The sequence below is a fragment of the Xanthomonas sp. BRIP62415 genome (assembly GCF_003993515.1).
Lineage (GTDB): Bacteria > Pseudomonadota > Gammaproteobacteria > Xanthomonadales > Xanthomonadaceae > Xanthomonas > Xanthomonas euroxanthea.
Genome location: NZ_QEZH01000023.1, coordinates 171,056 through 228,726, shown reverse-complemented (window position 1 = coordinate 228,726; position 57,671 = coordinate 171,056). Strand labels below are relative to the sequence as shown.

General features: G+C 66.5%; 40 protein-coding genes and 1 tRNA gene (2 of these 41 running past the window's edge). 25 read left to right on the top strand and 16 right to left on the bottom strand.

All coding sequences use genetic code 11. The annotated features are described in order from the left end of the window. Window positions 1–1,198, top strand: partial view of a glycosyltransferase gene (locus EO141_RS08610; protein WP_127168975.1) — the 3' portion only. 59 nt of this gene lie to the left of the window's left edge; 1,198 of the gene's 1,257 nt are visible here — the last part of the coding sequence; its start codon lies beyond the left edge, outside the window; its stop codon occupies window positions 1,196–1,198. 135 nt (window positions 1,199–1,333) lie between these two features. On the opposite strand, the gene dxs is transcribed toward EO141_RS08610, so the two are convergent. The 5 genes from dxs to EO141_RS08585 form a co-directional block, all read right to left on the bottom strand. Beyond that, window positions 1,334–3,250, bottom strand: a complete 1,917-nt coding sequence (gene dxs / locus EO141_RS08605; protein WP_127169214.1) for a 1-deoxy-D-xylulose-5-phosphate synthase — start codon at window positions 3,248–3,250, stop codon at window positions 1,334–1,336. A 394-nt stretch (window positions 3,251–3,644) separates the two neighbouring features. Continuing rightward, window positions 3,645–4,301, bottom strand: a complete 657-nt coding sequence (locus EO141_RS08600) for an HNH endonuclease (RefSeq protein ID WP_053045183.1) — start codon at window positions 4,299–4,301, stop codon at window positions 3,645–3,647. A gap of 545 nt (window positions 4,302–4,846) precedes the next feature. After that, window positions 4,847–6,640 carry an acyl-CoA dehydrogenase C-terminal domain-containing protein gene (locus EO141_RS08595; RefSeq protein ID WP_104647965.1) on the bottom strand — a complete coding sequence of 598 codons (1,794 nt, stop codon included), beginning with the start codon at window positions 6,638–6,640 and terminating at the stop codon, window positions 4,847–4,849. Window positions 6,641–6,677: 37 nt separating this feature from the next. After that, window positions 6,678–7,154: an LEA type 2 family protein gene (locus tag EO141_RS08590; protein WP_104647964.1), complete on the bottom strand. Its 477-nt coding sequence runs from the start codon at window positions 7,152–7,154 to the stop codon at window positions 6,678–6,680. Between the two features lie 125 nt (window positions 7,155–7,279). Beyond that, complete coding sequence (locus tag EO141_RS08585; protein WP_127168974.1) at window positions 7,280–7,816, bottom strand: lipocalin family protein; 537 nt, start codon at window positions 7,814–7,816, stop codon at window positions 7,280–7,282. A gap of 179 nt (window positions 7,817–7,995) precedes the next feature. On the opposite strand from EO141_RS08585, the gene EO141_RS08580 reads away from it, so the two are divergent. From EO141_RS08580 to EO141_RS08570, 3 genes are all read left to right on the top strand, one after another. Next, window positions 7,996–8,071: transfer RNA gene (locus EO141_RS08580), tRNA-Phe, on the top strand. A 321-nt stretch (window positions 8,072–8,392) separates the two neighbouring features. Beyond that, the gene (locus EO141_RS08575) at window positions 8,393–8,650 is read left to right on the top strand and encodes a hypothetical protein (RefSeq protein ID WP_104582079.1); all 258 of its coding nucleotides are present in this window, start codon (window positions 8,393–8,395) and stop codon (window positions 8,648–8,650) included. A gap of 401 nt (window positions 8,651–9,051) precedes the next feature. Further along, the gene (locus EO141_RS08570; protein ID WP_104647963.1) at window positions 9,052–9,654 is read left to right on the top strand and encodes a hypothetical protein; all 603 of its coding nucleotides are present in this window, start codon (window positions 9,052–9,054) and stop codon (window positions 9,652–9,654) included. Between the two features lie 13 nt (window positions 9,655–9,667). Here EO141_RS08570 and EO141_RS08565 read toward each other — a convergent pair whose 3' ends face one another. Further along, complete coding sequence (locus EO141_RS08565; protein ID WP_127168973.1) at window positions 9,668–10,342, bottom strand: methyltransferase domain-containing protein; 675 nt, start codon at window positions 10,340–10,342, stop codon at window positions 9,668–9,670. A 485-nt stretch (window positions 10,343–10,827) separates the two neighbouring features. Between EO141_RS08565 and EO141_RS08560 the strand changes: the two genes are divergently transcribed. Then, the gene (locus EO141_RS08560) at window positions 10,828–12,450 is read left to right on the top strand and encodes a hybrid sensor histidine kinase/response regulator (RefSeq protein WP_104648251.1); all 1,623 of its coding nucleotides are present in this window, start codon (window positions 10,828–10,830) and stop codon (window positions 12,448–12,450) included. A 264-nt stretch (window positions 12,451–12,714) separates the two neighbouring features. On the opposite strand, the gene EO141_RS08555 is transcribed toward EO141_RS08560, so the two are convergent. From EO141_RS08555 to EO141_RS08535, 5 genes are all read right to left on the bottom strand, one after another. Beyond that, window positions 12,715–12,993 carry an oxidative damage protection protein gene (locus EO141_RS08555; RefSeq protein ID WP_104647961.1) on the bottom strand — a complete coding sequence of 93 codons (279 nt, stop codon included), beginning with the start codon at window positions 12,991–12,993 and terminating at the stop codon, window positions 12,715–12,717. A gap of 22 nt (window positions 12,994–13,015) precedes the next feature. Further along, the gene (gene mutY / locus EO141_RS08550; RefSeq protein WP_127168972.1) at window positions 13,016–14,089 is read right to left on the bottom strand and encodes an A/G-specific adenine glycosylase; all 1,074 of its coding nucleotides are present in this window, start codon (window positions 14,087–14,089) and stop codon (window positions 13,016–13,018) included. 76 nt (window positions 14,090–14,165) lie between these two features. Next, window positions 14,166–14,357 (bottom strand): hypothetical protein, encoded by a 192-nt coding sequence (locus EO141_RS08545; protein ID WP_241236639.1) that lies wholly within the window; start codon window positions 14,355–14,357, stop codon window positions 14,166–14,168. Window positions 14,358–14,429: 72 nt separating this feature from the next. Continuing rightward, window positions 14,430–16,067 (bottom strand): signal recognition particle-docking protein FtsY, encoded by a 1,638-nt coding sequence (gene ftsY / locus EO141_RS08540; RefSeq protein ID WP_164739125.1) that lies wholly within the window; start codon window positions 16,065–16,067, stop codon window positions 14,430–14,432. A gap of 204 nt (window positions 16,068–16,271) precedes the next feature. Beyond that, window positions 16,272–16,988 (bottom strand): AraC family transcriptional regulator, encoded by a 717-nt coding sequence (locus EO141_RS08535; RefSeq protein ID WP_104582088.1) that lies wholly within the window; start codon window positions 16,986–16,988, stop codon window positions 16,272–16,274. A gap of 160 nt (window positions 16,989–17,148) precedes the next feature. On the opposite strand from EO141_RS08535, the gene EO141_RS08530 reads away from it, so the two are divergent. The 13 genes from EO141_RS08530 to EO141_RS08470 all read left to right on the top strand — a co-directional run bounded on the left by EO141_RS08530 (window position 17,149) and on the right by EO141_RS08470 (window position 34,784). Continuing rightward, the gene (locus EO141_RS08530) at window positions 17,149–18,087 is read left to right on the top strand and encodes a proline racemase family protein (protein ID WP_126945655.1); all 939 of its coding nucleotides are present in this window, start codon (window positions 17,149–17,151) and stop codon (window positions 18,085–18,087) included. Then, complete coding sequence (locus EO141_RS08525) at window positions 18,087–19,337, top strand: FAD-dependent oxidoreductase (protein ID WP_127168971.1); 1,251 nt, start codon at window positions 18,087–18,089, stop codon at window positions 19,335–19,337. The genes EO141_RS08530 and EO141_RS08525 overlap by 1 nt, the downstream gene beginning before the upstream one ends. Beyond that, on the top strand, window positions 19,334–19,579 hold the full coding sequence (locus tag EO141_RS08520) for a 2Fe-2S iron-sulfur cluster-binding protein (protein WP_006451839.1): 246 nt from the start codon (window positions 19,334–19,336) through the stop codon (window positions 19,577–19,579). Before EO141_RS08525 ends, EO141_RS08520 begins: the two co-directional genes overlap by 4 nt. Then, window positions 19,572–20,885: an FAD/NAD(P)-binding oxidoreductase gene (locus EO141_RS08515; protein ID WP_127168970.1), complete on the top strand. Its 1,314-nt coding sequence runs from the start codon at window positions 19,572–19,574 to the stop codon at window positions 20,883–20,885. The genes EO141_RS08520 and EO141_RS08515 overlap by 8 nt, the downstream gene beginning before the upstream one ends. Beyond that, window positions 20,882–21,790 carry a dihydrodipicolinate synthase family protein gene (locus tag EO141_RS08510; protein ID WP_104582093.1) on the top strand — a complete coding sequence of 303 codons (909 nt, stop codon included), beginning with the start codon at window positions 20,882–20,884 and terminating at the stop codon, window positions 21,788–21,790. The genes EO141_RS08515 and EO141_RS08510 overlap by 4 nt, the downstream gene beginning before the upstream one ends. A 186-nt stretch (window positions 21,791–21,976) precedes the next feature. Continuing rightward, entirely contained in the window at window positions 21,977–23,593 is a 1,617-nt protein-coding gene (locus EO141_RS08505) for an aldehyde dehydrogenase family protein (RefSeq protein WP_127168969.1), read from the top strand. Further along, window positions 23,590–24,789 (top strand): Xaa-Pro peptidase family protein, encoded by a 1,200-nt coding sequence (locus EO141_RS08500; RefSeq protein ID WP_127168968.1) that lies wholly within the window; start codon window positions 23,590–23,592, stop codon window positions 24,787–24,789. The genes EO141_RS08505 and EO141_RS08500 overlap by 4 nt, the downstream gene beginning before the upstream one ends. 139 nt (window positions 24,790–24,928) lie before the next feature. Beyond that, complete coding sequence (locus tag EO141_RS08495; RefSeq protein ID WP_164739124.1) at window positions 24,929–26,746, top strand: DUF885 family protein; 1,818 nt, start codon at window positions 24,929–24,931, stop codon at window positions 26,744–26,746. Continuing rightward, the gene (locus EO141_RS08490) at window positions 26,743–28,614 is read left to right on the top strand and encodes a DUF885 family protein (protein WP_164739123.1); all 1,872 of its coding nucleotides are present in this window, start codon (window positions 26,743–26,745) and stop codon (window positions 28,612–28,614) included. Before EO141_RS08495 ends, EO141_RS08490 begins: the two co-directional genes overlap by 4 nt. A 155-nt stretch (window positions 28,615–28,769) precedes the next feature. Then, window positions 28,770–30,356 (top strand): APC family permease, encoded by a 1,587-nt coding sequence (locus EO141_RS08485; RefSeq protein WP_127168966.1) that lies wholly within the window; start codon window positions 28,770–28,772, stop codon window positions 30,354–30,356. Then, window positions 30,346–32,694: a S9 family peptidase gene (locus tag EO141_RS08480; RefSeq protein WP_127168965.1), complete on the top strand. Its 2,349-nt coding sequence runs from the start codon at window positions 30,346–30,348 to the stop codon at window positions 32,692–32,694. The genes EO141_RS08485 and EO141_RS08480 overlap by 11 nt, the downstream gene beginning before the upstream one ends. Next, on the top strand, window positions 32,691–34,331 hold the full coding sequence (locus EO141_RS08475) for a DUF5597 domain-containing protein (protein ID WP_126971110.1): 1,641 nt from the start codon (window positions 32,691–32,693) through the stop codon (window positions 34,329–34,331). The genes EO141_RS08480 and EO141_RS08475 overlap by 4 nt, the downstream gene beginning before the upstream one ends. Window positions 34,332–34,487: 156 nt before the next feature. Beyond that, on the top strand, window positions 34,488–34,784 hold the full coding sequence (locus EO141_RS08470; RefSeq protein WP_127168964.1) for a hypothetical protein: 297 nt from the start codon (window positions 34,488–34,490) through the stop codon (window positions 34,782–34,784). Window positions 34,785–35,428: 644 nt separating this feature from the next. Here EO141_RS08470 and EO141_RS08465 read toward each other — a convergent pair. Then, the gene (locus EO141_RS08465; protein ID WP_241236638.1) at window positions 35,429–36,475 is read right to left on the bottom strand and encodes a DUF5694 domain-containing protein; all 1,047 of its coding nucleotides are present in this window, start codon (window positions 36,473–36,475) and stop codon (window positions 35,429–35,431) included. A gap of 613 nt (window positions 36,476–37,088) precedes the next feature. On the opposite strand from EO141_RS08465, the gene EO141_RS08460 reads away from it, so the two are divergent. The 4 genes from EO141_RS08460 to EO141_RS08440 all read left to right on the top strand — a co-directional run bounded on the left by EO141_RS08460 (window position 37,089) and on the right by EO141_RS08440 (window position 47,971). Beyond that, window positions 37,089–39,446 (top strand): Tat pathway signal protein, encoded by a 2,358-nt coding sequence (locus tag EO141_RS08460; RefSeq protein WP_127169211.1) that lies wholly within the window; start codon window positions 37,089–37,091, stop codon window positions 39,444–39,446. A gap of 186 nt (window positions 39,447–39,632) precedes the next feature. Next, window positions 39,633–41,972, top strand: a complete 2,340-nt coding sequence (locus EO141_RS08455; protein WP_127168963.1) for a S9 family peptidase — start codon at window positions 39,633–39,635, stop codon at window positions 41,970–41,972. A 583-nt stretch (window positions 41,973–42,555) separates the two neighbouring features. Continuing rightward, window positions 42,556–45,453, top strand: coding sequence for a TonB-dependent receptor (locus EO141_RS08445; protein ID WP_127168961.1), 2,898 nt, complete (start codon window positions 42,556–42,558; stop codon window positions 45,451–45,453). 142 nt (window positions 45,454–45,595) lie between these two features. After that, on the top strand, window positions 45,596–47,971 hold the full coding sequence (locus EO141_RS08440; RefSeq protein WP_127168960.1) for a glycoside hydrolase family 127 protein: 2,376 nt from the start codon (window positions 45,596–45,598) through the stop codon (window positions 47,969–47,971). A gap of 197 nt (window positions 47,972–48,168) precedes the next feature. Here the strand turns inward: EO141_RS08440 and EO141_RS08435 are convergent, their stop codons facing one another. The 4 genes from EO141_RS08435 to htpG all read right to left on the bottom strand — a co-directional run bounded on the left by EO141_RS08435 (window position 48,169) and on the right by htpG (window position 55,882). Continuing rightward, a complete protein-coding gene (locus tag EO141_RS08435; RefSeq protein ID WP_127168959.1) occupies window positions 48,169–48,573 on the bottom strand; it encodes a SymE family type I addiction module toxin in 405 nt (134 codons plus the stop codon). Between the two features lie 367 nt (window positions 48,574–48,940). Further along, window positions 48,941–49,171 (bottom strand): hypothetical protein, encoded by a 231-nt coding sequence (locus EO141_RS08425; RefSeq protein ID WP_127168958.1) that lies wholly within the window; start codon window positions 49,169–49,171, stop codon window positions 48,941–48,943. An 8-nt stretch (window positions 49,172–49,179) separates the two neighbouring features. Further along, on the bottom strand, window positions 49,180–53,670 hold the full coding sequence (locus tag EO141_RS08420) for an RHS repeat-associated core domain-containing protein (RefSeq protein ID WP_241236637.1): 4,491 nt from the start codon (window positions 53,668–53,670) through the stop codon (window positions 49,180–49,182). Between the two features lie 307 nt (window positions 53,671–53,977). Then, a complete protein-coding gene (htpG, locus tag EO141_RS08415) occupies window positions 53,978–55,882 on the bottom strand; it encodes a molecular chaperone HtpG (protein WP_127168957.1) in 1,905 nt (634 codons plus the stop codon). A 171-nt stretch (window positions 55,883–56,053) separates the two neighbouring features. Between htpG and rsmD the strand changes: the two genes are divergently transcribed. The 3 genes in view from rsmD to EO141_RS08400 are tightly spaced (at most 47 nt apart) and all read left to right on the top strand, a layout consistent with a single transcriptional unit that may run on beyond the window. After that, window positions 56,054–56,743, top strand: coding sequence for a 16S rRNA (guanine(966)-N(2))-methyltransferase RsmD (rsmD, locus tag EO141_RS08410; RefSeq protein ID WP_206514792.1), 690 nt, complete (start codon window positions 56,054–56,056; stop codon window positions 56,741–56,743). Further along, window positions 56,740–57,246, top strand: a complete 507-nt coding sequence (coaD, locus tag EO141_RS08405) for a pantetheine-phosphate adenylyltransferase (RefSeq protein WP_104582103.1) — start codon at window positions 56,740–56,742, stop codon at window positions 57,244–57,246. Before rsmD ends, coaD begins: the two co-directional genes overlap by 4 nt. 47 nt (window positions 57,247–57,293) lie before the next feature. After that, a protein-coding gene (locus EO141_RS08400) for a hypothetical protein (protein ID WP_164739122.1) crosses the window boundary here: on the top strand, window positions 57,294–57,671 show its 5' portion. The gene runs 120 nt beyond the window's last position; only the first 378 of its 498 coding nucleotides appear in the window; the start codon lies at window positions 57,294–57,296; the stop codon falls past the right edge of the window.

Below are 57,671 nucleotides of genomic sequence, written 5' to 3'. Positions count from 1 at the left end.
CGCCCTGCAGCTGGCGCCGCATCACGAGGTCCACGTCATCAGTACGCCGGCGGCACTGGCGCGCATCCATGCCTGCGGGCTGAGCGGCGTCAGCGTGCTGGACGCGCAAGCCGACCGGCAACTGCGCGAGATCGCCAATCCGCCGTATGCGGTGGGCCACAATCCCTTGCGGCTGCGCCGCCAGTTGCACCAGGCGCTTGGCCTGATGGCGCGGCTGGGCGATGCGGTACGGCAGCGCTGGTGCGACCGCAGGCCGGACCTGGTGATCGTCGATTTCACCTTGCCCAGCGCGGGATTGGCGGCACAGGCGATGGGCATCGCCTGGTGGACCAGCATGCCGTCGCCATGCGTGATCGAAACCGGCGACGGGCCTCCGGCGTATTTCGGTGGTCTGCTTCCGGCATCCACGGCACGGCAGCGGATCTGGCATGCCATGGCGCGGCGGCTGACGCGTGGATTCAAACGGAGCCTGCACCTGTGTTATCGCGGTCAGATGCGTGCAGCCGGATTGCCGGCGATCTATCGCAACGACCGCAGCGAGGCGGTGTATTCGCCGCACTGCATCCTGGCCCTGGGGCTGCCGTCGTTCGAGCTGGCCCGGCGCTGGCCTGCGGCAGTGCGCTTCGTCGGGCCGCAGCTGTGTACGCCGCCATCGACGGTTGCGCCGCCGCAGTTCGTCCCCGGTCGTCGGCACGTGCTGGTGACGCTGGGCACGCACCTGCAGTGGGTCAAGCAGCGGATGGACCAGGTGCTGCGTGCGGTGGCCGTGCAGTTCCCGCAGGTGATCTTCCACTTCAGCGATGGCGATACCGCCGCGCCGCCAGCGCAGGTGCACGGCAACTACCAGCGCCTGCCGTACGTGGACTACGCACGGCAGCTGCATCGCTACGCCCTGGTCGTCCACCACGGCGGTGCCGGCATCCTGTATGCCTGCCTGGCCGCAGGGCTGCCGTCGATCGTCTATCCACTGGATTACGACCAGTTCGACCACGCCGCGCGCCTGCACAGCGCAGCTGCGTCGCGGTGGCTGCGCAAGCTGGATGACCTGCCTGCGTTGTTGCGCCAGGCGCTTGCTGCCACCGGGGTGCCGGCGGGTGTGGGTAGATTGCAGGCAGAACTGCGCGACATCGAGGCGCAGGCGCGCATCGTGCGGCTGGTGGATGCGTTTGCACGCACCGGCGCGGTGCCGCAGATCTGAGGCCTCATCGGGCGGATCGCCTACGCCCGGCGGCAATCCATCAGCGTCAACATGTGGCGCACGGCATTGCCGGGACCGGCAGGCGATTTTCCAACCGCCTGCCGCGCCTACCGCTGCGTGCAACCAGCGCAGGCCTCAGCCTGCAGCCGCATTCCGCGAGGGCGCCTTGCCCGCCATCAACTGCGGCCAGCGCTTGAGCACGGCGCCGCGGATGCCGGCCTGGTCGATGCCGGCTTCGGCCAGCAGGTCTTCGCGGCTGGCGTGGTGCTGGAAGCTGTCCGGCAGGCCCAGGTGCAGCATCGGCAGGGTGACCGCTTCGGCGTTGAGCAGTTCTGCCACGCCCGAGCCGGCGCCGCCGGCGACGACATTGTCTTCGATGGTGACGAAGCCTTCGTGGCTGCTGGCCAGCTCCAGCAGCATGGCTTTGTCGAGCGGTTTGACGAAGCGCATGTTGACCACGGTCAGGCCAAGCTCGCGGCCGACCGCTTCGGCCGCATCCACGCTTGCGCCAAAGCCCAGCAGGGCGATGCGTGTGCCACTGTGGCGCAGCTGCGCCTTGCCGATCGGCAGGGTGGTCAGCGAGGCGTCCAGGGCCACGCCCGGGCCGGTGCCGCGCGGGTAGCGCACGGCCGCCGGGCCTTCGTAACGCACGCCGGTGGTCAGCATCTGACGGCATTCGGCCTCGTCGGCCGGCGCCATCACCACCATGTGCGGGACGCAGCGCAGGAAGCTCAGATCCAGGTTGCCGGCGTGGGTGGCGCCGTCCGGGCCGACCACGCCGCCGCGGTCGATCGCAAACAGCACGTCGAGCTTCTGTACGGCCACGTCGTGCACCAGCTGGTCGTAGCCGCGCTGCAGGAAGGTGGAGTAGATCGCCACCACCGGTTTGGCGCCTTGCGTGGCCATGCCGGCGGCCAGCGTCACCGCATGCTGCTCGGCAATCGCCACGTCGAAATAGCGCTGCGGATATTCCTTGCTGAAGCGCACCAGGCCCGAGCCTTCGCGCATCGCCGGGGTGATTACCAGCAGCCTGGGTTCGGCCGCCGCCATGTCGCAGACCCAGTCGCTGAAGACATCGGTATAGGTCGGCTTCTTGGCGCCGGTCTTGGCGACCAGGCCCTTGCTCGGGTCGAACGGACCGACGGCGTGGTAGCCGATCTGGTCGCCTTCGGCCAGTTCGTAGCCCTTGCCCTTGGTGGTGATGACGTGCAGCAGCTGCGGGCCCTTGAGGGTCTTGAGCGTCTTCAGTGCGCCGACCAGGCCAGGCAGGTCATGGCCGTCGATCGGGCCGGTGTAGTGAAAGCCCATTTCCTCGAACAGCGTGGACGGCACGAACATGCCTTTCCAGTGTTCTTCCCAGCGCCGCACGAAGCGCGCGGTGGGGTTGTTCTTCTTGTCGCCGAGGATCTTCTTGCCGCCCTCGCGGATCGCATTGAGGGTGCGGCTGCCGCTGGCACGCCCCAGCATCTTGGTCAGCCCGCCGACCGCTTCGGAGATCGACATGCGGTTGTCGTTGAGGATCACCAGCAGGTTCGGCTCCGGGTTCATGCCGCCGGCGTGGTTGAGTGCCTCGTAGACCATGCCGGCGGTCATCGCGCCGTCGCCGATCACCGCCACCACCTTGCGCTCGTCGCCACTGCGCTGCGCGGCGATCGCCATGCCCAGCGCAGCCGAGATCGAGGTCGAGGAATGCCCGACGCCGAAGGTGTCGTAGATGCTCTCTTCGCGCTTGGGGAACGGCGCCACGCCGTCCTTCTGCTTGACCGTGTGGATCTGGTCGCGGCGGCCGGTGAGGATCTTGTGCGGATAGGTCTGATGGCCCACGTCCCAGACCAGCTGATCGACCGGGGTCTGATACAGGTAGTGCAGGGCCACGGTGAGTTCGATCACGCCCAGGCCGGCCGCAAAATGCCCGCCGCTCTTGCCCACCGATTCGATGAGGTAGGCGCGCAGCTCCTCGGCGATCGCGGTGAGATCGGCCTCGTCGAAAGTGCGCAGATCGTCGGGGGTCTGGATGCGGGACAGGCGCGGATAGCGGGTGGAGTCGATCATCATCGTGTCAATGTTCTGAAGCCGTATTGTCCTCCCCATGCGAAGGCCCGGCAAGCAAACCGGTTCAGCTGTCAGCGGGAAGTGACGGTTGGGCACGGTCGGCAGTGCAGGCGCGTGCGTTGCATCCTTTGCGCAGGTGCGGCAATCCGCCGCACCCGGGTCGAAGGGACTGGGGCACTGGCCAGCGAGGCTGCATGGCCATGCGATGGGCAGGCTGGCCGGGTCGCCGTGAATGCTCGAGGAAGCATCGGGGTTGCGCATTGCGTGGAGGCGCTGTGTGCTGCATCGAGTCGACGCGCCCGCCGGCGCACGCGCTGCCACACATCGGTCGGACGATCCCACCGCCGCCCCGGCGATCCAGCCGGAGCGTCGTGTCGAGCCAGCGGGTAGCGGCCTACAGCGACAGTTTCGAGCGCTTGGGCAACTGCGCGCGCAGGAACGCCATCTGGTCGGACAGGATGTTGCGGTTGGACAGGATCAGGTGCTCGATCCAGCTGGGGCGATAAGGCACGGCCAGCAGCGGCATATGCGCCTGCTGTGGCGTCCGGTTGGCCTTGCGCGAGTTGCACTGGAAGCAGGCGGTGACCACGTTCTCCCAGCTGTCGCGGCCACCCTTGGAGACCGGCATGACGTGATCGCGGGTCAGCTGCGGGCGACTGAAGTGCTGGCCGCAATACATGCACAACTGCGAGTCGCGCGCGAACAGGGCGGTGTTGCTGAGGGTCGGCGTCGGGTCCAGCGCGCGCGAACGGGCATGCCCGCGTGCGGCGATGATGGGATGCAGTGCCAGCGTGCTGCGCTCGCCGGTGAGCCGCGACATGCCGCCGTGGATCTCCATGCAGGGCTCGCCCAGGGTCCAGGACACCGCACCGCGTGCGTACAGGCAGGCGGCGTCCTGCCAGTTGATCCAGTCCAGTACGCGACCATGCGCATCGAGCGAAAGCAGGCGCAAGGTGGGAAGTTGCTGGATTGCAGCGACAGCGCTGCCCGCGACCGGGGCTGAGGAGCCTCCGGGGACGATCACATCACCTGCGTGCGTGTCTGTCTCCATCGGGAAAACAGCTTATACCCGATCGTTGACAGTTTGTGTATCGCAGCGACGGGCCGTGGCGCGCGTCTTGCAATCAAGGGATCAGCACGGCCCGCCCGGCCGCGATGCCGCCGTGCTGCGTGCCCAATCCTTGCGCGCGTTGAACGCCTGGTTTAGCCGTAGGAGCGCACCCGGGCGCGACGTTTGCCGATCGGTACCGCCTCGTCGCGGCCAGGTCCGCTCCTACGACAGCGGTGAATCCTGCGATGTTGCCGTAGGAGCGCACCCGGGCGCGAGGTTTCGCCGATCAGTGATGCCCGTCGCGGCCAGGTCTGCTCCTACGACAGCGGTGAATCCTGCGAGGTTGCCGTAGGAGCGCACCCGGGCGCGAGGTTCGCTGATCGGTAATGCCCGTCGCGGCCAGGTCCGCTCCTACGACAGCGGTGGAATCCTGTGAGGTTGCCGTAGGAGCGCACCCGGGCGCGACGTTCGCCGATCGGTAATGCGCCGTCGCGGCCAGGCCCGCTGCTACGACGGCGGCAGCCCGCCGCGAGGAGGGCGCTTGCTCAGGCTTCGCCGAACAGCTCCGCTTCCAGCGTCATCAGCGGGGCGGCGCCGCTGCGGATGGTGGCGGCATGGGCCAGCGTGCGTGGCAACACGCGGGCGAAGTAGAAGCGTGCGGTTTCGCGCTTGGCGCGTTTGAAGTCCTCGCTGTGCGCGGAGGCATCGGCCGCGGCCACGCTGCGTGCCCACCAGTACGCCAGCACCACGTAGCCGGAATAGAACAGGTAGTCGTAGCTGGCGGCACCGAGTTCGTCCGGATTGCGCGCGGCGCGATCGAGCACGTCGCGGGTCAGCATCGCCCACTCGCTGCACTTGTCGCGCAGCGGCTTGATGAACTCGGCCAGCGCTGCGTTGCCTTCCTGTGCATTGGCAAAGCTCTCCACATCGGCCAGGAACAGCTTCAATCCGGCCGCCTGGCTGGCAGCGGTCTTGCGGCCGATCAGATCCAGCGCCTGGATGCCGGTGGTGCCTTCGTAGATGGTGGTGATGCGTGCATCGCGGGCCAGCTGCTCCATGCCGTATTCGCGGATGTAGCCATGGCCGCCGAAGCACTGCAGCGCGTGGTAGGTGTTCTCGATCGACCACTCGGTCTGGCAGGCCTTGGAGATCGGGGTGAGGAAGCTCACCAGGGTCTCGGCATCGGCGCGTTCCTGCTCGCTGGCGCCGCGGTGCGCCACGTCGACCAGGCTGGCGGCATGCAGCGCCAGCAGGCGGCTGCCTTCGGTCAGCGACTTGATGGTCAGCAGCATGCGGCGCACGTCCGGGTGCACGATGATCGGGTCGGCCGGTTTGTCGGGAAACCGGGCGCCGCTGAGCGCGCGCGACTGCAGACGTTCGCGGGTATAGCGCAGCGCGTTCTGGTAGGCCCGCTCGGACAGGCCGATGCCCTGCAGGCCGACGCTCAGGCGCGCAGTGTTCATCATCGTAAACATCGCCTGCAGGCCCTTGTGCGGCTGGCCGACCAGGTAGCCCTGCGCGCCTTCGAAGTTCATCACGCAGGTCACCGAGCCCTTGATGCCCATCTTGTGCTCGATCGAACCGCAGTGCAGCGCATTGCGTTCGCCCACGTTGCCGTCGCGGTCCACCTTGAACTTGGGGGTGACGAACAGCGAGATGCCCTTGGCGCCGGCCGGTGCGTCCGGCAATTTGGCCAGCACCAGATGCACGATGTTGTCGGTGAGATCGTGCTCGCCGGCGGTGATGAAGATCTTGGTGCCGGTGATGGCGTAGCTGCCGTCGGCGTTGGGCTCGGCGCGGGTCTTGAGCAGGCCCAGGTCGGTGCCGCAATGCGGCTCGGTCAGGCACATGGTGCCGGTCCAGCGGCCGTCGATCAGCGGCTTGAGGAAGACGTCCTGCTGCCAGGTTTCGCCGTGCTGGCGCAGCGCTTCCATCGCGCCATGCGAGAGCAGCGGGAAGTTGCCCCAGGCCAGGTTGGCGGCGTTGATCATTTCGCTCAACGGCACGCCCAGCGTGTGCGGCATGCCCTGGCCGCCGAATTGCGTCTCGGCGGTCAGCCCGTTCCAGCCGGCGCCAACGAACTGGTCGTAGGCGGCGCGGAAGCCGGGTGGGGTGGTCACCGCGTGGGTGCTCTTGTCGAAGGCGCAGCCGATTTCGTCGCCGATGCTGTTGAGCGGCGCCAGCACCTGCGCGGTGAAGCGGCCGGCCTCTTCGAGCACGGCATCGATGATGTCGGTGCTGGCGTCGGCATAGCCGAGCCGGGCAAACAGGGCCTGCGCGCCGAGCACATCGTGCAGGGCGAAGCGGAAATCGGTCAGCGGGGCGGTGTAGCTGCTCATGCGGGATCCTTCAAACGAGTGCGGGAAGGCGTGCGCGTCAGCGCAGCACGCCGTTGAGGCCGGGCGCCGGGCTGAGCGTGTTGCGCGACTCGACGCTGAAATCGCGCTGCTTCTTGTCCTGCGGCGTCGCCCATACCGTGCCCTTGAGCGCGTAAGGCAGCGAGCGGCCACCGGCCAGCACGTCGGCGACGGTGATGCGGCCCAGCGAGGTTGGCTGCACGTTGACGGTCACCACGTCGGCGGTTTCCGGGCCGATCGAGATGCCGACGGTCTGGTCGAGCTTGCCGGCGACCTGATCGCCGGCGGAAATCTCCAGCGCCACGCGCTCGAACTGCATCGGGATGCTGCTGTAGTTCTGCAGCCGCAGATCGACCGACCAGGAGCCATCGGCACGCACGGTCAATTGCTGGATGCTGGCAGCCGGCTCGGACACGCGGCGTACCGCACCGCCGCAGGCGCTCAGCAGCAGGCCGCAGGCCAGCGAGACGATCAGGAGACGGGAGGCGCGACGCATGTACTGAAGTCCTTGGCGGGATGAGGCGGCGCCAAGAATACTACGCAGTACGGTTGCTGCCTTGCTGCCGGCGCGCGTGCAATGCGGCGTGTGATGCGCGGCGCGCGGTGGGCCTGCCACCGGAGTCAGGGCAGCGACGCAGCCACGATCAGCGGCGACAGGTCGTAGCCCATCTGCGCGGCCCGGGCCTTGAGTTGTTCGAACTGCGCGCGCGGCATCTGCGGCGAGCGCGACAGGATCCAGAGATAGTTGCGATCCGGCTCGCCGACCATGGCCCATTGATAGTCCGGGTCGAGGGCGATCACCCAGTAGTCGGCCCACACCAGCGGCAACCAGCTCAACCATTCCGGGGCAAAGCGCACCTGCAGCTGCCCGGGCTGGCCAGCGACCGGGCGCGCCACCCCGTCGGCCTGGGCCAGCTCGCCATCGGCGGTGCGGCAGCCGTTGCGCACGCCGATCAGGCCATCGTCGCGCAAGGTGTAGCTGGCGGTGATGTCGCTGCGGCACTTGTTCTGGAACGACACCGGAAGATGCGCGATCTCGTGCCACTGGCCCGCGTAGCGGGAGATGTCCAGTTGCGGCACCGCGCGTACCGGCAGTTGGGCGGCGGCCGCCAGCGGCAGCAGCAAGGCGAACGACAACAGCAGGCGGGGCAGGCGCATGACAATCTCCTCCGGATCTGCGCAGGCTAGGCCACGCCGCCCGCCGCGCGGCGTGAACCGGTGCAGGAAAGCACAGGCGTCGCGCCGGCCCGCAACAAAGTTCATCGCAAGGCTTGCCCAAACTGCGGCTGCTCGCTATGATGCGCGTCCTCGCAACGCAGGCAGCATGTTGCGATAGTGGCCGAGTAGCTCAGTTGGTAGAGCAGGGGATTGAAAATCCCCGTGTCGGCGGTTCGATTCCGTCCTCGGCCACCATTTCCAAGCCTTCGTTCGCAAGGCTTCCCGGCAATCGCCGGATGTGCAATCTTCTCCCGTTTTTATTGATGCCACGTTGCAGCGATTGCTGCAGGTGGATGTGCTGCGTCTGCCGGCAGACCTGTCGCATGCGGCTGGACGAATTGCCGTGTCGCTCTGCGCTGTCACGCCAGCGTCCGGGCGCTGCCGGTTGCGTCCTCAAGGAGGCCCGGCAGCGTGCGCCGGGGGAGTAAAAGGAAGGACTGCATTTGCTCGCGAGCGGCCGGGGCGCGGCGGTTTTTTCCACGTCGTCTTCAACTGCACGTGGCGATACTTCCGCGCATGACGCACAAAACACTTCGACGCACGTTGATTCACGGGTACTGCGGTGAGTTCCGCGTGGAAACGATGGAAAGTCAGGCCCCTGGACAGACGCAGTGGTCGTCGACGGCGTTCGTGTATCACCGCGACCGCGCCTCGCCGATCGCCACGATCGAAGGTGCGGGGCAGGGCGAATACCGCGGTGATGCGCGCGAGCAGGCGCTGCGTGTGGGCTCCTGCCTGGCCGAGTTTCTGGACCCGAAGGAATATCGCCGCTGACGTCCGGCGCCGGCAGCGCGGCATCCACCTTGCCGGATCGGTGCCTGCGCCGTTGAGGCGCGCAACAGTTGCGCGCGCTGGCGCATCGCTGGAAACGCGAGCATCGATCATGGCCGCGCAAGGACACCGGCGATGCCGGCGCTCGGTACCTTGTCGCCCTGGCTGCGCCGGCGCGCTTGCAAGCTGCCGCTGGCGATGCCGCCGATGAGCATTGGCAGTCCCTGTGCCGCTGCGCCGGCAGACGTGTTCGCATCATCGAACCGGCGGACACGCGATTGAGTGCCGGTGTGATGCAATGGGCTGCAATCGCCCATGCAGACGCGATCTCACGCAGTGCATCACCGGCCGGCAGAGCTGGATCGCCGCGTATGCTGGCGTCCCATGCACATGAAGGAACGGCAATGACAACGCGATACTGGTGGTTGGCCCTGACACTGGCAGCCGTTGCGCCGTGCGGCGCAGCGACGCTGCCTGCTGCTGCGTCCAGGCTGCTGCCGTCCGGGCAAACGGTCATCGGCCTTGCCGAGGCGGATCTGAGCGGAGATGGGCGGCCGGATTATGTGGTGGCCCTGCGCGCCGCCACAGAAGATGCACGCAAGGCAGATGGCGCCCCGGCGCCGGCGCGGACCCTGCTGGTCGTGATGGCGACCGCCGATGGCGGCTTTGCGATCGCCGGGCGCAATACGCGGGTGATCTTCAAGGCCGACGAAGGCGGGCAGTGCGATCCGTTTCTGGATGGCGAAGACGGCCTGGTGGCCAAGGGCGCCTACTTCACCGTGCAAAATGGCGTGGCCTGCGGCCAGCATTGGACCGACTACATCACGTTCCGCTATGACCGTGCGCGTGGCGGGGTGTTCTTCCACAAGCGTGTGCTGGAAGGCTGGGAGATGAATTCAGACGACTCGCCCGATGCCGACGCGCTGCGCATGAGCGAGCACAAGGAGATCAAGGCCGATCCGCGCAAGCCGATCGCCCTGTCTGCCTATAACCCTGCAGTCGAGTGAAGCGGCAGGCCGCTTAGCCGCCTGCCGGCCACCAGTTGTCCAAGTTGCGCCGGTAGACGAACAGGCGCGGCGCCTTGGCCACCTGGGCGGCAGCCTGGCGCTCGCCGGCGACCAACGAAAACCCGATGTCCGCCAGCATGCGGGAGAGCGCGTTGGCATTGCCGCGGCCCGGGTCGCTGATGACGATCTCGCACGAGGGCTTGGCCAACGCGGGGATCAGGGTGGCCAGCATGGTGGCGTGGCGGCTCTCGTAGAGCACGTCGCTGGCGATGATCATGTCGAACTGGCCCATGTTCAGCGCGCCGGCGTCCCAGTCGAGCCGGCGATACGGCACCGAGTCCAGCGAGTTGAGCGCAGCGTTGTACGCCAGAAACACCTCGGCCAGCGGGTGATGGTCGCTGGCGACCACGTCGGCGCCGCGCCTGCGCAACACCAGGCTGGCCAGCCCCAGGCCGCAACCGAGTTCGAGAATGCGCTTGCCATCGATCGGGCGCGTGGCCATCGCTTCGGCCAGCAGTCGACCCGCAGGCCAGACCTGTCCAAACAGGCTCCATTGCGCCGAAGAGATGCCTGCATCGGACGCACTCTCGTCCGGATCGGCGTATTGCTGCTTATCGGCAAGTGCGCGGATGACGTAGGTCAGTTGCCCGAAGGTCAATTCGTGAATCTGGGTCTGGTAGCCCGGCATGGTGGCATCGCATGGTCGCCAGAACCTGCGCTGGCTGGAAGGACGCGCGCAACGGCGCCAGAACGGCCGAATGAAGCGCAGGAGCTGCTTGCTGCCTGCGCATGCTACGGCAAAACCGCCGATGCGCCTGCCTGCCACGGACGGCCTGTCGCGGCAGCATTAACCTGCTTTCGGCAAGCGACGGCGCAGGCAATGGCTCACAGCTGCGCGCGTGCCTGCGCGCCATCGTGTTTCGCTGGTTGACCGGGCCGTGCACGGACCATGGCTGGATGTGCCGGCGATGCGGGCACGGGGCTGATGGCCGCCGGTGCGGTGGGCATCGACGTGGTGTCAACGCAGGCGCCGCATCGGCACGTGCTGCGTCAGGCGGGTTGGGTTGCATCGGCGGGCGCGGCCGTACGGGAAAGGCTCATGGATGTGAGGGATCAGCTCACCGGCCCCAACTAGACTGTCGCCACGGGAATGGCCCCGCGGAGAACATGCACTTGAACGATCCTGGGTACGGAGAGCCACGGGCGCCTCACATCGGCGAATCACGCAGTCTTCCGGTCGAGAAACATCGCTCGGATATCTTCTTTGCGGCGGTGGAGACCACGCGGATGCCGATGACGGTGACCGACCCGCATCTGCCGGACAATCCGATCGTGTTCGCCAACCGCGCATTCCTGGAAATGACCGGGTATTCGGCAGAGGAGATCATCGGCAACAACTGCCGCTTCCTGCAGGGGCCGGAGACCGACCGCTCCAGCATCGACGATGTCCGCGAATCGATCGAAAACCGGCGCGAATTCGCCACCGAAGTGCTGAATTACCGCAAGGACGGTTCGTCGTTCTGGAATGCGCTGTTCGTCTCGCCAGTGTTCGACGAGAGCGGCCGTCTGGTGTATTTCTTCGGCTCGCAGCTGGATGTGAGCCGTCGCCGCGATGCCGAGGACGCCTTGCGCCAGGCGCAGAAGATGGAAGCGCTGGGGCAGCTGACCGGCGGCATTGCGCACGATTTCAACAATCTGTTGCAGGTGATGGCCGGCCACCTGGAAGTGATCCAGATGATGGCCAACAAGGGCGGCGACAACGCGCAGCGCATCGCCTTCAGTGCCGAGCACGCGGCTGCCGCAGCCGCCAAGGCGGCCACGCTCACGCAGCAACTGCTGGCGTTTTCGCGCAAGCAGAAGTTGCGCGGGCGGGTGGTGAACCTCAACGGCCTGGTGTCGGGCATGAACAACATGGCCGAGCGCGTGCTGGGCGGCGGCATCACCATGCAGCAGTCGCTGGACGAGCGGTTATGGAATTGCCAGATCGATACCACGCAGGCCGAAGTGGCGTTGTTGAACGTGTTGATCAACGCGCGCGATGCGATGGCGCAGGTCGAGCGCAAGCAGGTCACGGTGCAGACGCAGAATGTGGAAATCACCAGCCACGATCTGGCGATGTATCACCAGCTGGCACCGGGCCGTTATGTGAGCCTTGCGGTGAGCGATACCGGTTCGGGCATGCCGCCGGATGTCGCCAGCCGGGTCATGGAGCCGTTCTTCACCACCAAGGACGAAGGGCAGGGCACAGGCCTGGGCCTGTCGATGGTGTACGGCTTCGTCAAGCAATCCGGCGGCACCGTGCGCATTTCCAGCGAAGTGGGCGAGGGCACCACGGTGCGGCTGTACTTTCCCGCCTCCAGCGAGTTCGAGAACGAGCTGCAGGCAGCCAAGGGCCGCGCGATCGACAAGGGCGGCAGCGAGACCATCCTGATCGTGGAAGACAAGCCGGATGTGGCGGTGGTGGCGCAGATGTTCCTGGAAGATGCCGGTTACCGCATCCTGACCGCATCCAGCGGCCGCGAGGCGGTCGAGGTGCTGGAACAGCATCCGGAGGTGGACGCAGTGTTTACCGATCTGATCATGCCCGGCGGCATGAATGGCGTGGTGCTGGCACGCGAGGCGCGGCGCATGCTGCCCAGGGTCAAGGTCCTGCTGACCACCGGCTATGCCGATGCCAGCATCGAGCGCACCGACGTCGGCGGTGCGGAATTTGACGTGGTCAACAAGCCGTACACGCAGAAGGAACTGCTCAAGCGGATCCGCATGCTGCTGGATGGGCCCACCGGCGTCGGCTGAGCTGCGCGCATCCGGGCATTGCGATGCCCGGATGTCGGTTGCAGCTGGTCGGCGATCGTGCAGTGTCGCTGCGCTGCCAGGGATGCGCTGCGCCAGGCGTATCCCGCTCAGGAACGGTCAACCAGTTGTAGCGAGCAATCCTTCTGCTTGCGTAAACGGCGCAGGATCCGCAAGGCACACACGATGCACGCTGGCGCCATGCACCGGCCGCGCCTGCCCGGCACGAGCGCAGTCGCTGGCGGGCGGCGGCGAATCCTGGTGCGCTTACTCTTCGCGCATCGGCGCGACATAGCCGTCGGGCTTGTCGGCATTGCGCTCGAACAGGAACTTCTGCAACTCGGCCTCGAGAAACGCGCGGTGCTTGGGGTCGCGTGGCGAGAGCCGGTTCTCGTTGATCAGCATGGTCTGATGCGCCAGCCACGCCTGCCATGCGCTCTTGCCGATCTGCGCGAACACGCGCTGGCCGAGCTCGCCGGGATACGGCACAAAGTCCAGGCCTTCGGTGTCGCATTGCTGGTACTGGCAGAACACGGTGCGGGACATGCGGATTCCTTTGAGTGCGCGCCTAGAGGGCGTCGAGCAGTTTGCGGATCGGCGCCGGCAAGCCCAGCGATGCGAGATCGGCGCGGGCGACCCAGCGCAGATCGTCATTGTCGCGTACCACCGGGCGCAGCGCGACCTTGCGGATGCGCAAGGGCTGCAGATGCAGGCGGTAATGGCTGAAGGTGTGCACGATCAGCGGCATTTCGTCGGCGCGGTCGTAGTTGCCGTCGATATGTGCCGCGAACCATGCGCGCATGCCGCCATCGGTCTCGGCCTGCGGCAGCGTCCACAGCGAGGCCCAGATGCCGGTTGGCGGGCGGCGCTGCAGCAGGATCTGCCTGTCCGCGTTTTCCAGCAGCAAGGCGGTGGCTTCGCGTTCGGGCAATGCCTTGCCGGGCTTGGGCGTGGGCAGTGCGTCCACCAGGCCATCGCGGCGCGCGGCGCAAGCGTCCTGCAGCGGGCACAGCACGCAGGCCGGTCTGGCGCGCGTACATAGCGTGGCGCCGAGATCCATCTGCGCCTGCGTGTAGTCGGCCAGGCGGCCGGCCGGCACGTGCGCCACATGCGTCGTGGCCAGTTGCCATAACTGTTTTTCGATCACCGGCAGGCCGGGATAGCCGGCGATGCCGTGGAAGCGCGTCAGCACGCGCTTGACGTTGCCGTCCATGATCGCGAAGCGGTCGTTCCAGGCCTGGCTGAGGATCGCGCCCGCAGTGCTGCGGCCGATGCCGGGCAAGGCGAGCAAGGCATCGACATCGCGTGGCAGTTCGCCACCGTGCAGGGCCAGGCATTGTCTGGCGGCCGCGTGCAGATTGCGTGCGCGTGCGTAGTAGCCCAGCCCGGCCCAATGCGCCATCACGCTGTCGTTGTCGGCTGCGGCCAGATCGGCCAGGGTCGGAAAGCGGGCGACGAACTTCTGGAAATACGGAATGACCACCGCGACCTGGGTTTGCTGCAGCATGATTTCCGACAGCCACACCCGGTACGGCGCACGTGGATGCTGCCAGGGCAGGTCGTGGCGGCCGTGGCCGTCGAACCAGTGCAGCAGGCGGTCGACGAAAGCGTCAGCGGTGGCAGTGGCGTGGTCGGCTGGCATGGGCTCTGCTGGCGATGGAGGGCAAGGGCTTCAGGGCGGGGCCGGGCCGGCGGCGGGTGTGCTGCGACGGTGCCGCTCAGCGCAGCGGAAAGGCCAGTCCGACCAGGCACTGTTCGCAGAAAACGCCTTCATCGCCAGGGCCGTGCGGCGCGGCCGGTGCATGGTAGTAGACCGCCGCGGGAGTGGCGCGGGCCTGCTTGTGCTGCGCCGCCGGCAGGGATTGGGCAAACTCCAGTACACGTCTGGCACGCGACCAGTCGCCCGACACCTGCTACACCGTGCAGCCTGCCTGCAGCGCCTGGCTGCATAGCGGCTGCAGATGTGGGCAGGCGCGTTCCACTCAGCTGCCCAAGGCTTCCGGCAACAGGGCGTCGACGAAGGCGACCGGGTCGAACACACGCAGGTCTTCCGGGCGTTCGCCGATGCCGGCGAAGCGGATCGGGATATTGAACTCGCGGGCCAGGGCGAACACCACGCCGCCCTTGGCGGTGCCATCGAGCTTGGTCACGACCAGGCCGGTGACGCCGACCGCGGCATGGAACTGACGCAGCTGCGAAATGGCGTTCTGCCCGGTGGTGCCGTCGATGACCATCAGCACTTCGTGCGGCGCGGCGGCATCGATCTTGCCGAGCACGCGGCGGATCTTGCCCAGCTCGTTCATCAGCCCGGTCTGGGTATGCAGGCGGCCGGCGGTGTCGGCGATCAAGACCTCGGTGCCGCGCGCCTTGGCGGCCTGCAGGGCGTCGAACGCCACCGAGGCGGCGTCGGCGTTTTGCCCCTGCGCGATCACGGCCACGCCGTTGCGATCGCCCCAGGCCTGCAGCTGCGCCACCGCGGCGGCGCGGAAGGTGTCGCCGGCCGCCAGCATCAGGCTGTTGCCGTCGTCCTTGAAGCGCTTGGCCAGCTTGCCGATGGTGGTGGTCTTGCCGACACCGTTGACGCCGACGGTGAGCACCACGAAGGGCTTGGCCGCGCGGTCGATGACCAGCGGCTTGGAAACCGGCTGCAGCAGCGCGATGAGATCGGCGCGCAAGGCCTTGAACATCGCCTGCGCATCGACGAACTCGCGCGACTTCATGCGCTTGCGCAGTCCTTCGACCAGGGCGGTGGTGGCACCGATGCCGACGTCGGCGGTGATCAGCGCGGTTTCGATCTCGTCGAGCAGGTCGTCGTCGAGCTTGGGGTTGCGCGAGAACAGACCGCCGAAACTGCGCGCGAAGCTGCTGTTGCGCAGGCGATCGCGCCAGCCCGGTTTGCCGGCCGGGGCGGCCGGTAGCGCATCGCGCTGGCCGACGATGCTGTCGTTGTCGGAACTGGCCGGCACTGGGGCGCTGATCACGGCCGGGGCGACCACAATGGGGGCGGCCGCGGGCGGCGGGGCGACGACCGGCGTCGCTGCGGGCGCAGCGGGTGTGGCGGCAGGCGCAACGACGGCGGGCGTGGCAGCGGGCACGCCGGTCGGCGGTGCGACTGCGGGCGTGGCATGTTGCGACGGCGTCGGTGCCGGCGTAGCTGCCGGTGGCAGGGGCGCGCTCTGTGGCTGTACGACTACCGGCGGCACCACCACTGCCGTGGTGGGGCTGGGCGTGGCAGCGGGCATCGGATCGGGCAGCGCCTGCAGGGCCGAAGGCGCTGGTGTTGCCGGCGGTGTGGGTGCGCTGGGGACTGCGGCAACGCTCTGCGCCTGACCGGCCCGCGCGGCGATGTCCTGCGCATGCTGTTCGGCCGGTGCGGCGGCGGGCGGCGTTGCGGCCGGCGTTGGCGCTACCGGTTCGCTGCTAACGGGTGCGGCAGGCGCAGGCGATGCCGTCGTTGCCGCCGCGCCGGGTTCGGCAGTGGGCATTGCCTCGACCGGCGACGCCGGGGTGGCAGCGGAGGGCGCGGTGGGGAATGCGGCTGCCAGTTCTTCCAGGCTATAGCGCGAGGTACGCGCGCTGTCGGGCGTGGTTGGCTTGTTACGGCGGAAAAAGCTGGCCATTGGCAACGCAGTAGGGGAAACCCGAAATTCTATCATCCGGGTCCTGGTTCGCCTTGACGCGCCCTTCAGCGCGGCCTTGGCCGGCACTGCCATGCGCGCTGCGACAGCGCCGCAACCACCCAGGCAAACCGCATTGCCACAGCACCGTCGATGCTGCCGAATTCGGCATTTGTGGCAGCGATGTGCCGGCGCGTGTCTGCGTGCCTACAGCTGGCCCTTGAGCGCACGGTAATCGCGCGGGGTCATGCCGACGGTTGCCTTGAACTGACGCGCGAACGCGCTCTGGTCGGCAAAGCCGCAACGTTGCCCGATGCTGGCGATGCTGTCGTCGCCGTACAGCAGCCGCATCGCCGATTCGATACGCAGCTTGGTCAGCAATTGCTGCGGGGTCACCTGGAAGACGCGGCGGAAATGCCGCTCCAGCTGCGCCACCGACAGGCCGGCCAGGTCGGCCAGGCTCTGCACGCGCAGGTTGTCGCCGAAGTTGGCCTGCATGTGATCCATCACCTGGCTCAGGCGCTCGTACGCCGAGTGCCGGCTGTCGGGCTGGCCCAGGTCGCGCGAAATGCCGACCACGCCGATCACCTCATTGGCCTCGCAAAGCGGGCGCTTGAAGGTCAGGCACCAGCCGGGCAGGCGGTTGGGATACAGATGCACCTCCAACTGGTTGTCGATGAGCTCGCCACACAGCACGCGGCGGTCCTGCATCATGTAGCTGCCGCCCAGCGGCAGCGGGAACACTTCCAGCGGCGAGCTGCCGATGATGTCGCTGCGCAGTTTGCGTCCGAGCCGGCGCACCAGCGTCAGGTTGCAATGGGTGTAGCGGCCCTCGCTGTCCTTGATGAAGAACACCACGTCCGGCAGCGCATCGAACAGCGTCTGCATTTCCAGCGCGGGAAGGTTGAGGTCCATCGGCGTCATGGTGGAGGTCACGATTGACGGCTGCACGAAAGGCGCGGCCCTGTATGGATCCTAGCGCAAACGCGGGGCCGTGAATCGGCTTGTCGATTGTGCGGATTTCCGCATTTGCAACTCGCATTGGACGCTAGTCGCCTGCCAGCCGGCAGTGGGAGCATGAGCCATGCACACGATCGACGTCATCGACTCCCATACGGCCGGCGAACCCACCCGCGTGGTCCTCTCCGGCTTCCCCGACCTGGGCGATGGCGATCTGGCGCAATGCCGCGAGCGGTTTCGCCGTGATTTCGACCCGTGGCGCAGCGCGATCGCCTGCGAACCGCGCGGCTCGGACACCATGGTCGGCGCCTTGCTGCTGCCGGCCCGCGACCCCGGCGCCTGCACCGGGGTGATCTTCTTCAACAACGTCGGCTACCTGGGCATGTGCGGGCACGGCACCATCGGGGTGGTGCGCACGCTGGCCGAGCTGGGGCGCATCGCGCCGGGCCGGCACCGCATCGAGACGCCGGTCGGCACGGTGGGCGTGGAACTGGCCGAAGACGGCACGGTGTCGGTGGACAATGTCGACAGCTATCGCGTCGCGACCGACGTGGAGGTGGACGTGCCCGGTCACGGGCCGGTACGCGGCGATGTGGCCTGGGGCGGCAACTGGTTCTTCATCACCGGGCAGGCGCCGTGTGCGCTGGAGCTGGCGCATCAGCGCGAACTGACCGCCTACACCGAGGCGATCCGGCTGGCGCTGGAAGCGGCCGGCATCACCGGCGAGGCCGGTGGCGAGATCGACCACATCGAAGTCAACGGCGCCGCACCCGACGGCAGCGGCGTGGCGCGCAACTTCGTGCTGTGCCCGGGCCTGGCCTACGACCGCTCGCCGTGCGGTACCGGCACCAGCGCCAAGCTGGCCTGCCTGGCCGCCGACGGCAAGCTGGCCGAAGGCGAGCGCTGGGTGCAGCAAGGCATCCTGGGCAGCGCCTTCGAAGGCAGCTATCGCCTCAGCGGGCGTGGCATTGCGCCACGCATCAGCGGGCAGGCCTACATCACCGCACGCACGCAGCTGCTGATCGACCCGGCCGACCCGTTCGCCTGGGGCATCGTGGCCTGATGGACGAGCAGCTGCGCGCGCAGGAGGGACACGCCGGCGCAGCGTCTGCCGCGGCCGCCCGCTTGCCCGATGCGTCGCTGGCCGCCGCGGATGCGCCAGCCACCGACACCCGCAACGTGCCGGCCGCTGCCGGTACGCGACGCAGTTACGACCTGATCGTGGTGGGCGCGGGCATCGTCGGGGCGGCCTGCGCCGAGGCGGCGGCCGGCGAAGGGCTGCGGGTGGCGATCGTCGAGCCGGGGCCGATCGGCGGCGGTTCCACCGCCGCGGCGATGGGGCACCTGGTGGCGATGGACGACGACCCGGCCGAGCTGGCGTTGTCGGCGTACTCGCTGCGGCTGTGGGAGCGGTTCGCACAACTAAGCGAAGCCGAGTTCAGCCGCTGCGGCACGCTGTGGGTGGCGCGCGATGCGCGTGAATTGGCGGCGGTGCCGGCCAAGATCGCGCGGCTGGCGGCGGCCGGTCTGCAGGCCGATGCCATCGATGCCAGCCAGTTGTATGCGCTGGAGCCGCACCTGGTGCCGGGCCTGGCCGGCGGCATGCGCGTGCCCGGCGAGGCCGTGGTGTATCCGCCGCGGGTGGCGCGGCATCTGGTGAGCCTGGCCTGCAAGGCCGGCGCGCAGCTGTTTGCCGGCCGCAGGGTGGAGCAGTTGCAGGCGCAGGGGGTGCGTCTGGACGATGGCCAGCTGTTGGCAGGGCCGGTACTGGTCGCCAGCGGCGTGGCCTTGCCGCAGCTGTTGCCCGAGCTGGCGCTGCGCCCGCGCAAGGGCCATCTGGTCATCACCGACCGGCATCCGGGGCTGATCCGGCATCAGTTGCTGGAGCTGGGCTATGCCGATTCGGCGCATGGCGCCGACGCCACCAGCGTGGCGTTCAATGTACAGCCGCGGCCGACCGGGCAGATCCTGATCGGTTCCTCGCGCCAGTTCGGCGAGCACGACCGCGCGCTGTCGCTGCCGGTGCTGCAGCAGATGCTGCAGCGCGCCTTCGCGTACCTGCCGGTGCTGCGCGAGTTGCAGGCGATCCGGGTGTGGACCGGGCTGCGCCCGGCGACCCCGGACGGGCGCCCGTATCTCGGGGCGATGCCCGGGCGGCGCGATGTCTGGGTGGCCGCTGGTCACGAGGGGCTGGGCGTCACCACGGCGCTGGGGAGCGCCCGGGTGATCGTGGACAGCCTGCTCGGGCGCACGCCAGCCATCGACCCGAGCCCGTACGCACCGGCGCGCGCCGTGCACGGTGCCGCCGCATGAGCGCGACGGTGCGCCTGCACGTGGACGCGCAAGCGGTCGAAGTGCCGGCCGGCGCCAGCGTGGCCGCGGCGGTGGCGCTGGCGACGCTGCAGTTCCGGCAATCGTGCAGCGGCCAGCCGCGCGCGCCGTTGTGCGGCATGGGCGTGTGTTTCGAATGCCGGGTGCGCATCGACGGCATCGGCCAGCAACGTGCCTGCCTGGTGGATGCGCGCGACGGCATGCAGGTACGCACCGATGGCTGAGCGCGTGCAGCATTTCGATGTGCTGGTGATCGGCGCCGGCCCGGCCGGCCTGGCGGCGGCGCAGGCCGCGGCCAGTCATGGCATGCGCGTGGGCGTGGTCGACATGCAGCCGCGTGCCGGCGGGCAGGTGTGGCGCAGCGACCTGCTGCATGGCGCGCCCGCCGATGCGCGCACGCTGTTGCAGCAGGTGCAGGGCGCTGCGTCGATCACGCTGCTGACGCGCACGCAGATCCTGCTGGCGCAGCCGGGCTGGCTGTTGGCCGATGGCCCGGACGGTTCCCTGCAGCTGCATTACGCCGCCCTGGTACTGGCCACCGGCGCACGCGAACTGCTGCTGCCGTTCCCCGGCTGGACCTTGCCCGGCGTGACCGGCGCCGGCGCGGCGCAGGCGCTGGCCAAACAGGGCTGGCCGCTGGCCGGCACGCGCGTGGTCGTCGCCGGCAGCGGCCCGCTGCTGCTGGCCAGTGCGGCCACGCTGCAACGGCATGGCGCACGGGTGCTCGGTATTCACGAACAGACGTCGGCAGCCGCGTTGCGGCAGTTTGCGCTGCAGCTGTGGCGCTGGCCGGGCAAGGCGGCGCAGGCGGTGGCGTTGCGCCTGCAATTGCGCGCGGTGGCCTATCGCGCCGGCAGCATCGTGGTTGCCGCGCACGGCGACACGCAACTGCGCGAGATCGACATCGAAGGCCCTGCCGGTCGCGTCCGTATCGCCTGCGATCACTTGGCGGTGGGCTATGGCCTGGTGCCGAACACCGAGCTTGCACAGCTGCTCGGCTGCCGGCTGGACGCATGCGGCGCGCATCAACAGGTGCAGGTGGATGCGCTGCTGCGCACCAGCGTGCCCCAGGTGTTCGCGGCGGGCGAAGCCTGCGGCATCGGCGGGCGCGATTGCGCGCTGGTCGAAGGTGCGATGGCCGGGCATATGGCTGCCGACGCACCGGACGCCGCGCTGCGGCTGCAGCCGCGGCGGCGTGCCGCGCGTGCGTTTGCCGAATTAGTGCAACAGCAATTCGCTCTCGATCCACGCATCCGCACGCTGGCCCGGCCCGACACGCTGGTATGCCGCTGCGAAGACGTGCCGCTGGCTGCGCTGGACAACTTCGACGATGCACGCGATGCCAAGCTGGCCTCGCGCTGCGGCATGGGCGCCTGCCAGGGCCGCGTCTGCGGCACCGCGCTGGCCGAACTGGGGCGCTGCCCGCCCGCGCTTTCCACCGACGCCGGCCGCCGGCCGCCGTTGTTCCCGGTCCGCCTCGCGGCGCTGGCCGACCCGTTCACTTCCGACTCGCAAGGGAATCATCCATGAGTATTGCTGCGTTCTGGCACGGCGTGTTGCCGGCCATCACCACCCCGTTCACCGCCTCCGGCGAGATCGACCACGCCTTCCTGGGCAAGCACGCCAATCAACTGGTGGACGCCGGCTGCACCGCGATCGTGCCGCTGGGTTCGCTGGGCGAAGCGGCCACCTTGAGCGTGGAGGACAAGATCGCCGTGCTCAAGACACTGATCAGCGCATTGAACGGCCGCGTGCCGGTGGTGCCGGGCATTGCCAGCCTGGCCACCGGTGAGGCGGTGGCGCTGGCCAAGGCGGCCAAGGAGCTCGGTTGCGGCGGGCTGATGGTGTTGCCGCCCTACGTCTACTCCACCGACTGGCGCGAAATGGGCGCGCATGTGCGCGCGGTGATCGCCGCCACCGACCTGCCGGTGATCCTGTACAACAACCCGGTGGCCTACAAGACCGACTTCGGCCCGGCGCAGATTGCCGAGCTGGCCGCCGAATTCCCCAACCTGCAGGCAGTGAAGGAGTCCTCGGGCGATGTGCGCCGCTTCGCCGCGCTGCAGGAATTGCTGGGCGACCGCCTGGCGCTGCTGGTCGGCATGGACGATGCCATCGTCGAAGGCCTGAGCATGGGCGCCAAGGGCTGGATCGCCGGGCTGGTCAACGCCTACCCGAAGGAATCGGTGCGCCTGTTCGAACTCGCGCGCGATGGCGGCTACCCGGCGGCCAAGGAACTCTACGACTGGTTCCTGCCGCTGCTGCGCCTGGATACCGTGCCCAAGTTCGTGCAGTTGATCAAACTGGTGCAGGAAAAGGTGGGCCTGGGCAGCGAGCGCGTGCGCGCCCCGCGGCTGGTGGTCGACGGTGCCGAGCGCGAGGCCGCGCTCAAGGTCATCGATCACGCCATCGCCACTGCGCCCACACTGTCCTGACGATGAGGTCTCGCCGCACGTCCCTGGATACGCGACGCGCACGGAGTCATGCGCGCATGGGGAGGCCGGTGTAGCGAGACGCGGGTCGCCGAGGGTGTCGCATCAACATGGCATCCTCGGCGTTTTTTGGTCGGCCGCTGCCGCATGGCGTGCAGCGTCCGTCCTCATGCAACCGAAGGTGCCGCAATGAACGAGACGCTCCAATCCACCACCATCCAGGAGGCCGAGGTATTGCTGGCCGGCCGGTGGCAACCTAGCCGCGCCGCCACCGGCAGCTTCCGTGCCGCCGACCCGGCCACGGGCGAGGCGATCGGGCCGCAGTTTCCGGTCAGCGGTGCGGAGGATGTCGAAACCGCGATTGCGGCAGCGCAAGCGGTTGCAGCAGAGCTTGCGGCGGCGCCGGTCGAAAGGATCGCCGCATTCCTGGACGCCTACGCCGACGCGCTGGATGCCGATGCCGACACCCTGGTGGCGCTTGCCCATGCAGAAACCGCACTGCCGGCACCCACGCGCTTGCGCGGCAACGAGCTGCCCCGCACCAGCGGGCAGTTGCGACAGGCCGCGCAGGCGGTGCGCAGCTACAGCTGGACCCAGCCCATCATCGACACCGCTGCCGATCTGCGTTCGCATCTGGCGCCGTTGGGCAAGCCGGTGGTGGTGTTTGGCCCGAACAATTTCCCGTTCGCCTTCAATGCGATTGCCGGCAGCGATTTCGCCTCGGCCATTGCCGCGCGCAACCCGGTGATCGCCAAGGCGCATCCGCTGCATCCGGCCACCAGCCAGCGCATGGCGCAGCTCGCGCACACGGCATTGCTCGCGGCGGGCCTGCCGGCTGCGGCGGTGCAGTTGCTGTATCACGTCGACAACGCGACCGGCCTGCGACTGGCCGGCGATGCGCGGCTGGGGGCGATCGGCTTCACCGGTAGCCGTGCCGGCGGGCTGGCGCTGAAGGCCGCCGCCGATGCGGCCGGCGTGCCGTTCTATGCCGAGCTGTCCAGCGTCAACCCGGTGTTCCTGCTGCCGGGCGCTCTGGCCGAACGCGGTGCCGCGCTGGCGCAGGAATTCTTCTCCTCCTGCACCCTGGGCAGCGGCCAGTTCTGCACCAATCCCGGGGTGGTGGTGGTGCCGCAGGGCGAAGCCGGCGATGCCTTCGTGGCCGCGACCACGGCGCATTTCGAGGCCGCCCTGCCGATGGTGCTGTTCTCCAACTCCGGGGTGGAAGGCGTGCAACGCGGTGTGGCGGCCCTGCGCGCTGCCGGTGCCGCGCTGTTGGCCGGTGGACATACTGGCGAAGACGGCTATCGCTACGCGCCGACTTTGCTGAGCGTGGATGGCCAGGCGTTCCTCGCCAATCCGCATGCGCTGCAGACCGAGGCCTTCGGCCCGGTGAGCCTGCTGGTGCGTGCGCGCGACCTCGCGCAGATGACGCAGCTTGCCGTGGCATTCGAAGGCAACCTCACCGGCACCTTGTATCGTGCAGCCGATGGCAGCGACGATGCGGCCTGGCAGGCCATCGCCCCGGTGCTGCGGGCGCGGGTGGGGCGGTTGATCAACAGCAAGATGCCGACCGGCGTGGCGGTGAGTGCGGCGCAGAATCACGGCGGGCCATTCCCCAGCACCGGGCATCCGGGCTTCACCGCGGTGGGCATGCCCGGCTCCATCCGCCGCTTTGCCGCCTTGCACAGCTACGACGCGGTGCCGGACGCGTTGCTGCCGGCCGAACTGCGCCAGCGCAATCCAGGCGGGGTGGCGCGCCTGGTCGATGGGCAGTGGAGCACCGCCGATCTTGGAGCGGGCACATGAGCGGCCAGATCGGCGGGCTGTCGCTGGAGCAGGCGCGCGCGCAACTGGCGCCGTGGACGCAACGCGCCGCGCCGATCGCCGTGGGCGAATACGCACAGCGCATCGAACGCGCGCGCCGCCTGATGCGCGTGCACGGCGTGGATGCGCTGTTGATCGGCGCCGGCACCTCGCTGCGTTATTTCACCGGCGTGCCGTGGGGTGCGAGCGAGCGGCTGGTCGCGCTGCTGCTCACGCTGGACGGCGACCCGGTGCTGATCTGCCCCTCGTTCGAGGAAGGCTCGCTGGATGCGGTACTGCAGGTTCCGGTCGCCAAGTATCTGTGGGAAGAACACGAGGACCCGTACGCGCTGGTGGTGCAGGCGATGGACGGCCGCCATGCGCATGCACTGGCGCTGGATCCGGGCATCGCCTTTGCCGTGCACACCGGCCTGCGCGCGCACCTGGGCACGGCCATCCGCGATGCCGGGGCCATCATCGATGGCTGCCGGATGTGCAAGTCGCCGGCCGAGCTGGCACTGATGCAGCAGGCATGCGACATGACCCTGCTGGTGCAGCGGCTGGCTGCCGGCATCGCGCAGGAAGGCATCGGCACCGACCAGCTGGTGCGCTTCATCGACGAGGCGCATCGCGCGCTGGGCGCGGACAACGGCTCGAGCTTCTGCATCGTGCAGTTCGGCCATGCCACCGCATTCCCGCATGGCATTCCCGGCGTGCAGCACCTGCGCGCCGGCGAGCTGGTGCTGATCGACACCGGCTGCACCGTGCAGGGCTACCACTCCGACATCACCCGCACCTGGATCTACGGCACGCCCAGTGACGCGCAACGGCGCATCTGGGACCTGGAACAGGCAGCGCAGGCGGCGGCATTTGCAGCGATCCGCCCGGCTGTTGCGTGCGAAGCAGTGGACCAGGCGGCGCGCAGCGTGCTGGAGGCGGCAGGGCTGGGCCCGGACTACCGCTTGCCCGGCCTGCCGCATCGCACCGGTCACGGCTGCGGGCTGGCGATCCACGAAGCGCCGTATCTGGTGCGCGGCAATGCGCAGCCGCTGCAGCCGGGCATGTGCGCCAGCAACGAGCCGATGATCGTGGTGCCCGGCGCGTTCGGCGTGCGTCTGGAAGACCATTTTCATGTCACCGATGCCGGCGCGCAGTGGTTTACGCCGCCGTCGCCGGCGATCGACCACCCCTTTGCATGAGCCTGTACAGGCCCACGCACGCGTAGGAGCGCACCCGGGCGCGACGGGTATTTCCGATAAAGCCCGACGGGCATTTCCGATAAAAGTCGTCGCGCTCAGGCGCGCTCCTACCGCCGCCATTGCATCCTGGAGTCACTGCATGAACCACCTGCGTCCTGTCGCCATCGGCCTGCTGGCCGCCGCCCTGTTCACTGCCTGCAAGCCGGCGCCGCCTGCCGCGGAAACGTCGGCTGCGGCCACGGCCGCGCCGGCCGGCCAACAGGCCGCCAAGGCCTTCGATGCGCTGCTGGACAAGCAGTGGCAATACCACCTGCAGCACAACCCCGAGTTCGCCAGCATCATCGGCGACAAGCGGTACAACGACCGTTGGAGCGATTATTCGCTTCAAGCGGTGCAGGCCGAACGCAGCGCCACCGCCGAGCTGCTCACGCAATTCGAAGCGATCGACAGCAAGACGCTGGACGAGCAGCGCCAGCTCAGCCTGCAGATGATGCTCGGCCAGCTGCGTGACACGCTGGAAGGCATCGACCTGAAGACCTACGCGATGCCGCTGGAGCCGATCGGCGGCATCCAGCTGGGGCTGGCCGGTTACGGCGATGCGTTTCCGTTCGAGAACGCCAAGGATTATCAGGACTACATCAAGCGCCTGCAGACGATTCCGACGGTGATCGACCAGGTGATCGCGGTGTCGCGCCAGGGCGCGAAGGACGGCCTGGTGCAGCCGCGGTATCTGCTGGAGCGCCTGCCCGAGCAGATCGACAAGATCGCTGCGCTGACCGGCGAGCAGAGCCCGTTCGCCTCGCCGCTGAAAAAGCTCGATGCCGCGGTGCCGGCCGAGCAGCGCGCTGCGCTGCGCACGCAGTTGCTGGCCGCGATCGCGCAGCAGGTGCGCCCGGCCTACGCCAAGCTGGCCGCGTTCGTGCGCGACGAATACGCCGCGCAAGGGCGCGCGCAGGAAGGGCTGTGGTCGCTGCCCGATGGCGAACGCCGCTATCGCTATGCCATCCATACCCAGACCACCACCGACATGGCGCCGGAGCAGATCCATCAGATCGGCCTGAAGGAAGTGGCGCGCATCGAAGGCGAGATGACGGTGATCGCCAAGGCGCAGGGCTTTGCCGACCTGGCCAGCTTCCGCAAGGCGGTGGACACCGACAAGCGCCACTTCGCCAGTTCCGGCGAGCAGATCCTGCAGCAGTACCGCGATTACATCGCCGCGATGCAGCCGGAGCTGCCCAAGCTGTTCGGCCACTTGCCCAAGACCGCGCTGGAGGTACAGGCGATGCCCGCATTCCGGCGCAGCGCGCCCGGCGCCGAATACTGGCAAAGCAATCCGGAAGGCACCAAGCCGGCGATCGTGAAGGTCAACACCAGCGACTTCGCCAGCCGCACCCTGGTCAATATCGAAACCACCGCCTATCACGAGGGCGTGCCGGGCCATCACCTGCAGATCTCGCTTGCGCAGACGCTGCCATTGCCGCCGTTCCGCCAGCAGGCCGGCTACAACGCCTATATCGAAGGCTGGGCGCTGTATGCCGAGCGCCTGGGCAAGGAGATCGGCTTCTTCAAGGACCCCTATAACGACTACGGCCGGCTGTCGGGCGAGCTGTTGCGCGCCAATCGCCTGGTGCTCGATACCGGCGTGCATTACAAGCGCTGGAACCGCCAGCAGATGGTGGATTTCTTCCACGCGCATCCGTCCGACGACGAGCCCAGCATCCAGTCCGAAACCGATCGCTATATCGTCTGGCCGGGCCAGGCCCTGGGTTACAAACTGGGGCAGCTGCAGATTCTTGCGCTGCGTGCGGAGGCGGAAAAAGAACTCGGCGACCGCTTCGATGTGCGCGCCTTCCACGATGCGGTGCTCGGCGGCGGCGCCATGCCGCTGGCGATGCTGCAGCAGCGCGTGCGCCAGTGGATCGCGCAGGCCAAGGCGGCGCCGGAGGCACGCGGATGAACACCATCACCGTCTGGCGCGCGAGCGCATTGGGTGTGCTGATTGCTGCCAGCCTGGGCGGCGCCGCAATGCAGGCACAGGCCGCAGCACCTGCACCCGCAGCAAGCACGCAGGACAGTGCAGCGGCACGCTTCAAGGCGCTGTACACGCGCGAATGGCGCTGGCGCCAGGCGCAGCTGTCTGGCGCGGTGGATGAAGACAACCAGGCCACGCAGGACAGGCAGTCCGACCATCTGCCCAAGGTCGATGTGGCCACGCAAAAACTGCGCACTGCCTACTGGCAACAGACGTTGAAGGAGCTGGATGCGATTCCGGCAGCGCAGTTGCCGGCCGAAGATCAGGTGAGCTACCAGGTGTACCGGCAGCAGCTGCTGGTGCTGCTGGACCAGCAGCATTTTCGCGCCTGGGAAATGCCGTTCAACAGCGACTCGGCGTTCTGGAGCGACCTGGGCTTCAGCGCCGAAGCCAAGCTGCGCACGCGCGAGGAGTACCAGCGCTTTCTGAAGATGCTGGCCGATATCCCGCGCTATTTAGCCGAGCACACCGACAACATGCGTGCCGGCCTGGCGCGCGGTTTCAGCCAGCCCCGGGTGACCCTGACCGGGCGCGATCAGTCCATCGCCGACGTGGTGCAGGCAAAGGGCGAGGCCAATCCGTTCTACGCACCGTTCAAGCAGATGCCGGCGACGCTGCCTGCCGACGTGCAGGCGCAATTGCGGCAGCAGGCGGTCAACACCATCGATACGCAGGTGCTGCCCGCTTACGCCAAGCTGCTGGACTTCATCCGCAACGAATATCAGCCGCGCGCGCGCACCACGCTGGCCGGCGAAGCCCTGCCGGATGGGCAGGCGTACTACCGCGCGCAGATCCGCGAGTTCACCACGCTCGATCTCAGCCCCGAGCAGATCCACCAGATCGGTCTGCAGGAAGTGGCCAAGCTGCGCACGCAGATGGATCAGACCATCGCCGCCAGCGGCTTCAAGGCACCGGCCGGGCAGGCGGTGTTTCCGGCCTTCCTGCAGTTCCTGCGCAGCGACCCGCAGTTCTATGCCAAGACGCCGGAACAGTTGCTCAAGCAGGCCGCCTGGATCGCCAAGCGCGTGGACGCCAAGGTGGGCGATTACATCGGCCGGCTGCCGCGCCGACGCTTCGCGATCGAGCCGGTACCGCCGGAGCTGGCGCCGTTCTACACCGGCGGGCGCGGTGGGCCCGGCATCTATCTGGTCAACACCTACAACCTGCCGTCGCGGCCGCTGTACAACCTGACCGCACTGACGCTGCACGAGTCCTCGCCCGGCCACGCGCTGCAGATGCCGCTGGCGGCAGAAGCGCAGGGGCTGCCGGAGTTTCGCCGCTACGCCTACATCTCTGCCTATGGCGAAGGCTGGGCCCTGTATTCGGAGTACCTGGGCCAGGAAATGGGCATGTACGACACGCCCTATGACCGCTTCGGCTATCTCACCTACCAGATGTGGCGCGCCTGCCGCCTGGTGATCGACACCGGCATCCACCACCAGGGCTGGACGCGCGCGCAGGCGCAGGCCTACCTGCGCGACAACACCGCCCTGAGCGAGCATGAAGTCACCACCGAGGTCGATCGCTACATCGCCTGGCCGGGGCAGGCGTTGTCCTACTACCTGGGCGAGCTGAAGATCCTGGAACTGCGGCGCAAGGCCGAAGCCGCCCTGGGCGAAAAATTCGACCTGCGCCATTTCCACGATGCGGTGCTGCAGACCGGTTCGGTGCCGCTGCCGGTGCTGGAAGCGCGCATCGACCGCTTCATCGCCGACGGGGGTGTCTCGCCCTATGCGGACGGCACTACGGCAGATGCCGCCGATGCAGGGCCAGGGGCGGCTGCCGATGACTGAGTGCGGCCAGATGCGCCTGCATCCGTTTGCCGGACCTGTGTTGCTGCCGTCGTACAGGACCGCCAACGCACGATCGCAGAACCACTGACCGCCATACGCAACGCACGACCACGCCATCTTCCGCAGCACGCGCTTTCATTTGTCCGGGGCCAGCTATGACCACACACGGTGCGACCACGCAAGGCAAGTTCCACAAGCGACTGAGCCTGACCGACCTGACCTTCATCGGGCTGGGCTCGATCTTCGGGTCGGGCTGGTTGTTCTCGGCCAGCCATGTCTCGTCCATCGCCGGACCGGCCGGCATCCTGTCGTGGATTCTCGGCGGCATTGCGGTGTTGCTGCTCGGCCTGGTGTATTGCGAACTCGGCGCCGCGCTGCCGCGCGCCGGCGGGGTGGTGCGCTACCCGGAGTATTCGCATGGCGCCTTGCTGGGTTCGTTGACCGGCTTCATCACCCTGATCGCGTTTTCCAGCCTGATCGCGATCGAGGTGGAAGCGGCGCGGCAATATGCGGCGGCGTGGTTTCCGCTGCTCAACCAGCCCAACGGCACCCATCCCAGCGTCTGGGGCTGGCTGGTGCAGCTGGCCCTGCTGCTGCTGTTCTTCCTGCTCAACTACTTCAGCGTCAAGACCTTTGCGCTGGCCAACAACATCGTCAGCATCTTCAAGTTCCTGGTGCCGATCCTGGTGATCGTGCTGCTGATGAAACACTTCAACGCAGACAATCTGAGCGTGCACGGGTTCGCACCGTCGGGCATGGCCGGGGTGGAGGCGGCGATCTCCGCCGGCGGCATCATCTTTGCCTACCTGGGGCTGACGCCGATCGTGTCGGTGGCCAGCGAGGTGCGCGACCCGCAGCGCAATATCCCGATCGCCCTGATCCTGTCGGTGGCCTTGTCCACGGTGATCTATGTGCTGCTGCAGCTGGCGTTTTTGGGCAGCATCCCGGCCGCGCAACTGGCGCCGGGCTGGAGCGGCATCGACAAGGTGTTTGCGCTGCCGTACCACGACATCGCGTTGGCCTTGGGGATGGCGTGGCTGGCCGCCCTGGTGATCTGCGATGCGATGGTCTCGCCCAGCGGCACCGGCAACATCTACATGAATGCCACCCCGCGCGTGGTGTATGGCTGGGCGCGTAGCGGCGGGTTCCTGCCGGTGCTGACGCGGGTGGATCCGGCGTCGGGCATTCCGCGTCCGGCATTGTGGCTGAGCCTGGGCTTGTCGATCTTCTGGACGCTGCCGTTTCCCTCGTGGGAGACCTTGATCGGCGTGGTGTCGGCCGCGCTGGTGCTGAGCTATGCGGTGGCGCCGGTCACGGTGGCGGCGTTGCGCCGCAGCGCGCCGGAGCTGCCGCGGCCGTTTCGCGTACGTGGCCTTGCCGTGCTGGGGCCGCTGTCGTTCATGGTCGCGGCCTTGATCGTGTATTGGTCCACCTGGCCGACGCTGTCGTGGTTGCTCGGCCTGCAGGTGCTCGCGTTCGCGCTGTACGTGCTGTATCGCCTGCCTTCGCGCGCGGGCAGGGCACGCCTGCTGCGCCAGGTGCGCGCATCGCTGTGGCTGATCGTGTTCTTCGTGCTGGTGATGGCGGTGTCCTGGGCCGGCACGTTCGGCGGCCATGGCTGGATCGCGCATCCGTTCGACACCGTGAGCGTGGCGGTGATCGCGTTCTTCATCTATCACTGGGGCGCGCGCAGCGGCTTGCGTAGCGACGAGCTGGCGCTGGAAGAAGACGATGGCGAATGACGCTCGGCGTCCCGCATGGGCAGTGCAGGTCTCGCGCGCCATGGCCGCCTGCATGCTGTTGCTCGCCGCCACTGCGCAGGCGGAGCCCGCGGTGCCCGATTACCAGCGTTCGCTCGGCCTGCGCGCGCACTGGAGTACGCTGACCGAAAACGTCGCCTGGCCGGCGCAATGGCAGGACGACGGTACGTTCTACTACCGCAAGACCGTGCCTGGTGGTTTCGCCTTCGTTCGCGCGGACGTGGCGACAGGGCACAAGCAGCCGGCCTTCGACCAGGCGCGCGTGGCGCAGGCGCTGCAGGCCGCCACCGGCGCCGCATATGCGGCGTTGGCGTTGCCGTTCGAGCGGTTTGCGTACTCGCAGGAAGGCGCGCGCGAAGACGGCGCGATCGTGTTCGCCATCGGGGAAGCATCCTGGCGCTGCAGCTTGGCCACGTATCAATGCGCGCCCGATGCCCCCGGCCGGCAACCGCAGTCGCAGCAGCGACCACGCGGCTTTGGCGTGGTACGCGACCCGGATGTGGCGGCCGACACCACCCCGCGCCGTTCGCCCGACGGGCAATGGGAAGCGCTGGCCGATGGCTGGAACCTGGTCGTGCGCCGGGTGGCCGATGGCCGAAGCGTGCAGCGCACCGACGATGGACGCGCCGAGGATTATTTCGATCCGGAAAGCATCGCCTGGTCGCCTGATTCGCAGCGGTTGGCGGTGTATCGGGTACGGCCGGGTACTGCGCGCCGCGTCACCCGCGTGGAGGCCGCGCCGGCCGGACGTCTTCAACCGCTCGTGCACACCCAGCTGTATCCCAAGCCGGGCGATGCGGTGGATGTGGAACGGCCGGTGCTGCTGGCGGTGGATGGCACGCGGCGGGTGGTGGACAACGCCTTGTTTGCCACGCCGTACTCCTTGTCGCCGCTGCAATGGCGGACGGATGGGCGCAGCGTGAGCTTTGAGTATGTGCAACGCGGCTTTCAGCACATGCGCGTGATTGCGGTGGATGCCCGCAGCGGGCGGGCGCATGTGGCCGTGGCCGAAGACGCACGCACCTTCGTCTATGCAGACCGCAGCTTTCGTCACGATGTGGACGCGCATGGCAGCGAGATTGTGTGGATCTCCGAACGCGACGGCTGGCGGCACCTGTATCTGGTCGATGGCCGCAGCGGCAGGTTCAAACGCCAGCTCACGCACGGACAATGGATCGTGCGCGATGTGCTGCGCGTGGACGACGCGCAGCGGCGCATCTGGTTCACCGCCAGCGGCATGGATGCGGGCAGGGACCCGTACTACCGGCAGCTGTACAGCGTGGATTTCGACGGCCGCCGGTTGACCCGGCTGACCCACCGCGATGCCGATCACGATGTGGCGATCGCAGAGGACGGCCGGCATTACGTCGATGTCTATTCGCGCCCGGATCTGCCGCCGGTGATGGAACTGCACGCCATCGATGGCCGGCTGCTGCAGCAGGTGGAGCAGGGCAACATCGACAAGCTGCTGGCGGCCGGCTGGCGCGCGCCGGAGACCTTCGTGGCCAAGGGCCGCGATGGCCGCACCGACATCTGGGGCATGGTGGTGCGCCCGCGCGATTACGACCCGCACAAGAAGTATCCGGTGATCGAGAACATTTACGCCGGCCCGCACGACTCCTTCGTGCCGAAGACGTTCTGGCCGTTCGGTTATCACTCCGGTGGCGACAAGCAGATCGGCATGCAGGCGCAGGCGGATCTGGGCTTCATCGTGGTGATGATCGACGGCATGGGCACCGCCAACCGCTCCAAGGCCTTCCATGATGTGGCGTGGAAGAACCTGGGCGATTCCGGCTTTGCCGATCGCATCGCCTGGCACCGTGCGCTGGCCGCCAGGGATCGGTCCTACGACATCGGCCGGGTCGGCATCTACGGCGCCTCGGCCGGTGGGCAGAGCACGCTGGGCGCGCTCGAGCGCCATCCGGAGTTCTACAAGGTGGGCGTGGCGTTTGCCGGTTGCTACGACAACCGCATGGACAAGATCAGCTGGAACGAGCAGTGGATGGGCTGGCCGGTGGATGCCGGGTATGCGCAGGCCTCGGGCGTGGTCAATGCCGCCAAGTTGCAGGGCGACCTGCTGCTGATCGTCGGCGAGCAGGACAGCAATGTGGACCCGGCCTCCACCGCGCAGGTGGTCGATGCCCTGATCAAGGCCGGCAAGGATTTCGAGCTGCTCAACGTGCCTGGTGGCGAGCATTCGGTGGGCCGTTCCAGCGGGCCGATCGACTATGTGCAGCGTCGCCAGTACGACTTCTTCGTGCGCCACCTGCGCAACGAACCCACGCCGCACTGGAATTCACTACCGTCGGAGGCGCGATGATGCATGTGTTTGCCCTGAACATACCGCAGCCGCGTGGCCGCCTCGCGGCCTTGCTGTGGTCGCTGGCGATGTTGGCCGCCAGCGTGCCGCTGCTGGCCAGTGCAGAAGAGCTGCCGCGCTTCGTCACCCAGAACGGCCGCCATGCGCTGTTTGTCGATGGCGCGCCGTACACCGTGTTGGCCGCGCAGCTGCACAACTCCAGTGCCTGGCCGGCCGTGCTGCCCAAGGCGCTGGACGAGGTGGTCGCGCTGCATGCCAACACGGTGGAAGCGCCGGTGTACTGGGAGCAGTTCGAGCCGGCGCCTGGCCGTTTCGACACCACCAATGTGGATGCACTGATCGCCGGCGCACGCAAGCGCGGCCTGCGCGTGGCCTTGCTGTGGTTCGGCAGCTGGAAGAACGGCCAGATGCATTACGTGCCGGAGTGGATCAAGCGCGACGACACCACGTACCCGCGCATGCGCGATGCCAATGGCGAACCGGTGGACGTGCTGTCGCCGCATGTGGCCGCCAACATGCAGGCCGATGCGCGTGCCTTCACCGCGTTGATGCAGCACCTGCGCAAGGTCGATGGCGACCGCCACACGGTGATCCTGGTGCAGGTGGAAAACGAGCCCGGCGCGATCGGCACGGTGCGCGACCATGGCCCGGCCGGCGAGGCGGCGTTCGCGCAACCGGTGCCTGCCGCGATCGCGCAGGCGCTGGGCAAGCCGCAGGGCAGCTGGCAACAGCTGTTCGGTGCCGAGGCGGCCGAAGCCTTCAATGCGCATGCGACGGCGGCGTATATCGAACAGGTGGCCGCGGCCGGCAAGCACGCCTATCCGCTGCCGCTCTACGTCAACACCTGGCTGCGCTACAAAGGCAAGCGTTACCCGAGCATGGATTATCCGTCCGGAGGTGCGACGGTGAACGTGTTCGCGCTGTGGCGCGCGGCCACCCCGTCGATCGACTTCATCGGCACCGATATCTACACCAGCGACTACAACGAATACACCAAGGTCATCGGCCAGTACGCGCGGCCGGACAATCCGGCCTGGGTGTCGGAGACCGGCTTCGAAGCGGCGACGGCGCCATACCTGTTCCATGTGCTGGGGCAGGGCGGGATCGGCTTTTCGGTGTTTGGCATGGATGGCAACCCGGACAGCGCAGCCAACCGCGCCGCGATTGCAGCGCACGCGGCCAACTTCAAGCTGCTGGCCCCGCTGCAGCACGTGATCGCCCGGGCCGCCTTCGATGGCCGGCTGCAGGCGGTGGCCGAACAGCCCGGCGCCCCGCAACGCACGCTGCGCTTTGGCGACTGGCAGGCCAAGGTGTCGTTCGGCGCGCCGCTATGGGGCGATGCGCCGGCGATCCTGCCGGGTAACGACGACCGCGCCGGCCGGCTGCTGGTGGCGCAGCTGGGGCCTGAGGAGTTCCTGGTCACCGGCATGGCCGCGCGGATTGAATTTTTCCGCGACGCAGCCGATACCCGTCATGGACAACTGTTGCGGGTGGAGCAGGGGCGGTACGTGGACGGGCGCTGGCAGGTCGAAAGACAGCTCAACGGCGACCAGACCGACTACGGGCTCAACTTCGGGCGGGTGGATGCGGCCGGCGAAGTGCCGGTGGTGTTGCGCGTGCGGGTAGGCACGTATTGAGCGTGCGTGAAGCGACCACGTGGTCGTGAAGCGGACCTCGTCTGAATCGGTGGTTTGTGCGCGTGGTGGTGCGGCGTGCCTGGCATCGGCACCGCGCTGGTAGGTGGGTAAAACGAGTGTCATCGGGTTTTTCATAGTGTCCGTACCGGAGCCATCATGAGCATCAGCAGCATCGCCAGTTCCGGAATGCAGGTCGCTGCACTGCGCCAGCAGGTGGCCGCCAGCAATGTGGCGCGCGAGCCGGTGGGCGGCAGCCCACGTCAGGCCGTTGCAGCCAGCACGCAGCTCAGTGGTGGAGTGGCAGCCAGCGTGGTCGATGCCACCTCCGATCCAGCGGCACCGGCCAGCGATCTGGTCGAGGGGCTCTCGGCACGCAACGATTTCCAGGCCAACGCCAATGCGCTACGGCGTTCCGACGAGATGCTGGGTAGCTTGCTGGATGTGCTGACCTGAGGGCCTGGATTGACGAAGGCCGGTTGTCGATCTAGTGCATTAAGTGCACGGCCTTCGCCTTGATGCCGCATCTGGCTGCACCTGAAACCGGACTCACGTTCTGCATCTCGTGGAGTCAGCGAATTGATGGCTGCTGCTCATGCCGGTATCGATAATTGCGGTTGTCTTGTCTGCGGGTGTTAGGACCGTGCGGGCAGCCCGCAAGCGTAGAGCGGCTGATCTGTTACCTGGCTGCCGGGCCCTTGCCCGCCCACCATCGCGGGACACGCCGTGAATCCGTCCATGGAGGCTCTTACGCGGCATCCATGCCGCGTAAGGTCCCGCGACGGTAGGCGGGCAAGGACCAGTCGAGATGGTCGGCGCGCAAGGTCGCGAGCAAAACATGACGTGTGTTGTTTGGAGCGTCGCCTCCGATCAGCCTTCCAATGCACCCCGAGCAACAAGCAGATTTTTGCCAAATCACCGACCAACTCTCTGATGCGGTGCCCTCGCCGGTTGCGGACCGTATGGCGGCATGGATGCCGAGACCGATCCCCCAGGGAAGGGCTTACGGCGTGTCCCACGAGCGGCGAGGGCACCGCGCGCTCGACCAATCAGGCTTTTGACTGAGAGCGTCACGCTGAAGCCGTTGTACTCACTGTCGCTCACTTTCCGTCGGCACCCAACACCTGCGCCGCATCCACGATATCCACGCCCTGCAGCTGTCCCAGCCAGTTGTCGAACCAGGGCTTGTGAGTAGCGCCCACCACCGCCAGCACACGTGCACCGGGTTGGTCGGCAAAGCTGGCACGCACGTTGGACACCATGCGCAGGTTGCGGATCTCCCAGCCGGAGACGTAGCGATAGCCGTAGCGCTGCGGCGAGGCCTCGCTCAGTGCGGCGCGAAAATCCACCGCGATGGCCAGCTGCTGGCTGGCCGGCAGGTTGATCGCGCGATAGAGCTCCAGCACCTTGCCGTCGCTGGCCAGCTGGTCCTCGCGCTCGCGCATGCCGCGCGCCTGCGGCGCGGCCTTGTCCCAGGCGGCCTGGATCGCCTTGCCATACGCCGCCGGGTCGCCCAGGTCAACGTTGTCGCCGGTGTGATCGTCGGCCGGGTGGACGCGCTGCAGGCCAAGGCGCGCCGCCAGTCGCGCGGCGATCTGGTAGCTCTCGTCAGGACGCTGTTCAAGCGTGCGCAGTCGCGCCACCAGCGCCGCATCCAGGCCATCGCCGCTGCGCTGGTCGGCTTGCGCAAGCTGCAGCCATTGCACCAGCGCAGACGCCGGCTCGCCCGAGGCCAGGAACAGCGCAGCCAGGTGCCGACGCTGTGCCGGCGTGGGCGCGGCCGGCCAGGTGCGCAGCGCTGTGCGGACCTGGCCGATGGCGGTGGGAACATCCAGCCCGGTGGCACGCGCGGCCTCGCTGGTCCCCGGGCAATAGGTCGTGGTGTCCTCGGGCAGGTAGACCGCAGGATGGCGCCGCATCAGGTCGCAGGTTTCTCCCGACAAGTCCTCCGTGGTGATGATGTCTGGCTTGTAGGCGGCCAGCCGGTCCAGCAACGGTTGCAGGCGCGCGGCACGGATATCGCTGCCCTTGGGCAACTGCGACAGGTGCACGCTGCCGAGTACCAGCACCTGGGTGCGTGGCGCGGCCATCTCGGCATCCAGTTGCGACAGATCCACCTGCGCCTGGGCGATGCAGGGCGCGATCAAGGCCAGCCACAGCCAGGACTGCGCTGGAGGTCTTGACCGCCTGGCGGACGTGGGGGCGGCGTCAAGAAGCCGCGTTGTTGCGCGGGCAATGTGCGCGATAAGCGGTAAGGCTGGCGGCATGACGGTCCTTGTACGTGGGCGTTGGTTGCGGGGCTACCTGGCGACGCGGCAGGCTGCGTGGGCGCAGCCAGTGTGGCTGCCAGCGCAGATGCCGGCGTGGCCAGAAAGTCACGCGGCTAAATGGCAGGGGCGACGGACAGGCACTGCACTGCTGCCGCGAGGGCCGGGCGTCACCAACTGCAGCCGACATCCGGCAGCCTGCGGGTTGGAGCAGTCTGCTCAGATGCGTATCGTCGATGGCGCCAAGGCTGGTGTTGGCGTCTCGCTGGCGATGCGCGGTAGCTGCTCCGTCGGCACGCCAGCGCTGCTGCCGCCCTCACTGCCGGTGCTCGATCACGCGACAGCCAACCGGCACGGCAGCGCAACAGGCGCGATCGTTGATCGACCGGTGCGCGGTTATGTGCGGATTTCCGCACACGTGCCAGACACGCGCCACAAGACGCAGGGTGCGCAGTCGCGCACCATGTGGATGAGATCACTCGAGGGCGCGACGATGGACCGCAGGACCTTTTTGCGTCAGGGCATGGCCGCGACCGCGGCGGTGGGCGCAGGTGCCGCGCTCGCGAAGCCGGGCACGCCGCACACCCCGGCGCCGTTGCCGCCACCGGCGCTGCCGCGTCTTGAGGCGCTGCCCTCGGCCGCGCATGTGGGCAGCAAGCTGTGCAGTTTTGAACACCTGCAGCAGCAGTGGACCGTCTACGAGCATCTCGACGACCCGCAGGGTGCGCTGACGCTGTGGACCGACAGCGGCATGCTGCGCCTGGACAAACGCACCGAGCCGGCCTATCCGACCGAGGGCAAGCCCTACTTCGGCATGCCGCTGGCCGAGGTGGCGATGGCCGAGGCCGATCTGCTCGCCGACCGCCTGCTGCGCGATGGCGACCCGGACGAGGCGCAGGTGCGCGATGTCGCGCCGCCGCCGGCCTCGCTGCTCGACCCCAAGGACACTGGCGGGCGCTGGCCATGGACCACCTTCGTCGGCACGCGCGAAAGCCTGGACACCATGCCGATCCTGCCCAACGGCCGTAGCCGCACCGCGCGGCCCGAACACGCCTTCCCCGAGCTGGGCGACGAGGCGCTGATCAAGCGGCGCGAGGAAGGCCTGCTGGGCGGCTGGATGCCGGGAGTGCGCAAGGTGATGCGGCGCGACGGCGAGGCCGATGGCTGGTACGACGTGCTGGTGTTTGCCGATGTGCGTGCCAGCGATCGCTTCGTGGTGCAGACCTGGCACCGCACGATGCATGTGCGTGGCGGGGAGATCGTCGGCGTGCATTACACCCACAGCTATCCCGCCTTCGCACCGTCGCGCAAGCCGGCCACTGCCGAACAGTTCTACGCAGCAATGCTCGATTTTGCCGCGTACTGGCAGCAGGCCCTGGACGGCACGGTGCAGGCGCAACTGCCTGATGCCAGCTGGAACGCCATGGCGCAATTTGCGTTTGCGCGTGAGCTGGTGGTGCGCCCCGGTGGCGATTACCCGAAGTACGGTGCAGTGGAGCGCGACTACTACGGCAACGAGTACGACGGTTTCCAGGACACCTTCACCAGTTCGTTCTACGCCAATCTGGAATGGGGCCGCTTTGCGCAGGCCGCTGCGGTACTGGACAACTACTTCGACGAGTTCGTGCAGGACGACGGCCTGCCGAACATGCGCGGGCCGGAGGTCGGGCAGTTCGGGCTGACCCTGTCGCTGCTGGCGCGCTATCTGCGCTACACCGGCGATGCGGCGCGGTTGCGGCGCCTGCTGCCCAAGATCGCCGCCACCGCGCAGCTGCTGTGCGAGCTGCACGACCAGGCGCTGGCATTACCGCGCAACGCGCATGGCCATGGCCTGCTGCACGGCTGGAACGAATCCGATGCCTGTCTGTTTCCCGACCCGTCGCTGTGGTGGAAACCGTATTACGCCAACAGCGCGCTGACGATACGCGGCTGGGAAGACATTGCCCAGGTCTGGAGCACGCTCGGCGGCGATGCCGGCCTGTCCACGCAATGGCAGCGTCGCGCCAGGCAGTTGCGCACACGGCTGCACGCCAGCCTGCGTGCCAACGTGCGCCGCGATCTGTCGCCGCCGTATGTCGGCCCGTTGCCGGGCACTACACTGACGTTTCGCCAATCGTTGCTGCAGGAAAAGCCCAGCGAGCAGCAATGGCCGCACCGCGCCTACGCAGAATTGCTGCAGGCCGATGTGCTGCCCGACGACCTGGCCAACCTGGTGGTCGATTGCCTGCGCGGCCATGGCGGCACCAGCATCGGCGTGGTGGCCAACATCGCACCGCCGGAGCCGGGCAGCCGCGATCTGCTCGGTTTCATTTCCTACGGCTATGCGCAACAGCTGCTGCGGCTGGACCGCGTCGAAGAGTATCTGCTGTTCGTCTATGCGCATCGCTACCAGGTGCATACGCGTGGTAGCTGGACGGCCGGCGAGGTCAGCGGCATCACCGGCGGCATGCCGCTGTTCTGCATCCCCGCGCAGATGACCATCCCGTTGCTGCTGCGCTGGATGCTGGTCAGCGACGACAGCGCAGGCGAGCAGCTGTTCCTGGCACGTGCGCTGCCGCGCGCATGGCTGGGCAGTGGCGCTGCGGTCGGCATCACCGCGGCGCCCACACGCTGGGGCAAGCTCACGCTGAGCTTGCGCACTGACGTGGCGGCAGGCCGTATCGATGCCGAGGTGCAACTGCCGGAATGGCCTCCCAGGCACACCTGGTTGAGCTTGCGCGTGCCCAAGGGTAAGAAGCTTACCCGCGTGCTCGTCGACGGCAGGCCGGCGCGTCCGCAGGGCCCGCATGCCGATCGTGTGGCATTGCCCGGCAGCACGGCGGCGGTGAAGGTGCAGGCCTGGTACGCGTAATGGACCGTCGGCGCGATGACCGTGCCAGCCCTGTCGCGTCACCGTGATCGCCATCGACCACGGAGGCCTTCGCAGGCCGTTGTGTGCAGGCCGCTTCGGGCATGCACCCCATTGCCAATGCACGTCCTCCCATCTCGACGTGCACGACGCGCAGCCAATGACCACGCCATCTCCGCAGATAGACACATGACGCCACTCCTGCACCAGACCTTTCGGTGGTACCGCATCGCTGCGTGCTGCCTCAGCATTGCACTCTGGACGCTGTCGGCAAGCGCGGCGGCTGCAACGCCAGCGCCCACGCCCGCGCAGTACGCGCAGGCGATCGGCCTGTCCGATCACTACGCGTCGCTGGTCGACAGGCAACCGACCGCGCCGGTGTGGATCGATGCAGGGCATTTCCTGTATCGGCGTGGCGTTGCACGCGCCAATCAGGCGCCGGCCATCGAGTATCGCCTGGTGGATGCGGCCAGCGGCCGCAATACGCTGGCCTTCGATCATGCGCGGCTGGCGGTGGCCTTGACGCAGGCAGGTGCGCAAGGTATCGACGCCACGCATCTGCAGCTGGAACAACCCACGCTGCAACAGCAGCGTCTGGGCTTCCAGCTGGCGAAGCAAGGCTGGCAATGCGACCTGGCCCGCTATCGCTGCACGCATGTGCCCGACCGCGACCTGCAGGCCGAATCGATGGACATGCGGCTGCCGCTCAAGCAGGGCGAGCGGCAGGCCAGGCTCTCGCCGGATGGCCGCTGGCGCGCCTGGGTGGAGCAGGCCAATCTGGTCATCGCACCGGTCGGCGGCGGCGCGCGCAGCGTGCTCAGCCGCGATGGCAGTGCCGATGATTACTACGCGCTCGACAGCGTGGTGTGGTCGCCGGACTCGCAGCATCTGGCTGCGTATCGGGTCAAGGCGCCACCGCCGCGCATGGTCTATTACATCGAATCGGCGCCGGCCGACCAGCTGCAGCCGAAGCTGCATCAGCAGGTCTATCCCAAGCCCGGCGATGTATTGCCGGTGATGCAGCCGGTGTTGTTCGACATCGCCACGCGCGCGGCGCATCCGGTGGCGATGACGCTGCTGCCCAATGCCTTCAGCTTGAGCGAGATGGTCTGGTGGAAGGACAGCCGCGGGCTCACCTTCGAATACAACGCACGCGGGCACCAGCTGTATCGGGTCATCGAAGTGGACGCACGCACGGCCGCCGCGCGCACGCTGATCGAGGAAACCTCGCCCACCTTCATCGAATACTCCGAACTCAGCGGCGAGCACGAAGACGGCGGCAAGCACGCGCGGCGCGACCTGGCCGACGGCGCGCAGATCCTGTGGGCCTCCGAGCGCGATGGCTGGGAGCACGTCTATCTGTACGACGGCCACAGCGGCGAAGTGATCCGCCAGATCACGCGTGGCGACTGGGTGGTGCGCAAGCTCGATTACCTTGACGAGGCCGCCGGGCAGCTGTATTTCACCGCCTCCGGCATGCAGCCCGGCGAAGACCCGTATTACCGCCATGCCTACCGCATCGGTCTGGACGGCAGCGGGCTCACTGCATTGACGCCGGCGGCCGCCGATCACCAGGTGCGTTATTCACCCGATGGCAAATGGTATCTGGACCTGTACTCGCGCGTGGATCTTGGCCCGGTACTGGAGTTACGACGCAGTGCCGACGGCGGGTTGGCACGCACCGTGGAGCGCACCGACCTGCGTCGTCTGCAGGCTGCCGGCTGGCAGCCACCGTTGCCGTTCCACACCACCGGCCGCGACGGCAGGACCGAGATCTGGGGCGTGATCCAGCGCCCGCAACACCTGGATCCGCAGCAGCGCTACCGCGTGATCGAAGACATCTACGCCGGCCCGCAGGGATCCTTCGTCCCCAAGACGTTCAGCACCCGAACGCCAGCGCTGACCGCGCTGGGATTTGCGGTCGCGCAGATCGATGGCATGGGCACCAACAATCGCTCGCGCGCCTTCCACGATGTGGCCTGGCGCAACCTCAAGGATGCCGGCCTGCCGGATCGCATTGCCTGGCACAAGGCCGCTGCCGCCCAGTATCCCTGGTACGTCATCGACGGCGGTGTCGGTGTCTACGGGACCTCGGCTGGTGGCCAGAACGCATTGGGTGCGCTGCTGTTCCATCCGGAATTCTATGTGGCAGGCGTGGCCAATTCCGGTTGCCACGACAACCGCATGGACAAGATCTGGTGGAACGAGCAATGGATGGGGTGGCCGGTCGGGCCGTGGTATGCCGAATCGTCGAACGTGGAAAATGCCGCGCGTCTGCAAGGGCATCTGCTGCTGGTCACCGGCGACATGGACATGAATGTCGATCCGGCCAGCACCTTGCAGGTGGCCGATCGCCTGATCAAGGCCGGCAAGGATTTCGACCTGCTGGTGGTACCTGGCGGCGATCACGGTGCCGGCGGCGACTACGGCAAGCGCCGCCTGCTGGACTTTTTCCTGCGCTGGATGCGGCAATCGCCAACGCCGGACTGGAACCACACCCAGGCAGCGACACCGACGCAGACGCCGTGACAGCCCAGGTTCGGGCCTGCCGACACACCGGTTGACGGCACTGCATAGACCGCGGCCGTTGAACGAGTGCGGGCAGGGCAGTGCACGCTGACGGCCCTCAGTGCACTCTTGCATGAAGACGCATCACGCGATGCCTGGATCGACCGACATCGCAGATGGTCGCACGGGATACATCGCCCAAAGTGTGTCACCACTGGTTTTGCGCGTAACGTCCAGCTGCCGACATCGCTGCAGAGCGCATCGACACAGGCTGGTTCATTTGCGAACCATGCGGTTATCCGCATGCGCTGTCGCCAAATGCGACAAGACGTGGCGCATGCGCACAGGCACATTGTGACCAGCTGATGAAACTGGAGCGCATGGGCGCCTCCGGTGCGGAACCAACACCTTTTTCGACAACACGCGCTGCTGCGCGACCCTGGGTGGTCGTGCGCGTCGCAGGTTGTCTGCGTGTCTGCAGCACGGCCGTGGCGAGAGATGTCGCTGCGTGCGCGTCTGCCATCCATCTTGCCCTGCGCTGGTGTCCGCCGGCACGGGCGTGTGTTGCCCATCGTTTGTCTGCCATACGACTCAGGAGCCCTGCATGCCGATGTTGCTGTTGCCTCTCTCCCGGACCACCGGCACGACCACGCGCCCGCTGCCGAGCATGCTCAGCGCCGCACTGCTGCTGGCGCTCTCTGCGGGCGCCGCCGCTCCCGTGTCTGCGCAGCAGGCAGGCAACAACGGCGATGGCCCACAAACGCTGGACAGCGTGGTCGTTACCGGCTCGCGTCTGCGCCGCGTGGATACCGAAACCGCCAACCCGGTGGTCACGGTCAGCCAGGAACAGATCGCCGCCACCGGCAAGGCCACGGTCGGCGACCTGCTGCAGGAGCTGCCATCGATCGCTGGCAACGCCACCAACCCTTACACCAACAATGGCGGCGGCACCGGTGCGTCGGCCATTTCGCTGCGCGGCCTGGGCGACAAACGCACGCTGGTGCTGGTCAACGGTATTCGTCTGGCCTACAACGACGTCAACGCGATTCCGTCCAGCATGATCGAGCGCATCGAAGTGCTCAGCGACGGTGCCTCCGCGGTCTATGGCTCCGACGCCATCGGCGGTGTGGTCAATTTCATCCTGCGCAGCCAGTTCGACGGTGTGCAGTTCAGCAGCGACTTCGGCACCAGCAGCGAAGGCGATGGCAATCGACGCAACTTCACCCTGATCACCGGCAAGACCTGGGAGCGCGGCAGCCTGATCGGCGGCCTGTCGTATCACAATATCGATCCGGTCTCGGCAGCGGCGCGCGACTATTCCAGGGACGCGCTCGCACTGACCAACGGGCAACCGGTGAAGCAGGGCTCGTCCGCAACGCCGACCGGTACCGTGAATTTCAACGATGGCTCGGATCAGTCCGCGCAGCTGGCGCAGGCCAACGGCTGCGGGCGGGTCACCCTCAACAGCGGCGTCAGCGGTCGTGCCGGCCCGGGCGATTTCCACTGTTACAACGCCAGCGCCGACTCCTACAACTACCAGCCGTTCAACCTGTTGCAGACCCCGCAAAAGCGCACCAATGCGTTCTTGCTGGGCAGCTATCGCTTCAGCGACAACGTCGAAGGCTACGTCAACACCTGGTTCAGCAAAACCGAATCCGCCTCGATCATTGCGCCGAGTCCGATCTTCGCCAACGGCGACAACATCCTGGTGTCGTCGCAGAGCTACTACAACCCGTTCGGGGTGAACTTCGGCACCGATCGCAGCACCGGCACCTCCTACAACGACCTCAACACGCGCGCCACCGTACTGGGCAACCGCAGTTATCAGTACAACACCTACAACTTCCAGATCAGCCCCGGCCTGCGCGGCCGCTTCGGCGACAGCTCCTGGCAGTGGGATGCCACCTTCAACTACGGCAAGGTCAAACAGAAGTCGATCAACAACGGCTTTCTCGACTATGCCGCGTTCAACCAGGCCATCGGCCCGTCGTTCCTGGACAGCGATGGCGCAGTCAAGTGCGGCAGCGCGGGCGCGGCGATTGCCGGCTGCACACCGCTGAACTTCTTCAACCTCAACGACAGCGCCAACCTGTCCACCTTGCAGGGCATGGTGGTCAACCCGATCGTGACCAGCGTCTACACGGTCAAGCAATTCGAGGCCAATGCCAACGGCTCGCTGTTCGATCTGCCGGCCGGCACCGTCAGCCTGGCAACCGGCATCTCGTATCGCAAGGAGCGCTCGACCACCGCCTCCGACCCGCTATGGACCGGCGATGAAGACGGCCTGTGCGGGGTGATCGAGTTCTGTTCGTCCACCCTGGCCGGCAGTTTCGACGTCAAGGAAGCCTACGCCGAGGCGCTGTTTCCGCTATTGAAGGACTTGCCCGGCATCAACGCCTTGAACATCACCCTGGGCACGCGCTTTTCCGATTTCAGCTCGGTCGGCAGCAAGACCAACAGCAAGGTGTCGCTGGAATATCGCCCGATCGAGAACCTGCTGATCCGCGGTACGGTGTCGGAGGTGTTTCGCGCGCCCAACATCAACGAGCTGTACGCCGGCGTGGCCGGCGATGCGGCCACCGTCAACGACCCGTGCAATGGCTACACCGGTGGCAACAGCGTGGCCTGCGCCAATGTGCCCACCGACGGCAGCTACCAGCAATCCGATGGCCAGGTGTCGGGCAAGGTGTCCGGCGCGGCGGTGGCCGGGTACCAGCTCAAGCCGGAAACCGGCAAGTCCTACGACGTGGGGTTGGTGTACGACCCGCAGTGGATCGACGGCCTGTCGCTGAGCGCGGACTGGTGGCGCATCGATCTGGAAGACACCATCACCACGGTGTCGGCGCAGACCGTGCTCAATCAATGTTTCGCCAATTCGGCCAGCGCCTTTTGCGCGTTGATCCATCGCAACGGCAACGGCACCATCAATTACATCGCCGAACCCACCGTCAACCTGGGCAAGCTGTGGGCCAAGGGCCTGGACGTCAACCTGACCTATCGCGCGCCGCCCACCGCGTGGGGCAATCTCAGCGCCGGGCTCAACGGCACCTATCTCACCCGCTACGACGTGCTGCCCGACACCACCGACCCCAGCTCGGTCACCATCCACAACGTGGGCCGCTATACCCAGGCCTACGGCAACTTCCCGCGCTGGCGCGCGCTGGGCACGGTGAACTGGGCGTTGGGCGACTGGAGCGCCACCTGGCGCATCCGCTATGTGGGCCACACCGCCATCGGCAGTTCGGACCCGGACCAGAGCCTGTCGGCCGATTCCAGCGAACCGATGGTGGTGCGCAAGATCGGCGCCTACGTCTACAACAACCTGCAGCTCGGCTACAACGTCGAGCCGTGGCACACGCGTTTCGAAGTGGGCGTGGACAATATCGCCAACAAGCAGCCGCCGCTGTACTACTCCAACAACGTCGGCAATGCCAATACCGATGTGGCCACCTACGATCTGCTGGGTCGGTTCTACTGGGCGCGTGCCACGGTGAAGTTCTGATCGGGCGGTTTGTCGCCGGTGCGTGCGGCCAGATGTCATCGGTCGCGCGCATGTCTGTGCGTTCGCGGGCGTTCGCGGCTGCGCAGGTGTGTGTCGCAATGGCGCGCGGTCTGTGCGCGCGGACAGGAGTTAAGCTGAGCCCATGACGGATATGCATGCAAGCGAGTTGCCCGACGACCACGCGCCGAGTCTGTCACGGCGCCGTTTTCTGGCCTGGAGCAGCCTGGCGGTTGCGGCGGGTTTCCTGAGGTTTCCGGCGCAGGCCAGTGCCGCGCAACCCGGCAGCGTGCGCGCCGTGCCGCTGGCGCAGGTGCGGCTCACGCCGTCGCTGTTCCTGGACGCGCTGCAGACCAATCGTCGCTATCTGATGCGGCTGCAGCCGGACCGGCTGCTGCACAACTTCGTGCTGTACGCAGGGCTCGATCCCAAGGCCAAGGCATACGGCGGCTGGGAGGCGGATACCATCGCCGGGCATACGCTGGGCCACTATCTCAGCGCGCTGGCACTGATGCATGCGCAGACTGGCGATGCGCAATGCCGCGCACGCGCAGCCTATCTGGTGGGCGAGCTGGCGCGGTGCCAGGCACACGCAGGCGATGGTTACGTGGCCGGCTTCACCCGCAAGAATGCCGCAGGCAAGATCGAAAGCGGCCGCGCGGTGTTCGATGAGCTCAAGCGCGGCAAGATCGACCCGGCGCCGTTCTACCTCAACGGCAGCTGGGCACCGCTGTACACCTGGCACAAGCTGTTTGCCGGCCTGCTCGACGTGCATGCACATTGCGACAATGCGCAGGCGCTGCAGGTGGCGGTGGGCCTGGCCGGCTATCTGCAAGGCATCTTCGCCGCACTCGACGACGCCCAGCTGCAGAAGGTGCTGTCGTGCGAATTCGGCGGCCTCAACGAATCCTTTGTCGAGCTGCATGTGCGTACCGGCGATGCGCAGTGGCTGGCGCTGGCGCAGCGTCTGCACCACCACGCCGTGCTCGACCCACTCATCGCCCAGCGCGACGAGCTGGTGCACCAGCATTCCAACACCAACATCCCCAAGCTGATCGGCCTGGCACGCGAGTACGAAGTCACCGGCGATGCCGCCTCGGGCGCGGCGGCGCGCTTCTTCTGGCACACCGTCACCGACCACCATACCTACGTGATCGGCGGCAACGGCGACCGTGAGTACTTCCAGCAGCCGGACAGCATCTCGAAGTTTCTCACCGAGCAGACCTGCGAGCACTGCGCCAGCTACAACATGCTCAAGCTCACCCGGCACCTGTACCAGTGGGGCCCGCAGGCCGAGTTCTTCGACTACTACGAGCGCACGCTGCTCAACCACGTGATGGCGCAGCAGCATCCGCGCACCGGCATGTTCACCTACATGACACCGATGCTGGCCGGCGAAGCACGTGGCTGGTCGTCGCCATTCGACGATTTCTGGTGCTGCGTCGGCAGCGGCATGGAAGCGCATGCCCAGTTCGGCGATTCGATCTACTGGCAGGACGGGCAGGGCGTCTACGTCAACCTGTATGTGCCCTCCAGCGTGCGCGACGCCGCCGGGCTGGACATGACCCTGCGCAGTGCGATGCCCGAGCAGGGCAGCGCCTCGCTACGCATCGATGCCGCGCCGGCCGAGCAACGTACACTCGCACTGCGCGTGCCCGGCTGGGCGCAGTCGCCGAAGCTGCAGCTCAACGGCCAGCCGGTCGATGCCACCGTCAACGAGGGCTACCTGCGTATCACCCGCGTCTGGCACGCCGGCGACATGCTCACGCTGTCGTTGCAGATGCCGCTGCGCCTGGAAGCCACACCCGACGACCCGGCCTGGGTCTCGCTGCTGCGCGGGCCGCTGGTGTTGGCGGCCGACCTGGGCGATGCGGCAAGACCCTGGTCGGGCAAGGCCCCGGCATTGATCGGCGGCGATGAGGTGTTGCAGCGCCTGCAGCCGGTGGCAGGCCAGGCCGCGTTCGACTACAGCGACGGCGACCAGCACTGGCGCTTCTCGCCGTTCTACGCCCAGTTCGATCGCCGCAGTGCGCCCTACCTGGAGCATCGCGATGCCGCCGCATGGCAGCAGCATCAAGCCGAGCAGACCGCAGCAGACGCGAAGCAACGGGCGCTGGACACGCGCGCACTGGACCGCATCGCCCTGGGCGACGACGCGTCCGAAAAGGCCCACGGCCTGCAAAGCGAAAGCTCCTACGCACTGAGCTACCGCCGCCGCGCCGGCCGCGACGCCCGCACCGGCGGCTTCATCGCCTTCACCCTGCGCAACACCGCCCGGGCCCGCATCCTGCGCCTGCGCTACTGGGGCGACGAAACCCGCCGCCGCTTCCGCATCCTCGCCGACGGCGAGCTCATCGCCAACGAACGCCTGGACGGCAATCGCGGCCTGGACTTCGTCGATGTGGATTACGCCTTGCCCGCAGCGGTCGCCGGCCGCGACACGCTGCAGATCCGCATCGAACCGGAAACCGGCTACTCGGCCGGGCCTGCGTTCGGGTGCTGGGTGCTGGAGTCGGCGTAAGCGCCGAAGTCTGCGCGCTGTCGATCTTGCTGCAGCGTGTCTTGTAGAGGGGGGGGAGGTCTACTACAGACGGCAAAGTGAAAGCGCACAGTAACCCCGCACGAACTTTCCGGCGCGCAAAACAAAGAAGGGGTGGGGTTAGGGTACGAGGCGAAGCCTAGTGGCGCTTCAATCGCACGGAGACTCGCCTTTCAGCGTCACCGTATGGAATCTTCTACCACCGTCACCACCAGTTCGCCATTACGCGCAGTGATCTGCAGCTTGCAGCCAACCGCAAACCCCAACTGCTCCAGCCAAATCCCACGCAAGCGCACGCTGGGAATGCGCTGGCTGTGCGGCCGGCCCGGTTCTGCGTCGTAGAACGCATAGCCCACCGTGCAGCGTGTGGGCGTGCGCGCCTTGCGCGGTGGCCGCGGCGGCAGATCGTCCGCGCGAGACCTGTGGCGGCGGTCGACGTCGGGGTTGTCCACATCGAACGTGGGCGAGGGCACCAGCTGCATTGGTTGCGCATCTTTCACCGGCGTGGCTGCTTGCTCTGCGGTAGCGGCGCGTCTGGCGTTCGGCTTGGATCGCTTGGCGGTCGAAGAGGGCGCCCGGCTCATCGCCTCACCTCCGTCAGCACCACGGAGCGACGACGCCCACCCATCTGCAGTATCGATACATTTGCCATGACAACGCCTCCTTCGAAGAACAGGCACCGTCGCCGGCCGGCGACGGGATGTCGGGAGGTTAGAAACCGCTCATAGCCGGCGGGCGTATTCCTCCCGAAGGAGTGTTGTATTAGCCGCCCTCCCGACGCAGGCATCGCGTCGGCTTGCGCCTGCGAACAGGCACAAAAAACCCACCAGTTTGACGGAGGTGGGTACCGCTATGAGAGGAGTTTCTACGCTCCTTGAGGCAGAGGTTGCTACTGGTTGCTTGGGATGTCAACTATATGATGATCGTCAGAATCAAATCCGGCTCGAAAACCTATGGCTCGCTCCTGCAAACGAGGCTCAAATTTAAATTGGATTTTTCATGAATTAATCCTGCATCCTTTGTGAGTACTAACACTCCTTTTTCGAGGTATGACCAATCGACTTCAGGATATTCCTCCGCATATTTCCCTTCATCAAAGATTGCCACTACAGTCCCGTAAAGATCAGAGCCTAGAGAGACCGTGTCGCCTAGTAAAATAATTTCGCCGCTCTCGTAAGTCATGACATCACCTAATTGACAAAATCAGCTAAAGGTATAGATCCGGCAGGCGGTGGCAGACCGCCAGAGGCGTCGCTAGCACCAATGTTGACCCAGAAGCATTGGCAATTATTGGGGTTTTGGTTCGCGCGGTAAAGATTATAGTGATCGCCTGGGTAAGGATGGTGAGGCTTCGATGGCGGAACTAGATCATGTCGGTATCCGATTGTTCCCACTGCGACAACTTGGCCCGTGACCAACTTGCATGGCGGACAGCCACCCTTTTCATTTCCGCAAAGGGCATTTGCGGCATCCACTAAATTGCGAACCGCAGAACCCACGGGGGAGTATGGCGAACTCATCAGCGGTGAACCCAAAATGCCCCCCAGTATTTGTTCGGAGGAGGGGCTTGATGGGTAAACTGGCTGGCCGTTTGCTCCGTAATTGGAAGGGTTGTCCGGATTGCCGTACCCACCTGGGAAGCCGCCCAGCCCTGGTTGCGGCAGTGGTCTGACCCTTTGAAGTCCATGAGGATCAAGTGATGTCATCGGAGCAGATCCGACATAGCCAAAGGTGGATAACCCACCGGCAAGCCCAATCGGATCACTCTGCCAATACCGCCCGGTAGAAGGGTCATAGTCCCGGAAATAGTTCTGATTCAACCCACTCGCCGCATCGTACCGCTGCCCCGGGAAGCGCATATCCAACACCAGTGCCGCACCATCCCCATCAGGATCCTGATTCGGTGCGGTGTTGCCGAAGGCTTCGCCCTTCAAGCTCCACGTCCACACCGCCACATCGCGTGTGGAGTCGATCACCACGCGTGGGCTGCCCAGGTGGTCGGGTTCGATGTAGTGCAGTTTGCTTGCATTGGCCAGCAGGCCGACCGGTAGATCGTCCAGCCAGATCGCCTGCTGCTTGGGCGCGCCGTTGCTGTCGTAGTCGCCCAGCCAGTGGCCGGCTTCATCGTAGAGCGTGTAAGTGTTGGTGGTGCCGAGGAAGCGGCGCACCTGCTCGCCACGGCCGTTGTAGCGGTAATTCATGGTCACCGCGCCGGCGCGGCGGGCTTGGGTCATGCGCCCGGTGGTGTCGTAGGTGTACTGGCGCGCGGTGCCGCCGATGGCCGTGGTGTTGCCGGTGGCGTCGTAACTGCGGGCCACGCCGGCCACCGCGCTGAGGCGATGGCTGTCGGCCGGGTAGGTGTAGGCCTGCGTGGCCGTGCCGACCTTGGCGCTGAGGCGGTTGCCGGTGGCGTCGTAGCTGTAGCCGTCGATCAGGGTGCCGGTGCGGCCGTCCTTGAGGCCGGTCAGGCGGCCCAGCGCGTCGTAGCCCAGGCCGATCTCCGGCGTGGAATTACCAGCGGGCGTCAACGCGGTGAGATTGCCGGCTGGGTCGAAGCCGAAGCCCACCTCCAGCCCGCCCGGGCGGGTGTCCTGGATCGCCTGCGGGCGGTAGTCCAGATCGTAGCGGCGGGCGAGGGTGCGGCCATTGCCGTAGGTCCAGCCGGCGGCCGGGCCGAACGGGTAGTAGCTGGCGTTGCCCAGCAGTACCTGTCGGCTGCCACCGGCCGGGGTAACGCCGACCTCGGTGGTCTGGCCTTGGGTGTTGCGCACGTAATCGACCACCGCCCCATCGGGATAGGTCATGCGGCGCAACTGGCCGCCGATGGTGTAGTCGTAGCGCAGCACCAGCGCCTTGCCGTTGCTGGTCTGCACCTTGCGCACCAGATCGCCGAAGCGGTTGTAGCAGTACTGGGTGATGGCGCCGCCGTCCTGCATCTTGGTCAGGCGGCCGATGGTGAAGGTCTCCCCGCTCGTGCAGGCCGTCTGCGTCACGTCGTAGGTGTAGGTGACGTTGAGGCTGGTGGTGGGGTAGGTGACCTTGGTCAGGCGATTCAGCGCGTCGTAGCCGTAGCCGGTGGTGTTGCCGCGCGCATCGGTCTGGGTGGCGCGGTTGCCGGCGCTGTCGTAGGTGTAGCTGGTGACGCCAGTGTCCGGGCTGGTGAGCTTCACCAGATCGCCGAAGCCGTTGTACTCGTATTTGGTATCCAGGCCCTTGGGGTCGGTGACCTTGGTGAGGTTGTCCAGCGCGTCGTAGTCGAAGGTGGTGTTGGCCTTGATGCCGGCCACATCCTGCAGCGTGCGCGAGAGGCGATTGAGCGGGTCGTATTCGCTCTGCGTTGCGGTTGCCAGTGAATCTGTCACCTTGGTGACGTTGCCATTGGCGTCGTACTCGAAGTCGGTAGGGTCGCTAGCCGCGGTGGCCTGCGTCTTGAGTTGCCCCAGTTGGTTGTAGACGCGCGAGAGCGTGCGCTTCAACGTACCGGCCGCGTCCTTGGTGTCTTCCTTGACGCGATTGCCGGCGTTGTCCAGCGTGTAGTGGACGGTGTTGCCCGCGTTATCGGTGATATCGGTCAGCCGATGCGCCGCATCGTAGGTAAAGACGGTGAACGCGCCATCGGGCTGGGTGACCTGCTTGACCAGGCCGGTGGGCCAATAGTCGATGCGGGTAATGCGGTCATCGGCCTCGCTGGACGCATCGCTTCCGCGCACTTTGCTGGCGGTCAGCCAACCGCGCGGGTGGTAGGTGTAGTCGGTGACGATGCCGTTGGTGTCCTTGATGGACAACGGGCGGCCTGCGCCGTCGTAGGCGAGGTATTCGGTGACTTGGCCGAGGGCGTTGGTGACTTTCCACAAGTCGCCTTTGCGGTGCGGGCAGCTGAATGGTGGTGCGGCGCAAGTGCTATCGTCGGTGGCGTAATAAGTGTAGCGCAGCAGGTCGGATAGATCGCTGCGCGCGCCGTCGACCGAGGTCGCCAGTCCCAGCAACGGACAGGTGCCCGCGTCTATATCGGTTTGTTCGCAGTATGTGGTGGCTGTGGTTCGGGTGGTTCCGGCGACTGGATCGGTACGTGAAGAGCTCAGTGCCTGGCCGCGGGCGTTGTAGGTCCAGGTCGATTGTTCTATCAGCGTATTTGTCGCGTCATACACTTGCCGTGTTACTGGGACAGACAGGTCAGGATGCCATTCGGTTTGTGTGGTTCGGAGATGACTACCGCCGTAGCTATTTTCCGAGGCGGAAATCAAGTGTCCGTTCTGATCACGGCTGAAGTTTCTTACTAGTGTCCCGTTATCAGCCCGGCTCAAATAGCCATCATCTCCATATACGTAAGATGTTTCCAAGCGCGGACAATCCACGCATGTATCGACGGCGCTGCGTAGTAGCCGGCCGTTATTGAACACATCGAAAGAGAACTCCTTGGTCGACCCTAAAGGATTTGTGACGACCGCTTTATTGCCGTTTTCCGCATAAGCCACAGAGAAGTAATTGCCGCCGATGCCATTTCCCGTTGCTGTCGCGCGCCCCTGAACATCGTAGGTATACCGGCCGACTACAGTGCCGGTCTGATCCAGTTTCTCCGTCAACCACACCTCATCATTGTCTGCATAGCGATAGCCCATCGCATCACCGGCCGGGCCTGCCAATGTCAAGCGCCCCTGCGCATCATATGCGTAATCGATGCGTCCTCCATCAGGTAAGTCGAGACTGCTTGCCTGCATGTAGCTCATGTAGTGAATCACTGCTTCACGGCCTTTTCGATCAATAAGCTTGATCGGCTGGCCCATTGCATCGTAGATGACGGAGATCAGTAATTCGCCAAAGCTTTCAGTCCTGGAAAAGCGTCCCCTGCTATCAAAGACGCTGGTCTGCGCTCCAGTGCGCAACTGCCATCCGGCGAGGGAGCCATCGACTCTTGAGATCTCTGAGAGATGGTAGTGCCTCAGATCCGACTGCGTCATCCAGGCGCCACCGGGATCTTTGAGAAAAGGAACGACCTCGCCGTCCTCCAGAAAGACAAATGCGGCGGTCTTCTGCTTGTCCACTTCAATGCGAGAGGTGACGATACTGCTCCAGTTCTTTCCAAATGGAAATAATCCGGAGCTGGGCGATGAGGAAAAGGTTTGCTCGAGCGAAAAATCTGCAGACACAGCATCGGATCGACGTTCGACCTTGTTTGCGCCTGAGCATGAAATAGGGTTGCCGACCTCGGCGCTCATCCCCGTGCATTGCATTGGCTTGGCCGGATCAGCTTGACCAATCGGTCTGCTGCAGATCCACGAATCCGGATTATAAATTCGAATTAGCGTATAGCTTGCGGGGCACGCGGGGACTGGGATAACCCAGTTCTGCCCATGTCCATCAATCGTCGACCCTACCGGATAACCCCCACTATTGGGGCCGGTAAACACAAGGGTGTGATGACATCCGGCATAATCGTCTTCCACGTAGTGGATGTTGGTGTAAATATAGCCATTGTCCGACTTCGGAAATGCATTGATCGCAATTTCGCAGGCCGTGGTTCCATCTGAAATTCTGGGAAAAGTGTTAGGTAGGTTGATCTGAATCGAATACTTAGTCAGTGCCGGCATGCGGTCGAAATTTGGGGTCTGCGCAGAGGCATTGCCGATCAATGCGTTCCCCGCTAGCAGCGCGAGCGCCAAAAAAAACGAAAGTATACGCATCCAGTTTTAATCCTCGAGAGAGAACAGCCCGCTCCTATGTATTGCTCCAAGGGCAGCATCGACATCCTGTCGCTTTAACTGAATGGAAAACTGCATTTTGTTACAAGCCGGGCTTCCAGGCAACCGCTGAGGTTTTCAACCACGGTTGCCGCCGTCTCCAATGCTCTGGATCCCCACAATGCCATCTCCGAATCTTATGGTCGAGTGTGGATAATTCCGGTCTGCGACGCTAGATATCTTTCCCTGTTTCAAACACAAAGGCCGGCAATAATGCTGGCCTTTGCTCTTCATTCCATCGTGTTGGTCCTTACACCGACAACTCCAGCAACAACTTGTTCAACCGCTTCACATAGCCGGCAGGGTCCTTGAGGCTATCGCCCGCTGCCAGCGCGGCCTGGTCGAACAGCACCCGGCTCAGATCGCCGAAGCGGTCCATGTCGGCTTCCGCATCCAGCTTTTCGATCAGCGGGTGGGCCGGGTTGAATTCGAACACCGGCTTGGACTCCGGCACGGCCTGGCCGCTGGCTTCCAGCAGCTGACGCATCTGCAGGCCCAGGTCGCCCTGGCCGATGGCCAGGATCGCCGGGGAATCGGTCAGGCGGTGCGAGACGCGCACTTCGGCCACGTCGTCGCCCAGGGCGGCCTTGATGCGCGAGGCCAGGCCTTCCTTGGATTTGGCGACTTCTTCCTGCGCCTTCTTGTCTTCTTCCGAATCCAGCTTGCCCAGGTCCAGGTCGCCGCGTGCCACATCCACGAACGACTTGCCGTCGAACTCGGTGAGATAGCTCATCAGCCACTCGTCGATGCGGTCGGTGAGCAGCAGCACTTCGATGCCCTTCTTGCGGAAGACTTCCAGGTGCGGGCTGTCCTTGATCTGCGCGTAGCTTTCGCCGGTGAGGTAGTACAGCTTGTCCTGGCCCTCGGCCAGACGACCCACGTAATCGGCCAGGCCCACGCTCTGCGCGCCGGTGGTGTCATGCGTGGAGGAGAAGCGCAGCAGGCCGGCGATCTTTTCGCGGTTGGCGTAATCCTCGGCCGGGCCTTCCTTCAGCGCCTGGCCGAAGTTGCGCCAGAACGTTGCATAGTCGTCCGGCTTGTCCTTGGCCAGCTTCTCCAGCATGTCCAGCGAGCGCTTGGTCAGCGCCGACTTCATCGAGTCGACCACCGGGCCGGACTGCAGAATCTCGCGTGAGACATTGAGCGACAGGTCGGACGAATCCACCACGCCCTTGATGAAACGCAGGTACAGCGGCAGGAACTGCTCGGCCTGGTCCATAATGAAAACGCGCTGCACGTACAGCTTCAGGCCCTTGGCCGAATCGCGGTGATACAGGTCGAACGGGGCGCGGCCGGGCACGAACAGCAGCGAGGTGTATTCCAGCTTGCCTTCGACCTTGTTGTGGCTCCACGCCAGCGGGTTGCCGGCATCGTGCGCGACGTGCTTGTAGAACTCCTGATATTCCTCGTCCTTGATCTCGGACTTGGGCCGCGTCCACAACGCGCTGGCGCGGTTGACCGCTTCCCACTCCGGCTCGGCGGGCGCGTCGGCCTGTTCGCCGTGGTGCTCCTTGCGCATCTCGATCGGCAGGCCGATGTGGTCGGAGTATTTCTTGAGGATGCCGCGCAGCGTCCAGCCGTCGGCAAAGCTGTCTTCGCCGTCCTTCAGGTGCAGCACGATGCGGGTGCCGCGCTCGGGCTTGTCGACGCTGGCGACCTCGAACTCGCCTTCGCCACGCGAGGACCAGTGCACGCCCTCGTTGGCGGGCAGGCCGGCGCGACGCGAGTACACGTCGACCTGGTCGGCGACAATGAAGGCGCTGTAGAAACCCACGCCGAACTGGCCGATCAGGTTGGCGTCCTTCTTCTGATCGCCGCTGAGGTGCTTGAGGAAGTCGGCGGTGCCGGACTTGGCAATGGTGCCCAGGTGCGAGACCGCATCCTCGCGGCTCATGCCGATGCCGTTGTCGTCGATGGTGACGGTGCGCGCGTCCTTGTCGTAATCCACGCGGATGCGCAGCTCGCCGCCGCCTTCCAGCAGCTCCGGCTTCACCAGTGCCTCGAAACGCAGCTTGTCGGCGGCGTCGGCGGCATTGGAGACCAGCTCGCGCAGGAAGATTTCCTTGTTCGAGTACAACGAATGGATCATCAGCTGCAGCAACTGCTTGACCTCGGTCTGGAAGCCAAGCGTCTGCTTGTCGGTTTCAACGGTCATTGGGGTCGTGCTCCATGGTGGCCCAGGCCGCAACGCGGCCGATGGCCTGGGGGATGAGGCCGTGTGGGGATTTTTCAAGGCGAGCGCGCGCCAGATCGCCTGCGTCGATGCCGGTCGGGGAGGGCGGTTGCGGCAATCGCGGCGGTATCATGGCCGGCCAACCGTCCTGCCCTGAGCCATGTCGCCATCCGTGCCGTCGCTGTCCCGCCTCCGTTCGCCCGCACCCGGCGCGTGGCGATGAGCCGCCCCGCACGGCCGGCGCCACGCGGCGCGGAAGGGCAGGTGCGCATCGTCGGCGGGCGCTGGCGCAACACCAAATTGTCGGTGCCGGACCTGCCTGGCCTGCGCCCGAGCAGCGACCGCGTCCGCGAGACGGTGTTCAACTGGCTGATGCCGCGCCTGCCCGGCGCGCGCGTGCTGGACCTGTTCGCCGGCTCCGGCGCGCTGGGCCTGGAAGCGGTGTCGCGGGGTGCGGCGCATGCGACGCTGGTCGAGCGCGACCCCGGCCTGGCGCAGCGCTTGCGCCAGCACGTCACCCGGCTGGACGCGGCCGACCAGGTGCAGGTGCTGCAGGAAGACGCATTGCGCTGGCTGGAGCGCGCGCCGGTGGCGCAGGCCAGCATCGTGTTCGTCGATCCGCCGTTTGCTGCCGGCCTGTGGCCCAGCGTGCTGGAACGCCTGCCCGCGCACCTGAGCGCCGATGCCTGGCTGTATCTGGAAGCCCCGGTCGAGCTGCCGCCGCAGGTGCCGGCCGGCTGGCACCTGCACCGCGAAGGCGCCACCCAGCAGGTGCGCTATGCGCTGTACCGCCGGGCCGCTGCTACACTGAACGGCGATCCGACCCCGGTAGTTTCCGTATGAGCGTGGCCAATAGCCGCACCGCCGTCTATCCCGGTACCTTCGACCCGATCACCAACGGGCATATCGATCTGGTGAACCGCGCCGCGCCGTTGTTCGAGCGCGTGGTGGTCGGCGTGGCCTACAGCCCCTCCAAGGGCCCGGCCCTGCCGCTGGAACGCCGCGTGGAGCTGGCCCAGGAAGCACTGGCCGCGCATGCCAACGTGGAAGTACGCGGCTTCGACACGCTGCTGGCCCACTTCGTGCGCGACATGGGTGCCGGCGTGCTGCTGCGCGGCCTGCGCGCGGTGTCCGACTTCGAATACGAATTCCAGATGGCCAGCATGAACCGCCATCTGATCCCGGAGGTGGAAACGCTGTTCCTCACCCCGGCCGAGCAGTACAGCTTCATCTCGTCCTCGCTGGTGCGCGAAATCGCGCGGCTGGGCGGGGACGTGTCCGGTTTCGTTCCAGCTTCGGTCGTCGAAGCCCTGCGGCAGGTGCGGCAAGCCCGCGCGCAGGCCTGATTCTCTAGCAGTCACATCACCACATGCTTTTCAAAGGGAGGAGTTTCATGAAACACACCATGCGCGCGCTGGCGCTCGCTTCGATCGCCGCTCTGGCCGTCACCGCCTGCAAGAAGGAGGAGCCGGCACCGACCGCCGCCGCGGCTCCCGCGCCGCTGAAGGCGCCGGCCAAGGACGACAACGCCGGCTGGAAGAAGTACCTGCAGGAAGTGGTCGGCCAGAACCTGGGCGCCACCACCAACAGCCCGTTCCTGTACTACTTGCCGCCGGAGTCCGATGCTGAATTCGCCGGCAGCTACGAGCGTCAGCTGGAAAGCGTCAAGACCGCACTCGCGCGTGGCGTGCAGCCGGGCAACATGCTGGCCTTCGGTTCGTCGGCTTCGACCAAGATGGCCGACCTGATCGACGCCGCGTTCAAGGACGTG

Bases quoted from the DNA above. Each gene is read 5' to 3' on its own strand.
- EO141_RS08485 (WP_127168966.1), top strand. From the start codon at position 28,770: ATGACCACACACGGTGCGACCACGCAAGGCAAGTTCCACAAGCGACTG.
- EO141_RS08505 (WP_127168969.1), top strand. From the start codon at position 21,977: ATGAACGAGACGCTCCAATCCACCACCATCCAGGAGGCCGAGGTATTG.
- EO141_RS08425 (WP_127168958.1), bottom strand. From the start codon at position 49,171: ATGACTTACGAGAGCGGCGAAATTATTTTACTAGGCGACACGGTCTCT.
- EO141_RS08530 (WP_126945655.1), top strand. From the start codon at position 17,149: ATGCACACGATCGACGTCATCGACTCCCATACGGCCGGCGAACCCACC.
- EO141_RS08595 (WP_104647965.1), bottom strand. From the start codon at position 6,640: ATGAGCAGCTACACCGCCCCGCTGACCGATTTCCGCTTCGCCCTGCAC.
- EO141_RS08535 (WP_104582088.1), bottom strand. From the start codon at position 16,988: ATGACGCCGATGGACCTCAACCTTCCCGCGCTGGAAATGCAGACGCTG.
- ftsY (WP_164739125.1), bottom strand. From the start codon at position 16,067: ATGGCCAGCTTTTTCCGCCGTAACAAGCCAACCACGCCCGACAGCGCG.
- coaD (WP_104582103.1), top strand. From the start codon at position 56,740: ATGAGCGTGGCCAATAGCCGCACCGCCGTCTATCCCGGTACCTTCGAC.
- EO141_RS08600 (WP_053045183.1), bottom strand. From the start codon at position 4,301: ATGGAGACAGACACGCACGCAGGTGATGTGATCGTCCCCGGAGGCTCC.
- EO141_RS08475 (WP_126971110.1), top strand. From the start codon at position 32,691: ATGATGCATGTGTTTGCCCTGAACATACCGCAGCCGCGTGGCCGCCTC.
- EO141_RS08575 (WP_104582079.1), top strand. From the start codon at position 8,393: ATGACGCACAAAACACTTCGACGCACGTTGATTCACGGGTACTGCGGT.
- EO141_RS08490 (WP_164739123.1), top strand. From the start codon at position 26,743: ATGAACACCATCACCGTCTGGCGCGCGAGCGCATTGGGTGTGCTGATT.
- EO141_RS08555 (WP_104647961.1), bottom strand. From the start codon at position 12,993: ATGTCCCGCACCGTGTTCTGCCAGTACCAGCAATGCGACACCGAAGGC.
- EO141_RS08470 (WP_127168964.1), top strand. From the start codon at position 34,488: ATGAGCATCAGCAGCATCGCCAGTTCCGGAATGCAGGTCGCTGCACTG.
- EO141_RS08585 (WP_127168974.1), bottom strand. From the start codon at position 7,816: ATGCGCCTGCCCCGCCTGCTGTTGTCGTTCGCCTTGCTGCTGCCGCTG.
- EO141_RS08440 (WP_127168960.1), top strand. From the start codon at position 45,596: ATGACGGATATGCATGCAAGCGAGTTGCCCGACGACCACGCGCCGAGT.
- EO141_RS08590 (WP_104647964.1), bottom strand. From the start codon at position 7,154: ATGCGTCGCGCCTCCCGTCTCCTGATCGTCTCGCTGGCCTGCGGCCTG.
- EO141_RS08495 (WP_164739124.1), top strand. From the start codon at position 24,929: ATGAACCACCTGCGTCCTGTCGCCATCGGCCTGCTGGCCGCCGCCCTG.
- EO141_RS08565 (WP_127168973.1), bottom strand. From the start codon at position 10,342: ATGCCGGGCTACCAGACCCAGATTCACGAATTGACCTTCGGGCAACTG.
- EO141_RS08515 (WP_127168970.1), top strand. From the start codon at position 19,572: ATGGCTGAGCGCGTGCAGCATTTCGATGTGCTGGTGATCGGCGCCGGC.
- EO141_RS08435 (WP_127168959.1), bottom strand. From the start codon at position 48,573: ATGAGCCGGGCGCCCTCTTCGACCGCCAAGCGATCCAAGCCGAACGCC.
- EO141_RS08420 (WP_241236637.1), bottom strand. From the start codon at position 53,670: ATGCGTATACTTTCGTTTTTTTTGGCGCTCGCGCTGCTAGCGGGGAAC.
- EO141_RS08510 (WP_104582093.1), top strand. From the start codon at position 20,882: ATGAGTATTGCTGCGTTCTGGCACGGCGTGTTGCCGGCCATCACCACC.
- EO141_RS08455 (WP_127168963.1), top strand. From the start codon at position 39,633: ATGACGCCACTCCTGCACCAGACCTTTCGGTGGTACCGCATCGCTGCG.
- EO141_RS08570 (WP_104647963.1), top strand. From the start codon at position 9,052: ATGACAACGCGATACTGGTGGTTGGCCCTGACACTGGCAGCCGTTGCG.
- EO141_RS08525 (WP_127168971.1), top strand. From the start codon at position 18,087: ATGGACGAGCAGCTGCGCGCGCAGGAGGGACACGCCGGCGCAGCGTCT.
- EO141_RS08445 (WP_127168961.1), top strand. From the start codon at position 42,556: ATGCCGATGTTGCTGTTGCCTCTCTCCCGGACCACCGGCACGACCACG.
- EO141_RS08460 (WP_127169211.1), top strand. From the start codon at position 37,089: ATGGACCGCAGGACCTTTTTGCGTCAGGGCATGGCCGCGACCGCGGCG.
- mutY (WP_127168972.1), bottom strand. From the start codon at position 14,089: ATGCCAGCCGACCACGCCACTGCCACCGCTGACGCTTTCGTCGACCGC.
- EO141_RS08500 (WP_127168968.1), top strand. From the start codon at position 23,590: ATGAGCGGCCAGATCGGCGGGCTGTCGCTGGAGCAGGCGCGCGCGCAA.
- EO141_RS08480 (WP_127168965.1), top strand. From the start codon at position 30,346: ATGGCGAATGACGCTCGGCGTCCCGCATGGGCAGTGCAGGTCTCGCGC.
- dxs (WP_127169214.1), bottom strand. From the start codon at position 3,250: ATGATCGACTCCACCCGCTATCCGCGCCTGTCCCGCATCCAGACCCCC.
- EO141_RS08520 (WP_006451839.1), top strand. From the start codon at position 19,334: ATGAGCGCGACGGTGCGCCTGCACGTGGACGCGCAAGCGGTCGAAGTG.
- htpG (WP_127168957.1), bottom strand. From the start codon at position 55,882: ATGACCGTTGAAACCGACAAGCAGACGCTTGGCTTCCAGACCGAGGTC.